At 61.2% G+C, this 57671-nt stretch carries 49 protein-coding genes (2 of these 49 cut by a window edge); 28 read left to right on the top strand and 21 right to left on the bottom strand.

The window, feature by feature from the left end:
- The 3 genes in view from GRH90_RS15175 to GRH90_RS15165 are tightly spaced (at most 11 nt apart) and all read left to right on the top strand, a layout consistent with a single transcriptional unit that may run on beyond the window.
- Positions 1 to 135: the end of a dipeptide ABC transporter ATP-binding protein gene (locus tag GRH90_RS15175; protein WP_162366801.1), read on the top strand. The gene continues 1626 nt to the left of window position 1, outside the view; the window shows 135 of its 1761 coding nt (coding positions 1627-1761); the start codon falls outside the window, past its left edge; the stop codon is at positions 133 to 135.
- Positions 136 to 146: 11 nt separating this feature from the next.
- Positions 147 to 1211, top strand: coding sequence for a putative FMN-dependent luciferase-like monooxygenase (locus GRH90_RS15170; RefSeq protein WP_162366861.1), 1065 nt, complete (start codon positions 147 to 149; stop codon positions 1209 to 1211).
- On the top strand, positions 1208 to 2335 hold the full coding sequence (locus GRH90_RS15165; RefSeq protein WP_162366800.1) for an alkylhydroperoxidase domain protein: 1128 nt from the start codon (positions 1208 to 1210) through the stop codon (positions 2333 to 2335). Before GRH90_RS15170 ends, GRH90_RS15165 begins: the two co-directional genes overlap by 4 nt.
- A 104-nt stretch (positions 2336 to 2439) precedes the next feature.
- On the opposite strand, the gene choX is transcribed toward GRH90_RS15165, so the two are convergent.
- Positions 2440 to 3387 (bottom strand): choline ABC transporter substrate-binding protein, encoded by a 948-nt coding sequence (choX, locus tag GRH90_RS15160; protein ID WP_162366799.1) that lies wholly within the window; start codon positions 3385 to 3387, stop codon positions 2440 to 2442.
- Between the two features lie 22 nt (positions 3388 to 3409).
- The gene (gene betC, locus GRH90_RS15155) at positions 3410 to 4945 is read right to left on the bottom strand and encodes a choline-sulfatase (RefSeq protein ID WP_162366798.1); all 1536 of its coding nucleotides are present in this window, start codon (positions 4943 to 4945) and stop codon (positions 3410 to 3412) included.
- Positions 4946 to 5051: 106 nt separating this feature from the next.
- Between betC and GRH90_RS15150 the strand changes: the two genes are divergently transcribed.
- The 4 genes from GRH90_RS15150 to GRH90_RS15135 all read left to right on the top strand — a co-directional run bounded on the left by GRH90_RS15150 (position 5052) and on the right by GRH90_RS15135 (position 9759).
- Positions 5052 to 5999: a choline sulfate utilization transcriptional regulator gene (locus tag GRH90_RS15150; RefSeq protein ID WP_162366797.1), complete on the top strand. Its 948-nt coding sequence runs from the start codon at positions 5052 to 5054 to the stop codon at positions 5997 to 5999.
- A 100-nt stretch (positions 6000 to 6099) separates the two neighbouring features.
- Complete coding sequence (locus GRH90_RS15145; protein WP_162366796.1) at positions 6100 to 7002, top strand: quaternary amine ABC transporter ATP-binding protein; 903 nt, start codon at positions 6100 to 6102, stop codon at positions 7000 to 7002.
- On the top strand, positions 6986 to 7819 hold the full coding sequence (locus tag GRH90_RS15140; RefSeq protein WP_162366795.1) for an ABC transporter permease: 834 nt from the start codon (positions 6986 to 6988) through the stop codon (positions 7817 to 7819). Before GRH90_RS15145 ends, GRH90_RS15140 begins: the two co-directional genes overlap by 17 nt.
- 869 nt (positions 7820 to 8688) lie before the next feature.
- Positions 8689 to 9759 (top strand): porin, encoded by a 1071-nt coding sequence (locus GRH90_RS15135; RefSeq protein ID WP_162366794.1) that lies wholly within the window; start codon positions 8689 to 8691, stop codon positions 9757 to 9759.
- A gap of 72 nt (positions 9760 to 9831) precedes the next feature.
- Here GRH90_RS15135 and bhsA read toward each other — a convergent pair whose 3' ends face one another.
- The gene (gene bhsA / locus GRH90_RS15130; protein ID WP_162366793.1) at positions 9832 to 10089 is read right to left on the bottom strand and encodes a multiple stress resistance protein BhsA; all 258 of its coding nucleotides are present in this window, start codon (positions 10087 to 10089) and stop codon (positions 9832 to 9834) included.
- Positions 10090 to 10419: 330 nt separating this feature from the next.
- Between bhsA and GRH90_RS15125 the strand changes: the two genes are divergently transcribed.
- The 5 genes from GRH90_RS15125 to GRH90_RS15105 are packed head-to-tail and all read left to right on the top strand — an operon-like array spanning position 10420 to position 16138.
- Positions 10420 to 11118, top strand: a complete 699-nt coding sequence (locus GRH90_RS15125; RefSeq protein WP_162366792.1) for a CerR family C-terminal domain-containing protein — start codon at positions 10420 to 10422, stop codon at positions 11116 to 11118.
- Positions 11115 to 12161: a secretion protein HlyD gene (gene hlyD, locus GRH90_RS15120; RefSeq protein ID WP_162366791.1), complete on the top strand. Its 1047-nt coding sequence runs from the start codon at positions 11115 to 11117 to the stop codon at positions 12159 to 12161. The genes GRH90_RS15125 and hlyD overlap by 4 nt, the downstream gene beginning before the upstream one ends.
- A complete protein-coding gene (locus GRH90_RS15115; protein WP_162366790.1) occupies positions 12151 to 13893 on the top strand; it encodes an ATP-binding cassette domain-containing protein in 1743 nt (580 codons plus the stop codon). The genes hlyD and GRH90_RS15115 overlap by 11 nt, the downstream gene beginning before the upstream one ends.
- Positions 13880 to 15022: an ABC transporter permease gene (locus GRH90_RS15110; RefSeq protein WP_162366789.1), complete on the top strand. Its 1143-nt coding sequence runs from the start codon at positions 13880 to 13882 to the stop codon at positions 15020 to 15022. The genes GRH90_RS15115 and GRH90_RS15110 overlap by 14 nt, the downstream gene beginning before the upstream one ends.
- A 9-nt stretch (positions 15023 to 15031) precedes the next feature.
- A complete protein-coding gene (locus GRH90_RS15105) occupies positions 15032 to 16138 on the top strand; it encodes an ABC transporter permease (protein ID WP_162366788.1) in 1107 nt (368 codons plus the stop codon).
- Here GRH90_RS15105 and GRH90_RS15100 read toward each other — a convergent pair.
- The 3 genes from GRH90_RS15100 to GRH90_RS15090 all read right to left on the bottom strand — a co-directional run bounded on the left by GRH90_RS15100 (position 16083) and on the right by GRH90_RS15090 (position 20238).
- Positions 16083 to 17321: an O-antigen ligase family protein gene (locus GRH90_RS15100; protein WP_162366787.1), complete on the bottom strand. Its 1239-nt coding sequence runs from the start codon at positions 17319 to 17321 to the stop codon at positions 16083 to 16085. The genes GRH90_RS15105 and GRH90_RS15100 overlap by 56 nt on opposite strands.
- Positions 17312 to 18535 (bottom strand): putative lipopolysaccharide heptosyltransferase III, encoded by a 1224-nt coding sequence (gene rfaQ, locus GRH90_RS15095; RefSeq protein ID WP_162366786.1) that lies wholly within the window; start codon positions 18533 to 18535, stop codon positions 17312 to 17314. Before rfaQ ends, GRH90_RS15100 begins: the two co-directional genes overlap by 10 nt.
- A 437-nt stretch (positions 18536 to 18972) precedes the next feature.
- A complete protein-coding gene (locus GRH90_RS15090; RefSeq protein ID WP_376766083.1) occupies positions 18973 to 20238 on the bottom strand; it encodes an MFS transporter in 1266 nt (421 codons plus the stop codon).
- Between the two features lie 308 nt (positions 20239 to 20546).
- Between GRH90_RS15090 and GRH90_RS15085 the strand changes: the two genes are divergently transcribed.
- Positions 20547 to 21485 (top strand): LysR family transcriptional regulator, encoded by a 939-nt coding sequence (locus GRH90_RS15085; protein ID WP_162366785.1) that lies wholly within the window; start codon positions 20547 to 20549, stop codon positions 21483 to 21485.
- A 36-nt stretch (positions 21486 to 21521) separates the two neighbouring features.
- On the opposite strand, the gene GRH90_RS15080 is transcribed toward GRH90_RS15085, so the two are convergent.
- The 6 genes from GRH90_RS15080 to hypA are packed head-to-tail and all read right to left on the bottom strand — an operon-like array spanning position 21522 to position 28114.
- On the bottom strand, positions 21522 to 24170 hold the full coding sequence (locus GRH90_RS15080) for a carbamoyltransferase HypF (protein WP_246236079.1): 2649 nt from the start codon (positions 24168 to 24170) through the stop codon (positions 21522 to 21524).
- 12 nt (positions 24171 to 24182) lie between these two features.
- Complete coding sequence (hypE, locus tag GRH90_RS15075) at positions 24183 to 25196, bottom strand: hydrogenase expression/formation protein HypE (RefSeq protein ID WP_162366783.1); 1014 nt, start codon at positions 25194 to 25196, stop codon at positions 24183 to 24185.
- Positions 25193 to 26308 carry a hydrogenase formation protein HypD gene (hypD, locus tag GRH90_RS15070; protein WP_162366782.1) on the bottom strand — a complete coding sequence of 372 codons (1116 nt, stop codon included), beginning with the start codon at positions 26306 to 26308 and terminating at the stop codon, positions 25193 to 25195. Before hypD ends, hypE begins: the two co-directional genes overlap by 4 nt.
- Positions 26295 to 26588 (bottom strand): HypC/HybG/HupF family hydrogenase formation chaperone, encoded by a 294-nt coding sequence (hypC, locus tag GRH90_RS15065; RefSeq protein WP_162366781.1) that lies wholly within the window; start codon positions 26586 to 26588, stop codon positions 26295 to 26297. Before hypC ends, hypD begins: the two co-directional genes overlap by 14 nt.
- The gene (gene hypB, locus GRH90_RS15060) at positions 26579 to 27730 is read right to left on the bottom strand and encodes a hydrogenase nickel incorporation protein HypB (protein WP_162366780.1); all 1152 of its coding nucleotides are present in this window, start codon (positions 27728 to 27730) and stop codon (positions 26579 to 26581) included. Before hypB ends, hypC begins: the two co-directional genes overlap by 10 nt.
- Before the next feature lie 39 nt (positions 27731 to 27769).
- A complete protein-coding gene (gene hypA, locus GRH90_RS15055) occupies positions 27770 to 28114 on the bottom strand; it encodes a hydrogenase maturation nickel metallochaperone HypA (RefSeq protein WP_162366779.1) in 345 nt (114 codons plus the stop codon).
- 404 nt (positions 28115 to 28518) lie between these two features.
- On the opposite strand from hypA, the gene GRH90_RS15050 reads away from it, so the two are divergent.
- From GRH90_RS15050 to fdhF, 13 genes are all read left to right on the top strand, one after another.
- Positions 28519 to 29139: a 4Fe-4S dicluster domain-containing protein gene (locus tag GRH90_RS15050; RefSeq protein ID WP_162366778.1), complete on the top strand. Its 621-nt coding sequence runs from the start codon at positions 28519 to 28521 to the stop codon at positions 29137 to 29139.
- Positions 29140 to 29141: 2 nt separating this feature from the next.
- Positions 29142 to 31157 (top strand): hydrogenase 4 subunit B, encoded by a 2016-nt coding sequence (hyfB, locus tag GRH90_RS15045; protein WP_162366777.1) that lies wholly within the window; start codon positions 29142 to 29144, stop codon positions 31155 to 31157.
- A gap of 11 nt (positions 31158 to 31168) precedes the next feature.
- A complete protein-coding gene (locus GRH90_RS15040; RefSeq protein ID WP_162366776.1) occupies positions 31169 to 32119 on the top strand; it encodes a respiratory chain complex I subunit 1 family protein in 951 nt (316 codons plus the stop codon).
- An 18-nt stretch (positions 32120 to 32137) separates the two neighbouring features.
- Entirely contained in the window at positions 32138 to 33577 is a 1440-nt protein-coding gene (locus tag GRH90_RS15035) for a hydrogenase 4 subunit D (RefSeq protein WP_162366775.1), read from the top strand.
- 11 nt (positions 33578 to 33588) lie between these two features.
- Positions 33589 to 34239 carry a hydrogenase 4 membrane subunit gene (gene hyfE, locus GRH90_RS15030; RefSeq protein WP_162366774.1) on the top strand — a complete coding sequence of 217 codons (651 nt, stop codon included), beginning with the start codon at positions 33589 to 33591 and terminating at the stop codon, positions 34237 to 34239.
- A gap of 4 nt (positions 34240 to 34243) precedes the next feature.
- A complete protein-coding gene (locus tag GRH90_RS15025) occupies positions 34244 to 35821 on the top strand; it encodes a hydrogenase 4 subunit F (protein WP_162366773.1) in 1578 nt (525 codons plus the stop codon).
- Positions 35818 to 37545 (top strand): hydrogenase large subunit, encoded by a 1728-nt coding sequence (locus GRH90_RS15020; protein WP_162366772.1) that lies wholly within the window; start codon positions 35818 to 35820, stop codon positions 37543 to 37545. Before GRH90_RS15025 ends, GRH90_RS15020 begins: the two co-directional genes overlap by 4 nt.
- 14 nt (positions 37546 to 37559) lie before the next feature.
- Positions 37560 to 38111: a hydrogenase 4 subunit H gene (gene hyfH / locus GRH90_RS15015; protein WP_162366771.1), complete on the top strand. Its 552-nt coding sequence runs from the start codon at positions 37560 to 37562 to the stop codon at positions 38109 to 38111.
- Positions 38108 to 38890: an NADH-quinone oxidoreductase subunit B family protein gene (locus GRH90_RS15010; RefSeq protein ID WP_162366770.1), complete on the top strand. Its 783-nt coding sequence runs from the start codon at positions 38108 to 38110 to the stop codon at positions 38888 to 38890. Before hyfH ends, GRH90_RS15010 begins: the two co-directional genes overlap by 4 nt.
- On the top strand, positions 38883 to 39284 hold the full coding sequence (locus GRH90_RS15005) for a formate hydrogenlyase maturation HycH family protein (protein ID WP_162366769.1): 402 nt from the start codon (positions 38883 to 38885) through the stop codon (positions 39282 to 39284). Before GRH90_RS15010 ends, GRH90_RS15005 begins: the two co-directional genes overlap by 8 nt.
- Before the next feature lie 104 nt (positions 39285 to 39388).
- Positions 39389 to 39832: a hydrogenase maturation peptidase HycI gene (gene hycI / locus GRH90_RS15000; RefSeq protein WP_162366859.1), complete on the top strand. Its 444-nt coding sequence runs from the start codon at positions 39389 to 39391 to the stop codon at positions 39830 to 39832.
- 374 nt (positions 39833 to 40206) lie between these two features.
- The gene (locus tag GRH90_RS14995) at positions 40207 to 40746 is read left to right on the top strand and encodes a 4Fe-4S dicluster domain-containing protein (RefSeq protein ID WP_162366768.1); all 540 of its coding nucleotides are present in this window, start codon (positions 40207 to 40209) and stop codon (positions 40744 to 40746) included.
- Positions 40747 to 40807: 61 nt separating this feature from the next.
- Entirely contained in the window at positions 40808 to 42967 is a 2160-nt protein-coding gene (gene fdhF / locus GRH90_RS14990) for a formate dehydrogenase subunit alpha (protein ID WP_162366767.1), read from the top strand.
- Between the two features lie 371 nt (positions 42968 to 43338).
- On the opposite strand, the gene GRH90_RS14985 is transcribed toward fdhF, so the two are convergent.
- Complete coding sequence (locus GRH90_RS14985) at positions 43339 to 45342, bottom strand: sigma 54-interacting transcriptional regulator (protein WP_162366766.1); 2004 nt, start codon at positions 45340 to 45342, stop codon at positions 43339 to 43341.
- A gap of 418 nt (positions 45343 to 45760) precedes the next feature.
- Here GRH90_RS14985 and focA point away from each other — a divergent pair, with 418 nt between their 5' ends.
- Positions 45761 to 46618 (top strand): formate transporter FocA, encoded by an 858-nt coding sequence (gene focA, locus GRH90_RS14980; RefSeq protein WP_162366765.1) that lies wholly within the window; start codon positions 45761 to 45763, stop codon positions 46616 to 46618.
- A 210-nt stretch (positions 46619 to 46828) separates the two neighbouring features.
- Here focA and GRH90_RS14975 read toward each other — a convergent pair whose 3' ends face one another.
- The 4 genes from GRH90_RS14975 to GRH90_RS14960 all read right to left on the bottom strand — a co-directional run bounded on the left by GRH90_RS14975 (position 46829) and on the right by GRH90_RS14960 (position 51533).
- Positions 46829 to 48103, bottom strand: coding sequence for a type II restriction enzyme NmeDI-related protein (locus GRH90_RS14975; protein ID WP_162366764.1), 1275 nt, complete (start codon positions 48101 to 48103; stop codon positions 46829 to 46831).
- Positions 48104 to 48393: 290 nt separating this feature from the next.
- Positions 48394 to 49695 carry an MFS transporter gene (locus tag GRH90_RS14970; protein ID WP_162366763.1) on the bottom strand — a complete coding sequence of 434 codons (1302 nt, stop codon included), beginning with the start codon at positions 49693 to 49695 and terminating at the stop codon, positions 48394 to 48396.
- Positions 49695 to 50849 carry a mandelate racemase/muconate lactonizing enzyme family protein gene (locus tag GRH90_RS14965; RefSeq protein WP_162366762.1) on the bottom strand — a complete coding sequence of 385 codons (1155 nt, stop codon included), beginning with the start codon at positions 50847 to 50849 and terminating at the stop codon, positions 49695 to 49697. Before GRH90_RS14965 ends, GRH90_RS14970 begins: the two co-directional genes overlap by 1 nt.
- Before the next feature lie 450 nt (positions 50850 to 51299).
- Positions 51300 to 51533: a hypothetical protein gene (locus tag GRH90_RS14960; RefSeq protein WP_162366761.1), complete on the bottom strand. Its 234-nt coding sequence runs from the start codon at positions 51531 to 51533 to the stop codon at positions 51300 to 51302.
- A 418-nt stretch (positions 51534 to 51951) separates the two neighbouring features.
- On the opposite strand from GRH90_RS14960, the gene GRH90_RS14955 reads away from it, so the two are divergent.
- The gene (locus tag GRH90_RS14955; protein WP_162366760.1) at positions 51952 to 54351 is read left to right on the top strand and encodes a phosphoketolase family protein; all 2400 of its coding nucleotides are present in this window, start codon (positions 51952 to 51954) and stop codon (positions 54349 to 54351) included.
- 21 nt (positions 54352 to 54372) lie between these two features.
- Here the strand turns inward: GRH90_RS14955 and GRH90_RS14950 are convergent, their stop codons facing one another.
- The 4 genes from GRH90_RS14950 to GRH90_RS14935 all read right to left on the bottom strand — a co-directional run.
- Positions 54373 to 55425, bottom strand: a complete 1053-nt coding sequence (locus GRH90_RS14950) for a LacI family DNA-binding transcriptional regulator (protein ID WP_162366759.1) — start codon at positions 55423 to 55425, stop codon at positions 54373 to 54375.
- A 24-nt stretch (positions 55426 to 55449) separates the two neighbouring features.
- Complete coding sequence (locus GRH90_RS14945) at positions 55450 to 56253, bottom strand: ABC transporter permease (protein ID WP_162366758.1); 804 nt, start codon at positions 56251 to 56253, stop codon at positions 55450 to 55452.
- A complete protein-coding gene (locus GRH90_RS14940) occupies positions 56237 to 57025 on the bottom strand; it encodes an ABC transporter ATP-binding protein (RefSeq protein WP_162366757.1) in 789 nt (262 codons plus the stop codon). The genes GRH90_RS14945 and GRH90_RS14940 overlap by 17 nt, the downstream gene beginning before the upstream one ends.
- A gap of 62 nt (positions 57026 to 57087) precedes the next feature.
- Positions 57088 to 57671, bottom strand: partial view of a M24 family metallopeptidase gene (locus tag GRH90_RS14935; RefSeq protein ID WP_162366756.1) — the 3' portion only. Its footprint extends 127 nt past the window's final position; only the last 584 of its 711 coding nucleotides appear in the window; the start codon falls outside the window, past its right edge; its stop codon occupies positions 57088 to 57090.

Below are 57671 nucleotides of genomic sequence, written 5' to 3'. Positions count from 1 at the left end.
CAGGTGGATTTCGGCGCCGTTGAGCGAATTTTCAGCCGGCCGGGCGATGACTACACCCGCGAGCTGATCAATGCCATCCCGGGTCGCCGGCAGGCGCCGGACACCGTACGGCAGCCACCAAGGAACACTGTATGACAAGTCAGGTTATCGGCACTAAACGATTAGGTTTTTTTACCCGGCTGCTGGACGAGGTTAATCCGCGGCAGCGGTATCGTCTGGCAACCGAGCAGATCCTCCATGCCGAATCGCTGGGTTTCGACTCGGCCTGGGTGGCCCAGCACCACTTTCATGAGGCCGAGGGGGGACTGCCGGCGCCGCTGGTTTTCCTGGCGCATATCGCGGCGTTGACCCGCCGTATCCGCCTGGGCACCGGCGTTATCACCCTGCCGATGGAGCTGGCGCTGCGGGTGGCGGAAGATACGGCGGTGCTGGATCTGCTGTCCGACGGCCGCCTGGAAATCGGCCTGGGATCCGGCGGCACCCCGTCCTCGTTTCCGCCGTTCGGCCTGCAAAGCGACGAGCGCGGCGCCGTGTTCGGCGCCAACCTGGCCATCCTGTTGGCGGCCTGGCGCGGGGATACCCTCGGCGCCGGCGACAATCGGCTGTATCCGGCGGCCAAGGCGCTGGCCGGACGGGTATGGCAGGCGACATTCTCGGTTGACGGCGGCGCCCGCGCCGGCGCCGCCGGCGACGGCCTGATGCTGTCCCGCACCCAGCCCCGGCCCGAAGCGGCGCCGGACCTGCCCCTGGATGCTATGCAAAATCCCATTATCGACGCCTATCTGGACGCGTTGCCCGATGGCGTTGAACCGCGCATCCTCGGCTCCCGCACCGCGTTTGCCGCCGACGACGGCGATCGGGCGCGCCAGTGGGCGGAAAAGGGGCTGCGCCGCCAGGCGGAAAACTTCCGCGCCACCGGCCAACGGCTTAACGGCGACCGGCTGGATGATTTTATCGCCGCCTTTGATGTCCACCTCGGCACGCCTGAAGACGTGCTGGCATCGCTGCGCCGCGACTCCGCGTTAGCGCGGGTCACCGATTTGGCTTTTCAGGTGCATTCCATCGATCCGCCCCACCCTTATATCCTGCGCTCGCTGGAACTGATTGCCGGCGACGTGGCGCCCGCGCTGGGATGGACGCCCCCGGCGCGCGGCGATGGGGACGCGCCGTCCCACCGCCCCGACACGCTTTCTTCACAGGAGACCTTATGACCAGTACCCAGGCTAGCGTGGATGTACTCGACCAACTGGCGGATATCGCGCCGGATTCCCCCCTGGCGGCGGCGCGGACCACCCGCGACGCGGCGACCAGCCATATCCAGGGAAGTTACCGGGCATTGTTTACCGCCGGCGACGGTATTGATTTTCCGCTGCCGGAGCGGTTCGAGGTAGCGCGGCAGGTCGCCCTATGGCACGGCGACAGCCGTCTGGCCGACCATTACGCGGCGCTCCAGGCCGCAGTGGCGCCGCCGGCCGGCGGCGCGCGACTCGAGGCCGCGCTGTCCCATGCCCAATTGCTTAGCCACCATCCCGCCGGCGCCACCCCGGGCCATCTGGCGGGCCTGCGGCGGGTGGGCTGGTCCCTTGACGCCATCGTGACCCTGTCGCAGCTGATAGCCTTCGTCAGTTTTCAAAGCCGCCTGCTGCGGGGCTACCGGCTGATCAACCACCAGCCGGTGGCCAACCCGTCGGATCAGGCCGCGCCGGCCGGACGCTGGCGCACCGGCGGCCGCACCCATCAAGAACGCTCCGCCCCCCAGGCGTTTACCCAGCGGGAGCTCGGCTGGGAGCCCTGGATTGCCGCCAAGAAATTAACCGAATTTAGCCCGCAGCAGCAGACGACCCTGGTGAATAACGGCCATGCCGACTCCGACTATTTCCGCCTGCTCGGCCGTAACCTGGCGGTGCTTGAACAACGCACGCTGACCGACAAGGGAATTTTCTACACCTCCGGCGGGCTGACGCGCAAGGAACGGGAGCTGGCCGCGGCGGTGGCCAGTAAGGTTAACGGCTGTATCTATTGCGCCTCGGTACATGCCCGCAAGGCCAGCCAGCTGTCGAAACGGCCCGATGATATCCAGCGGCTGCTGGATATCCCGTCCGGCAGCGTGCTCAGCACCGGGCAGTCCCCGCGCTGGCAGGCGATAATTGATTTTGCCGCCGCCCTGTCGGCCTCGCCCGCCGTGGCGGGGGTAGGGCAGCTGACCCGGCTGCGCGAGCTGGGATTAAGCGATCTCGAACTGCTGGATCTGGTGCAGGCCACCGCCTTCTTTGCCTGGGCAAATCGCCTGATGTTGACGCTGGGGGAACCGTTCGACGATGAAGCGCGGCCATAACTAAGGCCCGCGCTTCACCGGCGCGGGCCTTTTCATGATTTACCTGGGAACCCGCGCCGGCGGGAGGCCCGGTTTACCACCGGTCCCGGCGGCTACGATGCCGGCTACAGCTTAAGCGACCGCCGTACGGCGGCCAGGCCGGGCTGGCCCTCCCGGGTGGTGACGCCGTCCAGCCAGCGGTCGAGCGGTCCGGGATGCAGCTTGAGTTCCGCCGCCGCCGCCTGGGCGGGCGTCTGTTTATCATCCAGTACGCGCTTGATAATCCGGTTTTCCAGATCGACGCTAAAGGTCAGTTGGGTAAACAGCCGGCCGGTATTGGGGCACTGGGCGGCAAAATCCCGGCGCGTGACGGTGTTTACCGTGGCGCTGCCGTAATTCGGCCCGAAATACCGATCGCCGCCGCTAAGATAGGTCAGCTTATAATGGGTATTCATCGCATGCGGCTCCCAGCCGAGGAACACTATCCACTGCTGTTTGCCCACCGCTCGCGCCACCTGGGCCAGCATGCCGCTTTCGCTGGACTCCACCAGGCTCCAGCCGCCCAGGTTGAAATCCTGTTTATCCAGCATGCTTTTGATATTTTGGTTGGCGGGCGCGCCGGGCGCGATGCCGTAGATTTTATGATCAAACCGGTCGGCGTATTTCGCCAGATCGGCAAAATCCTTCACCCCGCCCTGCGCCACATAGTCCGGCACCGCCAGGGTAAACTTGGCGCTGTTCAGGTTGGCCCCCAGCACCTTGACCGCGCCGTCGCGGGTGTATTTCTCTATCACCGGCCGCTGCGCCGGCATCCAGTTGCCGAGAAAGACGTCCAGCTGGCCGGTTTTCAGCCCCTGGTAGGCCAGGGCCACCGACAGGTTCTGCACCTGCTGCCGGTAGCCCAGGCCTTCCAGCAGCAGGCCCGCGACCGCATTGGTGGCGGCGATATCGGACCAGCCGGGATCGGACATGTTAACCGTCCCGCAGTCCGCGTCCCCGGCGGCCCAGGTTGGTAACGGCAGGCCGATCGCCAGCGATAACCCCAAAGCAACTACAGCGGTGTGCGCGCGCATAATAATCCTCATGATAAATCGGTCAAAGCGTTGAAGGCGGGCGCGGATAGCGCGCCAGCGCCTCCTGCTCGTCCAGGGATTGGTGGTTACGGATAAAACGTTGGCTGGCGTCCTGCCTGGGTTGATAATCCCAATCGGGCGCCCCGCCCCGGCCCAGCGCCCGGTTAAGGAACAGCCGGGCGCGCTGGCTGGCTAATACTTGTTGGTTCAGGGCGGCGAGATCCCAGCGCCGCCGCGCCTCGCGCTGAAATTCCTGCAACTGCGGCCCGAACGCGGGCGATAACGCCAGATTGGTCAATTCCAGCGGATCCTGGCGCAGATCGTACAGCTGATCGGGATCGCCCGGGGACGCGATAAATTTCCACCGCTCGCGCCGGATCATGACCATCGGCGCCTGCGCGCCTTCCGCCAGGTATTCGCCATACGCCCCGTCGGGCCCCGCCGCGCCGCGCAGGTGCGGCACCAGGCTGCGGCCGTCAAGGGGCGCGGCCAGCTCCCCCTCATCCGCGGGGCCGCCGCCCGCCAGCTCGCGCAAGGTCGGCAACAGGTCGGCCAGCGAAACGTTCTGCTCAACGCGCCGCGCGGCAAAGCGGCCGGGGGCGTGGATAATCATCGGCACGCGCGACGCCCCTTCAAAAAAGCTCATCTTGTACCATAGGCCGCGCTCGCCGAGCATTTCGCCATGATCGGAGATCAGGATAATAATGGTATTGTCGGCCAGGCCGGTGGCGTCAAGGGTCGCGCACACCTCGCCGAACCGATCGTCGACATAGGCCAGCGCGCCGTAATAGGCATGGCGCGCCCGGCGGATTTGCCCGTCGTCCAGCAGGCCGTCGGTTAGCTGGTACATCTCCCGCAGCCGCTGCGAGTGCGCATCGGGCGGCGCGTCCCCCGCCGCCGCCACCGGCAGGTCGATATCCTGCTCAGGGTAGCGATCCAGATAAGGACGCGGGATGGCGAAGGGATCGTGGGGATGGGTCAGCGACATCATCAGCAGGAAGGGCCGGTCGTCGCCCCGGCGCGCCAGATCGAACAGCTTTTGCCGGGTATGGAACAGCGCTTCATCGTCGAAATCCAGCTGATTGGTGCGAACGCATTCTCCCGCGTCCAGCACCGAACTCATATTGTGATACCAGTCCAGCCGCCGTTCAGGATGGCGCCAGTCCGGCGTCCAGCCGAAATCCGCCGGATAGATATCGGTGGTCAGCCGCTCGTCAAAGCCGTGCAGCTGATCCGGACCGCAAAAATGCATTTTACCGGCCAAATAAGTTTTATACCCCTGCTGGCGCAGATAGTGGCAAAATGTCGGGCTCTCGGCGCGGAACTCCGCCGCATTATCATAAACGCCGTTACGGGAAATTAGCTGGCCGGTCATCAGGGAGGCGCGCGAGGGCGCGCATAACGGGCTATTGCAATAGGCCGAATTAAATACTACGCCTTCGCGCGCCAATCGGTCTATATTTGGGGTTTTACTGACTTTATTTCCATAAGCGGAAAGCGCGCCGGCGGCAAGCTGGTCGGCCATAAGAATAACAATATTCGGTTTTTTGCTAAGCATAGTTAAATTCCGCTTTAAATAAAATTCCCGCACAATGTTATTTTTATCTCACAATTATATTTTGCTGTGAACCGGTTAATTTCTTATCAGCCTATAAGGGGTGATTATGGCTAACACATTCAGGCTGCCGCCGCTGCAGGCGCTGGCCGTTTTCGAGGCGGCGGCGCGCCACCTTAATTTTACCGCCGCCGCCACGGAATTGGGATCGTCGCAGCCGGCGGTCAGCCAGCGCATTAATTTGCTGGAAAATCAACTGGGCGCCAGGCTGTTCGATCGGCGCCACCGCGGCGTGGCGCTGACCCAGACCGGGGAGCAGCTTTATAAGATCGTGCGGGCCAGCCTGCAGGGAATCAGTCAGCAAATTGAGAAAATACAGCTTAAAAAACAACGTGATGTGCTGCGCATTGATACTGATATGGGTTTTGCCAGCTACTGGCTGCTGCCGCGCCTGGATCAGTTGCAACGCCTGATCCCGAATGTCGACGTGCAGATTTCCACCTCGCCTAACGAGTTCTCCCTGCGCGACAGCTCCGCCCATCTGGCAATCTCCTTTGGCGACGGCCAGATCCCCGGCTGCCGCAGCGATATGCTGTTTCCCGAGCTAGTGGTGCCGGTGTGCAGCCCGTTGTTTTTCAAGCAATACGGCGGGCCGGCCGCGGCCGCGGACCTGCTGCCCCTGCCGTTGCTCAACCTGCCCGACACCCAGCCCCGGCGCTGGCTGAGCTGGCGGGACTGGTTTCGCGGACAGGGGCTGGAGCCTGACGATGGCGTGACCTCAGTGACGTTTAACGCCTATTCCCTGATCATCCAGGCGGCGCTGAAAAGCCAGGGCGTGGCGCTGGGCTGGAAACCCCTGGTGGATCAATTCCTGGAAAATGGCGAACTGGTCGTCTGCGGACCGGAATTAAAAACCCTACGCGGTTATTATTTAATTCAACCGGGGTTGCACAATAATCATCTGCTCTACCAGAAAGTTAAAAAATGGTTAATCAGCGAATCATTTAGTTTTAGACCGCCACAGGAAAATATGAGTATTTCCGGACAACGGGTTTAAATCATTTAGTTATAACTCAGACGATAATATTTTATTGCGCCGTTCTTTTTTCTTATAGCCTGTGCTTATGGTTAGGACATGACTAATATAATAAACCCTGATGAATGAGACGCTGATAAGAATAGACCAGCTTTATAAAATATTCGGCCCCGGTGAACAAAAGGCGTTGCTGCGTTTGCGACAGGGCGCGGAACCCGCCGAATTATTGTCCCAACATGGCTGCTCGGTGGCCCTGAACAATATCTCGCTGGACGTTAATCGCGGCGAGATTTTTGTCATCGTCGGCTTATCCGGCTCCGGCAAATCCACCCTGCTGCGCACCCTTAACCGCCTGATCGCCCCCAGCGCCGGCGAGGTATTTTTTAACGGACAGGCGCTCTCGGGGTTATCGGCAACCGCGCTTATCCAGTTGCGCAGACATGAGATGGGCATGGTGTTCCAGTCTTTCGCCCTGCTGCCGACCCGCAGCGTGCTGGATAACGCCGCCTTCGGGCTGGAGCTGGCCGGCGTCGGCAAGGCGCAGCGCCATCGGCGGGCGCTGGCGGTATTGGCCCAGGTTGGGCTGGCGCAGGTGGCCGGACAGTTACCGCATCAGCTGTCCGGCGGCATGCAGCAACGGGTCGGCCTGGCGCGCGCGCTGGTGGTCAACCCCGCCCTGCTGTTGATGGACGAGGCGTTTTCGGCGCTCGATCCCATCAATCGGCGCGAAATGCAGGATCTCCTGTTGAACCTGCAGGCCGGGCAGCGGCGCACGGTGATTTTTGTCACCCATGATATTGAAGAAGCGCTGCGCATCGGCAACCGTATCGCCATAATGCAACAGGGCCGGGTCATCCAGACCGGCACCGCCGAACAAATCGTGAACGCGCCGGCGAACGCCTATGTGCGGCGTTTTTTTTCCGGGGTCGATACCTCGCGTTTTGTGCTGGCGGAAGACTATGCCGGCGCGTTCGATAGCCACGCAACGCCGCGACAGGAGCCGCCCCATGACCGGGAGCGTTGATTTCAGCGCGCAGATTGACGCGGGCGTGCGCTTTCTGCTGGATCACTGCGGCCTGTTTTTCGACGTTATCGCCGGAGTGCTGGATACGGTGGCAGGCACGCTGGAGCAAGGTCTGGCCCGGCTTTCGCCCTGGGGTTTGGCCGCTATCGCGGTGGGGTTGAGCCTGTGGCGCGTCGGCAAGGGGTACGCCGTGTTCAGCGCCGCCGCGACGCTGTATATCATCTACAGCGGCTATAGCGAACATGCCGTGGTAACGCTTGCGCTCACGCTGTCATCAACGCTGTTCAGCCTGCTGGCGGGCATTCCGCTCGGCATCATGATAGCCAGGCGGCGCCGGGCGGGCACGCTGGTCCGGCCGATGCTGGATTTTATGCAGACCATGCCCGCCTTCGTCTATCTGATCCCCGCCACTATCCTGTTTGGCCTTGGCCGCCCGCCCGGGATTTTCGCCACCGTGCTGTTCGCCATGCCGCCGGTGGTGCGGTTAACCGACTTGGGTATCCGTCAGGTGGATAGCAGCCTGGTGGAGGCTGGACTGGCCTTCGGCTGCACCCGCCGGCAGTTATTATGGAAAGTACAGTTGCCCAACGCGCTGCCCTCCATTATGGCCGGGGTCAACCAAACCATCATGATGGCCATGTCGATGGTGATCATCGCCTCCATGGTCGGCGCCGGCGGACTGGGCAATGACGTGCTGACCAGCATCCAGCAGCTGGATATCGGCCAGGGCCTGCAAAGCGGCATCGCGGTGGTATTGATGGCCATGCTGTTGGACCGGCTCTCGGCCAGCCTGGTCCGGCGGCCTGAGGTCAAATAACAATCAATATTATTAAATAAAGTTATTATTAGTTAATTAATGATATGCGGATCCGCCAGCGTAATAATCCTTGGGCACTTTAACAATCAATTGTGGTGGATATGCCCAGGCTTCGCCAGCGTAAAACCGTTAATATGCTTCGCTGGCCTATATCCATATCAAAAAAAAATCTTTGTTTAATTTGTAATATTAATGCAAAGTGGCTCTATGGCGGATCGGGGCAGGCAGCGTATTCAGACGGGAATTTGCGATAAGTTAAATTAATCCAATCGAACTCCGGATTAATTTTTTAACTGATAACCGCGATAAGATTGTTAAAGAAATGATAAATTATACTTTAACAGCTGCGAGCGGCCTTCCAGGATTTCTCTCTCGACCCGTTGTGAGCCGCCTTTAAAACTATGACGTCATAAAAACATATTATACCAATTTAAGCCAAATTTGTATTTTGGCCGCGTTGGAATATGTAGAGAACGCGGGCCAGACGTTAAGTACAACGACTATCCCGCGGCCATCACAGGATGTTAGCCTCTTCGGCGCGGGATTTTAATCCCGTAAAGAAAAGAGGGGTTTTGTGATGGCTCTCAACTTTTAAATCTGTATGACAAGTTAAGGTAGCGTTACCCTGCCTCCGGGCAGACTAGGCTGACGTAGATGCCTGCCTTAATGAAAAGTTCACAATCTTCGCAACGTTTTTACTGCTACTATCCTGCCAACTCAGACGACAGGGTAATAACTCTTGTATTAAAACTGCGCGTTACCTGAGCTTTTTTTTAATATAAAAATGCTGGTTAGCCCCGGACATCAGCCACTAAAAGGTTGAGTCCTTTTTACTTAAACTAGAGAGTATTTGGTAAGGAAAAACAGGAATGAAGAAGATAGCATTGGCCGTTTTAGCGACATTGATTACACCAGCCCTGCACGCCGCGGAAATTTATAACAAAGACGGCAACAAGCTGGATCTTTACGGCAGCATGCGCGCCCGCCACTATTTCAGCGACAACAAAACCATCGACGGCGACGCCAGCTATGTGCGTTTCGGTTTTAAAGGCCAGACCCAGATTAACGATGTCCTGACCGGATACGGCCAATGGGAATACAACATCCAGGCCAACCATTCCGAAGGCGGCACCGACGCGCTGAGCGGCACCAAAACCCGTCTGGGCTTTGCCGGCCTGAAGTTGAAGGACTACGGCTCCATCGACTACGGCCGTAACTGGGGCATCGCTTATGATGTCGCGGCGATCACCGATACCGCGCCGATCTTCGATGACCTGACCTACAGCGCCGCCGACGTCTTTATGACCGGCCGTACCACCGGGGTGGCGACCTACCGCAACAATAACTTCTTCGGTCTGGTGGACGGCCTGAAGTTTGGCTTGCAATACCAGGGCGCCAACGACGAAAACTCCGGCAATGCCCGCGCCGCCAACAAATCCAATGGCGACGGTTACGGCGCATCGGCGTCATATACCTTTGATTTCGGCCTGTCGGTACTCGGCACCTATGCCTCGTCCAACCGCACCCAGCCGCAGAACAGCCTGACTCTTGGCAACGGCGACAAAGCCGACGTCTGGGCGGGCGGCGTGAAGTATGATAATGCCGGCATCTATGCCGCCGCGTTATACGGCCAAACGCATAACCTGACCCCGATCACCGGCGGCTATGCAAATAAAACCGAGAACGTGGAAGCCATCGCTTCATACCTGTTTGATTTTGGCCTGAAACCGATGTTCGGTTACTTCCAGTCCAAGGCCAGCGATGTTGAAGGCATCGGCGACGTCGATCTGGTGAAATACTATGACGCGTCCCTGACCTACTTCTTCAACAAAAATATGAATGCGTATGTTGATTATAAAATCAACCGCCTGAGCGACGATAACAAGCTGGGCATCGCCAACGACGACCAGGTTGGCCTGGGCCTGACCTATCAGTTCTAAGTCCTGAGTCACCGGACACAATAAAGCGGCCGCTAAGGCCGCTTTTTTTTATGCTTTTTTGCTGGTGACAGCTTATTTATACAGCTCGGCGCTGCCGCGCAGGGTGTCGTTGCCGCCCGCGGCGATAATGCGGTATGAGGTGGCGTCGGCGGCGTCGGCCTTGGCGGCCAGCTGCGACTCCAGATCGGTCAGGGTAGAAGTGGTGGTAGAGGAAACCACGCCGATGGATTGCTGACCGGCCGGACGACTGGTCACTTCCTGGGCGGCAAAGCTGCCGATGGAAACGGTGCTAAGGACGATGGCTGCGATGGCGAGTGTCAGGTTTTTCATGATGTCTCTTCTCAATTAGATGAACCGTTATTGGACTGGACGTTAATTTGTTAACGTTCGATAAGTTAATGATAGACACCTTCGCGTCCCGGATCAAGTATTATTTTATCAATCATTAATTAAATACCTAAAGTACTGTAAAGATAGATATGTTTGTTCCCACCGCTGTTTCCGGATGTGTCGGTGGTAAAGAAACCTCAGGTTGGCGGCGACGTGTTCCACCGGACATATTCCCTACCCCGCCAAAAAATAGGCTGGCCGGCTGCTTTACAACCCCAGGTTTTCGGGCGTAAAGTTAATCAAACGTTTGACTTATTTTTTGGAGCCGCCATGCCCTCCTCCCCGACGCCGACCACCCGCGGCGAACAGGCGAAAACCCAGCTGATCGCCGCAGGTATTGAATTATTTGGTGAAAAAGGTCCGCAAACCGCGACCACACGTGAAATAGCCCAGCGGTCCGGACAAAATATCGCCGCAATTTTTTATTATTTTGGCTCCAAGGAGGGCCTGTACCTGGCGGTCGCCCAGTGGATCGCGGATTTTATCAAGCAGGCCTTATCTTCCCAATCGGCAAAGATTGATTTGCTGCTGGCGCAGCCGGAAATCGATGCCGCGCAATGCCGGCATTATCTCCATGAATGCATGATGACCTTTACCGAACTGCTGGCCAGTAAGGAAACGCTGAACCTGAGCAAAATCATCTCGCGGGAGCAGCTGACGCCCACCGAGGCGTATACGCTTATCCATCAGCAGGCGATTGCGCCGATGCATCAGCGCATGACTCGGCTGGTGGCCGGTTTTACCGGTTGCGACGCCGCGTCAATCGACACGATGCTCCATACCCATGCCCTGCTGGGCGAAGTGCTGTCGTTCCGGCTGGCGCGGGAAACTATCCTGCTGCGCGCCGGCTGGCGCGGGCTGGGCCCGGCGCAGGTCACACAGATCAATCGGGTTTTGGCGCAACATATCGACTGGTTTCTCAACGGATTGCGGGCCGGACAGGCCGATAATACAGGCAAAACGACATGAAGAAAAAAAGCCTTGCCGTGGTTATCATCATTATCATCGCCCTGCTGGCCGCGGCGATAGCCGGCGTAATCTACTATCGCCGCCAGCACGGCCAGCCGCTGACCCTCTACGGCAACGTGGATATACGCACCGTCAACCTGGGCTTTCGGGTCGGCGGGCGCCTGGCGCGGCTGACGGTGGACGAAGGGGATATCGTTCATCCGGGCCAGGTGCTGGCGAAACTCGACGACGCGCCTTATCGCAACGCCCTCGCGCAGGCCCAGGCCAATGTGGACAGCGCCGCGGCCAAGCTGGATTTAACCCGTTCAGGCTATCGCGGCGAGGAGATCGCCCAGGTGCGCTCGCAGCTGGCGCAGCTGCAGGCCGCCTTTAATTATGCCGACAGCTTTTATCATCGCCAGCAGGGCGCATGGGCTAAACGGGCTATTTCCGCCGACCAGCTGGAGGATGCGTTAGCCGCCGGCAACCAGGCCAAGGCTAATCTGCAGGCGGCCAAGGATAAGCTGCAGCAGTACCAGACCGGCAACCGCCCGCAGGAAATCACCGCCGCCGCCGCGGCGTTGGCCCAGGCGCAGGCGGCGCTTGACCAGGCCGCCCTGGACGTTACCGACACCATGCTGGCGGCGCCCTCGGGCGGCACGGTGCTAACCCGGGCGCAGGAGGCCGGCAGCATGCTCAGCGCCGGCGACACGGTATTCACCCTATCACTGACCCGCCCGGTATGGGTGCGCGCCTATATCGATGAACGCAACTTAAGCCAGGCGGCGCCCGGCACCCGGATTATCATCCGCGTCGACGGCCTGCCGGATAAGGCCTACCACGGTAAAATCGGCTTTGTCTCGCCAACGGCGGAATTTACGCCGAAAAACGTGGAAACGCCGGAGCTGCGCACCGATCTGGTGTATCGCCTGCGGATCATCGTGACCGACGCCGACGACCGGCTGCGCCAGGGAATGCCGGTAACCCTGGACTTTGCCGACGGTGGGGAAACGCCCGCCGAGCGGGTCAACCCGCCCGCCGGCGGGGTTGCCAATGCCCGCTAACCTGATTGTCCTGGACGCGCTGGAGAAACGTTTTCCGTCGCGGGACAAGCCGGCGGTCGCCAGCCTGACCATCACCCTGCAAAGCGGCGGGGTCACCGGGCTGGTCGGCCCGGACGGCGCGGGCAAGACCACCCTGCTGCGCATGCTGGCCGGCCTGTTGACGCCAAGCCGGGGCGCCATGCGGGTGGTTGGACTGGATCCGGTAACGGAGGACGCCCGGCTGCACGCCATCCTTGGGTATATGCCGCAAAAATTCGGCCTGTATGAAGACCTGACGGTGATGGAAAATTTAAGGCTGTACGCCTCCCTGCGCGGCGTTACCGGCGATGAGCGTCAACAGACCTTTGAGCGCCTGCTGGCCTTTACCGATCTGACCCGCTTTACCGCCCGCCTGGCCGGCAAGCTGTCGGGCGGGATGAAACAAAAACTCGGCCTGGCCTGTACGCTGATTGGCCAGCCCAAGGTGTTGCTGCTCGACGAGCCGGGGGTCGGCGTGGATCCCATTTCCCGTCGCGAGCTTTGGCGCATGGTGCATGAGCTGGCCGACGACGGCATGCTGATCCTCTGGAGCACCTCTTATCTGGATGAGGCGGAGCAGTGTCGCGAGGTGCTGCTGATGAACGAAGGGGAGTTGATCTATAGCGGCGCGCCCAGGGCGCTGACGGAAACGATGGCGGGCCGCACGGTACTGGCCGCCGACGCGTCCGGCACCCATCGCCGGCTGCTGCAGCGCGCGCTGCGCCTGCCGCAGATTGGCGACGGCGTTATCCAGGGCAAATCCGTACGCCTGATCCTGAAAAAAGACGCCGACCTGGCGACGCTCGGCCAGGCGCTCGGCCTGCCCGACGATAGCATCAAGGAAGCGGCGCCGCGTTTTGAAGACGCCTTTATCGATTTGCTCGGCGGCGGCCCGGGCGCCAAACGGGCGCTGGCGGACATTATGCCGCAGGTCGGCGGCAGTCGTGACGAGACGATGATCGAGGCCCGGGGGCTGACAAAAAAATTCGGCAATTTCGCCGCCACCGATAATGTGGACTTCAAGGTGACCCGGGGGGAAATTTTTGGCCTGCTGGGGCCGAACGGCGCCGGCAAATCCACCACCTTTAAAATGATGTGCGGCCTGCTGATCCCCACCTCCGGCCAGGCGCTGGTGTTGGGAATGGATTTAAAGACCCGCTCCGGCAAAGCCCGCCAGCGGCTGGGTTATATGGCGCAAAAATTTTCGCTTTACGGCAACCTGACCGTAGAGCAAAACCTGCGGTTTTTTTCAGGCGTTTATGGGCTGCATGGCAAGCGCCGGTGCCGAAAAATTGACGAGATGAGCGCGGCGTTTGATTTCGGCCCGATATTGCACCAGACCCCCGATGCGTTGCCGTTGGGATTTAAGCAGCGGCTAGCGCTGGCCTGCTCGCTGATGCACGAGCCGGATATCCTGTTTCTCGATGAGCCCACTTCCGGCGTCGACCCCCTCACCCGCCGCGAATTCTGGCAGCATATCAACGGCATGGTGGAGAAAGGCGTCACCGTAATGGTCACTACCCATTTTATGGACGAGGCGGAATATTGCGACCGCATCGGGCTGGTCTATCAAGGCAAGCTGATCGCCAGCGGTACGCCGGACGAGCTGAAACAGCAGGCGGCGGACCAACGGACGCCGAATCCCACCATGGAACAGGCGTTTATCGAGCTGGTGCAGAATTTTGACAAGGACGGCGACAATGAAGCGGCATGACGATACGCGTTTCTCATGGCGCCGGCTGCGCGCCCTGTGCGACAAAGAAACGCGCCAGATCCTGCGCGATCCCAGCAGCGGCCTGATTGCCTTCGTCATTCCCCTGATGCTGCTGTTTATCTTCGGCTATGGCATCAACCTGGACTCCAGTCGCCTGCGCGTGGGCATCCTGATGGAGCAGCACAGCGAGGACGCCCGCGATCTGGCGCAGGCTTTCGCCGGTTCACCCTATATCGCCCCGACCATCAGCGATAACCGCCAGCGGTTGGTGGCGCTGATGCAGGCGGGCAAAATCCGCGGGCTGATCGTGATCCCGGTGAACTTCGACGTCAATATGAATCGGGCCGGCAATAGCGCGCCAATCCAGGTGATTACCGACGGCAGCGAACCCAATACCGCCAGCTTCGTACAGGGTTATGCCCAGGGCATCTGGCAAATCTGGCAGCGGCAGCGGGCCGAAGATCGCGGCCAGGCCTTTCACCAGCTGATCGACGTCAGGGTGCGTTATTGGTTTAACCCGGCGGCGGTGAGCCAGCATTTTATTATTCCCGGCGCCATTACCATTATCATGACGGTGATCGGGGCGATCCTGACCTCGCTGGTAATTGCGCGGGAATGGGAGCGCGGCACCATGGAGGCGCTGCTCTCCACCCAGGTCACGCGCGCCGAACTGCTGTTGTCCAAACTGTTGCCTTATTATGTACTGGGCATGGTGGCGATGGCGCTGTGCATGGCGGTGGCGGTATTTGTCATGGGCGTGCCGTTTCGCGGCTCGCTGCTGGTGCTGTTCGGCATCAGCAGCCTGTTTTTGGCCAGCACCCTGGGCATGGGATTGTTGATTTCCACCCTAACCCGCAACCAGTTTAACGCCGCGATGGTGGCGCTCAACGCGGCGTTCCTGCCCGCGGTGATGCTGTCCGGTTTTATCTTCCAGATAGACAGCATGCCCGCCGTGGTGCGCGCGGTGACCTATATCATCCCGGCGCGCTATTTTGTCAGCACGCTGCAAAGCCTGTTCCTGGCGGGCAATATCGGCGGGATATTGCTGGTCAATACCCTGTTCCTGGTGGCTTCCGCCGTGGGATTTATCGGCCTGACGGCCTGGAAAACCAAACGCCGGCTGGATTAGGGAACCGCTATGTTTTATCGCTTATGGACGCTTATCGTCAAAGAAATGCAGTCGCTGCTGCGTGAGCCGCAAACCCGGGCGATCCTGATCATGCCGGTTATCCTGCAGGTGCTGCTGTTTCCTTTTGCCGCCACGCTGGAGGTCACCCATGCCACCATCGCGGTTTACAGCGAGGACAGCGGCCAGGCCTCCGTTGAGCTGACCCAGCGTTTCGCCAAGGCCAAGGCGTTTTCCGAGGTGCTGCTGCTAAGGAGCCCGCAGCAAATCCGCGGCACCCTGGATAACCAGCGCGCCCTGCTGGTGGTGCGTTTCCCGGCGGAGTTTTCCCGCGATCTGGCCGGCGGTGTCGCGGCGCCGTTGCAGCTGCTGCTGGACGGACGCAACTCCAACAGCGCGCAGATTGCGGCTAACTATATCCAGCAAATTGTGCGCGATTACCAGTTGGAGCTTACCGCGCGGCAGGTCAAACCCAACAACAGCGAGCTGGTGATACGCAACTGGTATAACCCCAACCTGGACTATAAGTGGTTTGTGGTGCCGTCGCTGATTGCCCTGATCACCACCATCGGCGTATTGATCGTCACCTCGCTGTCGGTGGCGCGGGAACGGGAACAGGGCACCTTGGAGCAGCTGCTGGTCTCGCCGTTGACCACCTGGCAGATTTTTATCGGCAAGGCGGTGCCGGCGCTGGTGGTGGCCAGCGTCCAGGCCTCCATCGTGCTGATCGTCGGCATATTAGGCTACCGCATCCCCTTTGCCGGCTCGCTGCTGCTGTTTTACGGCGCCATGCTGATCTACGGCCTGTCGCTGGTGGGTTTCGGCCTGCTGATCTCCTCGCTGTGCTCGACGCAGCAGCAGGCGTTTATCGGCGTTTTTGTGTTTATCATGCCGGCGATCCTGCTGTCGGGTTATGTTTCGCCGGTGGAGAATATGCCGGAGTGGCTGCAAACCCTGACCTGGATAAATCCGGTTCGGCATTTCACCGATATCATCAAGGAGATTTACCTCAAGGACGCGGATTTCGCCATTATCTGGCATAGCCTGTGGCCGCTGCTGGCGATCACCGCCACCACCGGCAGCGCGGCGTATTGGATGTTTCGCCGTAAAATTGCCTGAGGGCGGGCGGGCAGCCGGCCAGGATAGCGGTAAGGGCGATAAAAAACAGGCTTTCCGCCGAGTCGAGCAAAAAGCTGTTGAATAAATTCCCCACCAGGTAGCTGGAGAGGACCGCCATAACACTGTTCCTGGCGAGAGGCGCAAGCCGCCAGGCGGCGTGGAAACCCTGGTACAGCCAGGCCAGGTAAATCCCCAGGCCAATCAATCCCGACTGGGTAGCCTGCATCAAAAATTCGTTATGGGCGTTAAAATAGTAGCCGGACTGCGTTTTGCCGCTGCAAAAGCTCCCCGCGCCGTGACCGACCAGCGGCGCATCGCCGATCATCCGCAGCGATTGGGCGGTAAACCGGGCGCGCAGGCCCATCGAGCTGTCGCAGCCCGCGCTATCGCCCTGCCTGATGGCGCGCAGGCACTGATGTATTTCGCCTACCCCCAACAGCATCCGGTCCGTTGCGCGATTGGGCAGCAGCAGGGCCAGCGCCGCCAGCGCCGCCAACAACCCGCCCCGCCACCGGCCGAGGGCCAGGCATACCCAGACGGCGGCGCCCGCCAGCAGCGCCAGGTAACCGGTACGTCCCCAGACCTGGAATAAAACGTTATATACCGCCAGCAGCACCAGCAGGCCATAGGCAACGCGTCGCCGCCCGGTGTGGCCGCAGGCCAGGGAAAGCCAGAACAGGGCGGACAAGGACATAAAAAAGTTCTGCGTGATATGCAGCTTGAACACGATGGGATTGGCCGCATCCATCTGCCACGAAGCAAGCCACCGCAGCCCACCCGCCAGGCTGATGGCCAGCACCAGGCCGTTCGCCCAGAGAAACCCGCGCAGGAATAAGCCCGCCAGCAGCCGTTGCTGCAGGAAAAAGCTGGCCAAAGGCAGGATGTACAGCAGCTTAAGGTATTTTTTGACTATCAGGCCGCCCGCGTCATTATCCTGATGCCATAATGAGACGACCATCATCAGCAGCATCAGCGCCGGCAGCCAGATCAGGGGACGGCGCCATAACGACCACCGCCAGGCCAGCGGCCTGGCGCATAACAGGCATAACATGACCGACACCAGCGCCAGGTTCATCAATAGCGTAGACAGGGGAATGGACGCGCCCAGTAAACACGCCGTGCCGCCGCACCAATACCCCAGGCGCGACGTCGTGAACGAACCGGGATTGCCGCTTAGCCGCATAGCGTCAGGTCAATAACGGCCGGGCCGTCCGGGCGCTCCGCGGCGTGCGGCGTGCCCGACGGGCCTTGGTTTCCCGGCGTCAGCCAGCGATCCACCGCATTAATCACATCATTCACCGGGATGGCGTCCAGATACCGCTCGGTGGTGTCCGTTGCGACCCGATCGGGGTGCGGCAAAACGCGATAGTCACCGGCCCAGATCAGGGTATGCGGCGCCTGCCAGGGGCGCCACTGCGCCAGGTTGCTCGGCCCGAACAGCACCACGGCGGGCGTTTTCAGCGCGGCGGCCATATGCATCGGCGCGGAGTCGACGCCGATAAACAGCCTGGCGCGGGCAATCAGCACCGCCAGTTCCGGCAGCCTGAGTTTTCCCGCCAGGCTAATCAACCGTTGCGCCTGGTCGCAGCGCGCCAGGATATCCTTAACGCAGGCGATGCCGGCCGGCTCCGGCCCGCTGGTAATGATGACGGTCTCCCCCCTGGCGGTAAGATGATTAATCAACCGGCTGAACGACGATGGCGACCAGGTTTTAAATAGCCAGCGCGCCGCCGGGTGGATAAGGATATATTCGCCGACGTTATATTTTTTGCGCAGCTGCTCGATATAATAGGTCTCACCGGCGCCTAAGGTGATATTGACCCGGGTAGATATTTTCCGTAATTTAAGCGGCGCCAGGATCTGGAGATTATTCATGACCGTATGCAACTGGGCGCGCAGCGGGTTATCCACCAGCCGCGTGTGGCAATAACGCCAAAACCAGCAGTCCCGCTTGGGATAATGAAATGCCAGGCTCATCCTGGGCTTCAGCGCAAGACAATATAGCGCCGAGCGCCATTGATCCGAGAGGTTGATGATGAGGTCGTAACGCCAGGTCCTGAGGCTGTTAAACAGGGCTTTCTCTCCCAGCAGCCGCGCCTTTATCCCCGCATGCTTCCAACCGCGGTCCACGGCGTAGGCCAGGTATACCGCCGTATTCCCGGTCAGGATTTCGTCGGTGCCTTCATACACCAGCACATCGATCAGCGCGTTGACGTAATTTATGCCAAGGGTGGTGAGCAAGGGCGTCGCGAGCAGCACGTCGCCATGGTGGCGCAGTTTTATCACCAGGATGCGCCGCACGTCTTTCGGGTCGGGTTCGGGGTCGGGCAAATGCGCCGCGCCGCCAAAAAAATCTTCCTGGTCCGGAACCCGGCTATTGTCTTTAGTAAAATCCATTGAAAATACCATTAAGATGATATATTCAAACAACCATCTCTTTTTTGACATTCGTTTATTAATATGCGATTTATTCGATGACAATAACTTGGGCAACAACGATATGGATTGCCCTTCATTATTTATCTACGCGCTATGCCTGTGCCGGCATCGCGCTTTTCCCGCATTATTCTCGTTATATTCCCGCACTATTCCTGGCCCCTGGCCCCTGGCGGCCGGCAGTTGATCGACGTTCATATAGTATTGGGGCTGGGTTTAATGCCCAAAGCTTCGTCATCAGCGGCTTATGGTAACCGAATCCATGGATGGCAATCTAAATGGATGGCAAACCAGATGAAAAGCGGCGGGGATAAAACCCGGATCGGGGGCGTGGAAGGGCCGCCCGGGCCGGTTATCAACCTGGGCGGCGCCCGCTATAGCTTGCAGCGGGACGTTATTTACCTGCCCGCGCCGGAGGCGGATCTTTCCGGAGCGGGGCCGGCGCGGTCGCCGTTATCATAACCGGAAATGGTTTTGCCCTGCGTTTCACGCCCGAAGCTGACCAATATGCCGATCAGGATCGCCACGGTGCCCGCCACTATGGCCATGGCCAGGCCGTAGTTATTGCCGTGCGCTTCGGCGATACGGGATTGCAGGGTGGCGTTCACCGACGCGATCAGGTTACCCAACTGGTAGACAAATCCCGGCAGCACCGCGCGTGAATTAGCGGGCACCAGCTCCGTCAGGTAGGTGGGCACCACGCCCCAGGCGCCCTGCACCATGAACTGCATCAGGAACGCGCCCAGGCCTATCAACACCGATCCGCTGGCGAAGGCCCACAGCGGCAGCACCGGCAGGGCCAGCAGTGAGGCGATGATCATCGCTTTCTTGCGGCCTATTTTTTCCGACAGGGAGCCAAAGCAGATCCCGCCGAGCATGGCGGCAATATTATAACAGATGGCGATAATGCTGACGGTATGGGGATCAAAGCCGTGCTGTACTTTCAGGAAGGTGGGATAGAGATCCTGGGTGCCGTGGCTGAAAAAGTTAAAGCAGGCCATCAGCAGCACCATATAGATACAGAGTTTCCAGTGCGTGCGAATGATCGGCAGCAGCGCCACGCTCTCTTTACGTTCCCTGGCCGCCAGCCATACCGGCGACTCCGGCACCTTAAAGTAGATGTACGGCAGCAGCAGCACCGGCAGCGCGCCTATCAGGAACATGCCGCGCCAGCCGACGCTATTGAAGAACAGGCCGAAGATAATCGCCGCCAGCAGATAGCCGGCGGGGTAGCCCGCCTGGAAAATGCCCGACATCAGGCCGCGGGACCGGTCGGGAATGGTTTCCATCGCCAGCGAGGACGCCACCCCCCAAATGCCGCCCATCGCCACGCCATAAATCACGCGGAAGGCGATAAAGGCCGCCAGGGTAGGCGACCAGGCCGAGAGCAGTTCAAACAGCGAAAACATCAGCACGTTGACCATTAAAATCGGCCGGCGGCCAAACTTTTCCGCCAGGCGGCCGAACAGCAGCGCACCCAGCGGGCGCACCGCCAGGGTAAGCATGATCGAGATGGAGACGCTGGAAATATCGGTTTTAAACCAGGAGGCGAGATCGCTTAACACAAACACCAGGATAAAAAAGTCGAACGCGTCCAGCATCCAGCAGGCAAAACAGGCTAAGGCCACATGGCGCTGTGTAGAGGTCCAGTTAAACATAGTCATTGTCCTATCTTTAAATCGGTCGCCATCGCGGTGGCACCGGAAAAATAAGCTAGGGTCGGGATATGCGGCCGGGGTTTTCCCCCGTTACCCGGATGAGAATATAGCGAGAAAAATTGTTTTTAAAATGTTAACTATTTGTTTATAGCACGTAATAATCTTACTTTTATTGTGGATTTGTATCATTTGTCAAGATTATGTAAATATTTCCCATCCCCCCCTCCGCCGGGTTCAGCGCTATACTGCCGGTATCTTGTCAGGCATTGGCGCCGGGACCCCTGGTGCCTACGGCTTTTTTATAGGAATGGGATATGGTGAGGATTGATGATCTGGCGTTGTTTGTCCGTTCGGCGGCGCTGGGCAGCTTTTCGAACGCGGCGCGTGAAGTGGATTTATTGCCGGCCCAGGTGAGCGCGGCCATCAAACGCCTGGAGCGGGAGCTGAATATCCGTCTGTTTGCCCGTTCCACCCGCAGCCTGCGCCTGACCGCCGAAGGCGAGCAATACCTGCCCTATGCCTGTAAGGTGCTGCAAACCCTGCGCGAAGGGCGCGACCTGCTGCATCAGGAACCGACCGGCCTGCATGGCCTGCTGCAGATCGCCGCGCCGTCCGATCTGGGACGCAACCTGTTGCTGCCCTGGATTACCGAATTTCGCCATGACCATCCCAACCTGCAGGTGCGGCTCTATTTATCCGACCAGGTGGCCGACGTCTTCAAGGATCCGGTGGACGTGGCCTTTCGCTACGGCGTTATGGACGACGCCAGTTATGTCGCGCTGCCGCTGGCGGCGGACAATCACCGGGTGGTGGTGGCGTCGCCGGAGTATCTGGCGCGCCATGGTCGCCCGCGGACGCCGGCCGATCTGGCCGGCCATGATTGCCTGACGTTTGTGCTGCGCGGCCGGGTCTACGATAAATGGCGTTTTTATCTGGACGGACAACGGCAGGTGGTCGGCGTGAGCGGCAGCCTGACCAGCGACGACGCGGAAGTGGTGCGCCGCCTGGCCATCGCCGGCGAAGGGATTGCCTATAAATCCTGGCTGGATGTCTGCCGGGATGTGCGCGCGGGCAGCCTGGAGGTGATATTAAAACCTTATCGGGGGGATCTGATACCGTTGCATCTTATCTGCCCGCACCGTAAACAGTTTTCGCCGGCGATACGCCAGTTGTACGAGCGCCTGAAAACCCGCTGTGAGGATCTGCAGCAAGACTATATCGACCAGTTCGATCGGCCCGGCCGGGCGGGATGACCTTCCGGCAACGCTGAGCCGGTAAGCCGGCGCACGTCATCGCAGCAGGCGCGCGGCGGCGATCAGGGCCTGCCCCAGCGCCAGTCCGCCGTCCCCGGCCGGCAGGCGGGCGGGCGCCAGCACGCGCAGGCCGTGCAATTCCCGCGCCAGCAGTTCGCGGAACAGCCGGTTATGCAGTACGCCGCCGGACAGGACGACGGTATCGAGGCCGTGACGCGCCGCCGCCTGGCGGGCCAACGCGGCAAACCCCCGCGCCAGGGCCAGATGGAAACCATAGGCCCGTTCGGCCGGCCCGGCGCGCCAGGCCAGCCATTGGCGCCAGAAGGTCGCCAGATCCAGCCGGCCATCCAGCAGCGGTATCGACACCGGCAGGGTTACCGCCGGTGTTGCCGCCGACGCGGTAAACACCCTAACTGGCGATGCCTCTGCCGGCGCTATCGTCTCAGTCCCGGGCAAGGCCTCTGCCGGTGCGTCTGGCGGTTTCCACGCCGGCCCGGCGGCACGCCACGCCAGCGCCTCGAGCCGGCAGGCGGCCTCCCCTTCCCAGCTGGTTTCGGCGGCGCACAGCCCAAGCGAGGCGGCTACCGCGTCGAACAACCGGCCGGTGGAGGACGCCGGCGGCGCGTTGATCCCGCGCGCTACCGCCCGGGCCAGCAGTTCGCCCGCGCCCGGTGGGATGACCCCGGCTTCGGGCAGGCTGCGCCAGTCGGGTACAAACGCCAGCCACTGCGCCAGCAGGTTGCGCCAGGGCTGGCTCGACGCCAGATCGCCGCCGGGCAGGGCCACGGCGGGCAGGCCGCCCTGCCATTCGCAGCTGCGGTAATCCACCTTCAGGCACTCTCCGCCCCAGAGGCCGCCGCTCCCAGGGCCGTCGTCCCCGGGGACGACGGCCCCAGGCCAGCCATCCCGCGGCATATCGCCGCCGTTATCGCTTTCCCGGCTGTCCGCCAACGCGCCGGAGTTCCCTGTTTGCCGCTCGCCGCCGTAGCCCAGCCCGTCCAGCGCCAGCCCGATCACCGGTCCGCCGTCGAGCGGCCAGCCGTGTTCGCCCAGGCAGGCCGCCAGATGGGCGTGATGATGCAGAACGGTCTCGCAGGGCAAATGCAGCTCAAGCGCCAGCGCCTCGCCCCAGCGGCGGCTGAGATAGCCGGGATGGGCGTCCACCGCCAGCGCGCCGGGGGTAAAATCCCAGATAGCGTTGAACAGCGCCAGCGCCTGCCGCTGCTGGCAATGGATACCTTCATCCGCCAGATCGCCCAGATGCTGGCTCAGCACCGCCTGCCCGTCGCGCAGCAGGCAGAAGGTATTTTTTAAATCCGCCCCCATGGCCAATATGGCCGGGGCCTGGGCAAAACCGGGCGGCAGCGTGATGGCGTCGGGTACATACCCCCGGGAACGGCGCAGCATCTCAACGCCATTAGCGGTGAGGCGCACCAGGGAATCGTCGGCGCGCTGGACGATATCGCGATCGTGCAACAGCCAGCCGTCCGCAATCGACGCCAAATCCTCCAGCGCCTGCCGGTTGGTGAGCGCCGGCGGGCGGCCGTTAAGATTGCCCGAGGTCATCACCAGCGGCCGCCCCGCGCGCTGCAATAATAAATGTTGCAACGGACTGGCCGGCAGCATCACGCCGATTTCATGCAGCCCGGGCGCAATCCCATCGCACAGCTCCCCACGACGCGTGGCGGTGGGTTCCGCCGCGCAGTCTGATGACATCGGCCAATCGGCCGACGCGCCGGCAACTGGCGCGGTAGGCATCGGGGCTTCCTCGCAGCCGGCACCGTACGCGGCCACCGCCAAATCCGACGGCGCGGCCCCCACCGGCAGCGGCGCCAGCACAATGGGCGCGGCGGGCGAGCGCAACAGCGCCACCAGCGCCGGGTCGTCCCGGCCGAGGCAGCGGCGTAGCCAACCGCTGTCCGGCATCATCACCGCCAGCGGTTTGGACGGCCGGTGTTTGCGCGCGCGCAGCCGCGCCACCGCCGCCCCGTTGGTGGCGTCGCAGGCCAGGTGAAAACCGCCCAGTCCCTTTACCGCCAGGATTTCCCCGTCCAGCAGCCGCCGCGCCGCCTCGGTGATGGCGGCGTCGTTATCGGCCAGACGCCCGCCCAGCCGCTCCGCCAGCCAAACCTGCGGGCCACAGGTGGGACAGGCGTTCGGCTGGGCGTGGAAACGGCGTTCGGCGGGATCCTGATACTCGGCCAGGCAGTCGGGACATTGCGGAAACCTGTCCATGGCGGTATTGGGCCGGTCGTAGGGCATGCGGCGGATCAGGGTAAAACGCGGTCCGCAGTGGGTACAGTTGATGAAGGGATAACGAAAACGGCGGTTGGCGGGATCGTTAAGTTCTGCCAGGCAATCATCGCAGGTGGCCGCGTCCGGCACCACCTGGGTCTTCATCGCGCCGCCGCGGCTGGCGATAATGGTAAAGGACGACGGCGGCCGCGCCCAATGCCAGGGCAGGATTTCGATACCGTCGATGGCCGCAAGCTTAGGGCAGTCCCGGCGCAGTTGCCCGATAAACCGCGCGGCGTCGTGACCCCACAGCCGCACCTCGACGCCGCCGGCGTTATTGCCGACATCGCCGGTAAGGCCCAGGCGATGGGCCACCTGCCAAACCGTCGGCCGGAACCCTACCCCCTGGACCTTGCCGGTGATGCGTATCAGGATGCCGTTGTGCGCCATCATCGCCTCCGCTCAGCAAATCCTCGGCAGCGGTTCATCGTGCGGCAGATCGAGCAAACGGCTGACGCCGTACAGCCCGCGCAGCCGCACCTGTTTATCATTGGTCACCTGGCCGATAACCGCGGCGTCACGCCCCAGCGGATGCCCACGCAGCGCCTGCAGCACGTCCTGCTCCGCGGCCGGATCCACCACCAGCACCAGCTTGCCTTCATTGGCGAAGTTCAGCGGCTCCAGGCCCAGCAGTTCGCACAGGCCGCGCACCGTGGTTTTCACCGGCAGCGCCGACTCACTGACGTCCATGCCGCAGCCGCTGCCGCGGGTGAATTCATGCAGGATGGCGGTGACGCCGCCGCGCGTGGCGTCGCGCAGGGCGCGCACGCCGGCGATAGCGCGCAGGGTGGCGATAAGCGGCGCCAGCACCGCGCAGTCGCTGGCCAGTTCCGCCTCCATGCCGAGATTTTCCCGCAGGTTCAGAATGGTGGCGCCGTGATCCCCCAGCGTGCCGCTGACCAGGATGCTGTCCCCCGCGCGGATGCGGGTCACTCCCCAGTCGATGCCGGCGGGGATGACGCCCAGGCCGGCGGTATTGATAAACAATTTATCCACCGCGCCGCGCGGCACCACCTTGGTATCGCCGGTAACAATCTGGATGCCGGCGCCGCGGGCGGTGGCGGCCATGGACCGGACCACCCGTTCCAGGGTTGCCAGCGGCAACCCTTCCTCGAGGATAAAACCGCAGGAGAGCCAGCGCGGGGTAGCGCCGCTGACCGCCAGATCGTTGGCGGTGCCGCACACCGCCAGCTTGCCAATGTCGCCGCCGGGGAAAAACAGCGGATCCACCACATAGCTGTCGGTGGTAAACGCCAGTTGGTCGCCAAGCAGGGTTAACTCGCTGAGCGCCAGGCGGGCCTGGTCTTCCCCAGTGCTGAGCAGCGGATTATCGAAGGCCTTGATGAATACCCCGCTTATCAGCGCCTGCATGGCGCCGCCGCCGTTGCCGTGCGCCAGCGTAATCTGTTTGTTCATGCCTCACTCCGACGATATTGATACCAGGCGGCGCATGCCCCCTCCGATGAAACCATCAGCGCGCCGAACGCATTTTCCGGCGTGCATACGCCGCCGAACAGCGGGCAGTCCGCCGGTTTGCAGCGCCCGGTCAGCACCGCGCCGCAGCGGGCGCGCGGATCGTCCGCCACCGGCTGCTGCGCCGGGTGGAAACGCTGCTCCGCGTCAAAGCGCATCCAGTCCGGACGCAGGCTGACGCGGGAGTCTTCGATCACCCCCAGGCCGCGCCATTCGCTGGCGCCCTCGGTAATAAACACCTCGTCCATGGCGCGCTGCGCCAGTCCGTTGCCCGCGCCGGGCACCACGCGCCGGTACTGGTTTTCCACCGTGCAGCGCCCGTCGGCGTACTGTTCGATCAGCATCAGCAGCCCCTGCAGGATATCGCCCGGTTCAAAACCGGTGACCACCACCGGCTTATGGCAAACGTCGCTGATGTAGGCAAAGGGCTGTTCGCCAATCACCATGCTGACGTGGCCCGGCGCGATAAACCCGTCGATGCGCACGTCCGGCTGCGCCAGCAGGCTTTTCAGCGTCGGCATCAGGGTAATGTGCTGGCAGAACAGGAAAAAGTTATCCACCCCGTCGGCGCGCGCCTGTTGCAGGGTAACGGCGCTGGCGGGCATGGTGGTCTCGAAACCGATGCCAAAAAACACCACCTGCCGGTCGGGGTTCCGCCGGGCAATCTCCAGCGCGTCAAGCGGCGACCAGACCAAACGCACGTCGGCGCCCCGCCGGCGGGCGGTCAGCAGCGAACCGTTGCGGCCGGGCACGCGCATGGCGTCGCCGAAGGTGCAAAAAATCACCTCGGGACGCGAGGCGATTTCCAGGCAGGCATCGATACGGCCGGCGGGCAGCACGCATACCGGGCACCCCGGCCCGTGGATAAATTCCAGCGACGGCGGCAACAGTTTGTCAAGGCCAAATTTAAAAATGGCGTGGGTATGGCCGCCGCAGACCTCCATGATCTGCAGGGGCCGGTCCGGGGTATAGCCGGTATGCGCCATATGCTCGGTGATGCGGGCGACCAGGCCGCTCACCAGCTCGGGCTGGCGGTATTCGTCAACGAACCGCATCGGTTTCCCCCCCGCGCAGGAACAGGCCCACGTCCGGCTCGACCTCGCCCATGGCCCGGAGGGCATCAAGGGTTTCCCGGGCTTCGCCCTCATCGAGCAGGCTCATGGCGAACCCGACGTGCACCAGGATCCATTGCCCCGGCAGGGCCGCCATGGCGGCATCGTCGGCGCAGACCAGCCGCACGTTCACCCGCCGTTTGACACCGCACACATCGACCCAGGCATTGCCCGGACTCGTCTCGTCCAGCGCCACCACCTGGCCGGGAATGCCTATGCACATGACTGCCGCTCCCCCGCGCCCGGCCCTGCCCGGCTGACCGCCAGCAGATCCGCCAGCCAAGCCAGCCAGGCGTCCATGCCCGAGCCGGCGGTGGCCGACACCATCAGCACCGCAATCGCCGGATTGACCCGGCGGGCATTGGCGATACAGGTATCGACGTCAAACTGGACCCAGGGCAGCAGATCGGTTTTATTCAGGATCATCAAGCCGGCGGCGGCAAACATATGGGGATATTTCAACGGTTTGTCCTCCCCTTCGGTGACCGACAGCACCACCACCTTATGCCGTTCGCCAAGATCAAAACCGGCCGGGCAGACCAGGTTGCCGACGTTTTCGATAAACAGCAGGCTGTTATCCGGCGGCGCCAGCCGATGGACGGCGTCGTGGACCATCTGCGCGTCGAGATGGCAGCCTTTGCCGGTATTGACCTGGATGGCCGGCGCGCCGGTGGCGCGGATGCGTTCGGCGTCATTGGTGGTTTGCTGATCGCCCTCGATCACCGCGCAGCTGACCCGGTCCCGCAAGCGCAGCAGCGTTTCGGTCAGCAGGGTGGTTTTACCCGAGCCGGGGCTGGAAACCAGGTTCAGCGCCAGGATATTCCGCGATTGGAAATGCTCGCGGTTATGGGCCGCCAGGCGGTTATTTTTATCCAGCACGTCAATCTCAATTTCCACCATGCGGCGCTGGCTGAGACCGGGCGCATGGGTGCCCGCCGCGCCCTGGCCGTAGTCGAGATCGCCCTGCGCGCTGGCCTGCGGGTTGAACACCGCCCCGCCGGTGTCGCCATCGCGATATGCCGCTTGGCCGGCGCTATTCCCAGCGCTATGCCACGTACTATCGCCATGATGAACAGCGTGCCCGGCGGCGGCCTGGGGAGGCGGCGCGCTTTGTCCGGGCGCCAGGCTGTAGTAGTGATTGTGCACTTCGCCGTGGTAGTGATGATGATGGATTACCGTCGCGGGCGCGGCAGCGGTCAGGCTGATGCGCCGCGGCGCCGGGACGGCATGGGCGGCGTCATGATGGGGATGATCATGATGGGCATGGCTGTGGTCATGATGATGGTGATCGCGGCGATGATCATGCTGATCATCATCACCTTCGATATGACGTTCGCCTTCGGCACAACCGCAGGTACTGCACATGGCAAGTCTCCTAACATCGGGAATAGGCCCAGTATAACGTTACGCCACTTCCAGTCGTTTGATCTGGATGTGGTCATGGGCATCTGTTTGCAACTGATGTCCGCCGCACAGCGGGCAGACCAGCAGCGGCGCGTGGGGCAGCGTGACCTGCCGCGCGCAGCGGGCGCACCAGGCCAAGGCCGGCTGCTGCTCGAGATGCAGCTCGCATCCCTCGGCCGCCGTGCCGCGGCACACCATGTCAAAGCAGAAATGCAGGGATTCCGCCTCGACGCAGGAAAACGCGCCGATGGCCAGCCACACGCCGGTCACGCGCCGGGCGCCGTTCAGCCGCGCCTGCTGTTCCAGGATCTCCAGCGTGTTCTGCGCCAGTGTTAACTCATGCATTGATAACTCCGCTTGTGACGGCATGGACAATAGCCCGCTACCGGTCAGATGCAAGCGGGATGCCAGGTCTAATTTGCCGGCCAGAATAATTTAAGCATAAAAATCAGCTTGATAAATATGCCTCGATCGCCGATAGCCGCCTCAGGCGGCCGGGAACGGCCCGTCGTCACTTATGACGACGGCGAGGGGGCCTCCGGGGTCGACACTTATGACGATATCCTGCGCCCCTGCGCGCTTTTTGATTCCCCGCCTTTACGCGGACACCCGCAGCGCGCGCCTTGCCGCCCATAACCCTACTGATGGCATGGAATATGCTTTAGACGCGGCACAGTCGCAGGTACCAACGGCGGCATCAATAAAGCATGCAGCCTGACTGCCATCCGTTTCTCCTGGAGGAGAGGGTTATGAACCGCTTTGTTATCGCGGAGCCACAGCTTTGTATTGGATGTAATACCTGTATGGCCGCCTGTACCCAGGTGCATAAGGCCGTCGGGTTGCAGTCGCATCCCAGGCTATCCGTTACGCGTTCCGATGAACACACCGCGCCGGTGCTGTGCCGCCATTGTGAGGACGCGCCCTGCGCCCGCGTCTGCCCGGTTAACGCCATTACCCATGGGCCGGATGCCATCGTCCTCAACGAGAGCCTGTGCATCGGCTGCAAACTGTGCGGGCTGGCCTGCCCGTTCGGCGCCATCACACCCTCGGGCAGCAAGCCGGTGAACGTGCCGGCGCTGTTCGAGAACTTTATCCCCTCGCGGGAACTGGCCGACCTGCCGGAAAGTCCGCAAAACATGAATCCGTTCCTGGCCTGGAACGCCGGCGTCAGGAGCGTGGCGGTGAAATGCGATCTGTGCGCGTTTCATCCCGACGGCCCGCAGTGCGTCCGGGTCTGCCCGACCGACGCGCTGGTGCTGGTGGACGACGGCGCCGTGGAACAGGCCAGCCAACGCAGGCGCAGATATGCGGCGCGCTGGCTGTCGTCCGATCTGGACTTTCTTTCCCCATCCTCACCGGAGCAGGAGTAAACATGGGCGCCTTTCAGTTACTCAGCGGTTCGCTCGGGCTGTACGTTATCGGCGGCATCCTGTCGCTACTGCTCGCGCGCCGGGAAGGGCTGGCGATCTGGGTCGCCGGCCTGGCGGCGATGGCCGGCGGGGTGCTCGGCCTGCTGGCCGCCATCCCGGTATTGCTCAGCGGTGAAACGCTGGCCTATGCCGCCGCCGGTCCCTTTCCCTTTGCCGCCTTCAGCGTGCGCCTCGACGGCCTGGCGGCCTTTATGCTGCTGGTGATTTCGCTGCTGGTCACGGTGTGCGCCCTCTACTCCATCGCCTATGTGCGCGAGTACCAGGGCCGGGGCGCGGCGGCGATGGGCTTCTTTATGAACCTGTTTATCGCCTCGATGGCCGCCCTGGTGGTGATGGACAACGCCTTTTGGTTCATTATTTTCTTCGAAATGATGTCGCTGGCGTCCTGGTTCCTGGTGATTGCCGATCAGGATGACGAATCCATCGACGCCGGGCTGCTGTACTTCTTTATCGCCCACGCCGGTTCGGTGCTGATCATGGTGTCGTTCTTCCTGATGTGGCGCCAGAGCGGCAGCCTGGAGTTTGCGTCGTTCCGCGGGCTTACGCTCTCGCCCTCCGGTGCCTCGGCGGTATTCCTGCTGGCGTTTTTCGGCTTCGGCGCCAAGGCCGGCATGCTGCCCCTGCACGGCTGGCTGCCGCGCGCGCATCCCGCCGCGCCGTCGCACGCCTCGGCGCTGATGTCCGGCGTGATGGTGAAAATCGGCATTTTCGGCATTATCAAGGTCGGCATCGACCTGCTGGGCGCCAGCCAGCTGTGGTGGGGCATCCTGGTGCTGGCCTTCGGCGCGGTGTCCTCGGTGCTCGGGGTGCTGTACGCGCTGGCGGAACACGATATCAAACGGCTGCTGGCGTGGCATACGGTGGAAAACATCGGCATCATCCTGATGGGCGTCGGCGTCGGCATGGCGGGCATTGCCGCCCATCATCCGGTGCTGGCCGCGCTGGGGCTGCTCGGCGCGCTCTACCATCTGCTTAACCACGCGGTGTTCAAGGGACTGCTGTTTCTCGGCGCCGGCGCCGTTATCTGGCGCGTGCATACCCGCGATATGGAAAAGATGGGCGGCCTCGGCCGCCTGATGCCGCTGACCGCAATCGCCTTTCTTATCGGCTGCATGGCCATTTCCGCGCTGCCGCCGCTCAACGGCTTTGTCAGCGAGTGGTACACCTACCAATCCCTGTTCACCATGAGCCATGACGGCGGCTTTATCATGCGCCTGGGCGGCCCGGTGGCGATGGTGATGCTGGCCATCACCGGCGCGCTGGCGGCGATGTGTTTTGTCAAGGTCTACGGCATCAGCTTCTGCGGCGCGGCCAGGAGTGAAAAGGCCGCCCAGGCCCGCGAGGTGCCCTGGCAAATGACCACGGCCATGCTGCTGCTGGCCTTGCTGTGCGTCCTGCTTGGCGCCGGCGCGTCCTGGGTGGCGCCGGTATTGGGCAACGTCGCCGCCGGGCTAAGCCAGGCCCATGATTTTACCGTGGTCCAGGGCGCGCTGCTGGTGCCGCAGCGGGCAGACCAGGCCATGCTGTCTCCGCTGATGATATTTATCCTGCTGCTGGCCCTGCCGCTGATCCCCCTGGTGATTTACCTGCTGCGCAAAGGCGGCCAGCCCGGTTATCGCCGTGGCGGCGAACCCTGGGCCTGCGGTTACGGCTGGGAGCCGCTGATGGCCATGTCGGCCGGCGGTTTTACCCAGCCGCTGCGCGTGATGTTCGCCACCCTATATCGACTCAGGCGCCAGCTTGATCCCGCGCCCCGGCTTAAGCGCGCGCTGGAGTGCGCCACGCAGGGGTCGGGTCGCGTAGAGCCTTTCTGGGATGAGGACATCATTAATCCATTGGTACGTATCATCCAGCGTATGGGAGGGCGGGTCCAGGTCTTGCAGGGCGGGGATTTCCGTATCTACTGCCTGTACGTGGTCGCCGCGCTGGTCATCCTGCTGCTTGTCACCGCCCTCTGAGGAGAGAGACCATGTTGATACAACCGTTGCCGTCGCTGACCATGGGGCTGTTCGCGCTGGTCCAGGCGCTGCTGCTGCTGGCGGTGACGCCGCTGCTGACCGGCCTGTCACGGCAAATCCGCGCCCGCATGCACTCCCGGCGCGGGCCGGGCCTGTGGCAGGATTACCGCGATATCGCCAAGCTGCTAAAGCGCCAGGACGTGGCGCCGGAGCAGGCGGGGCCGGTATTTCGCGCGATGCCTTACGTGCTGCTGGGCAGCATGCTGCTGGTGTCGATGACCCTGCCGGTGTTTACCCAATTCTCGCCGTTTGGCGCGGCGGGGGACCTGATCGCCCTGCTCTACCTGTTCGCGCTGTTCCGGTTCTTCTTTTCACTGGCGGGGCTGGACACCGGCAGCACCTTCGCCGGTATCGGCGCCAGCCGCGAGCTGACGCTGGGCGTACTGGTGGAGCCGACCCTGATTTTGGCGCTGCTGGTGGTGGCGCTGATTACCGGGTCCACCAATATCGGCGCCATCAGCGCCCGGCTTTCCTCCGGCTGGGTCTCCCCCACCGCCACCTTCCTGGCCCTGCTGGCCTGCGGTTTCGCCACCTTTATCGAAATGGGCAAAATCCCGTTCGACGTGGCGGAAGCGGAGCAGGAGCTGCAGGAGGGGCCGCTGACCGAGTACGGCGGTTCCGGCCTGGCGCTGGTGAAATGGGGCATCGGCCTGAAACAGGTGGTGATGGCCGAACTGTTCCTGGCGGTGTTTATTCCCTTCGGCAAGGTCACGGGACTGACCGCGCCGTCGCTGCTCTGGGCGCTGGTAGCCACGATCGTCAAGCTGGTGGTGGTATTTACCCTCGCCTCCCTGTTGGAAAACAGCCTGGCGCGCGGGCGCTTTTTATTGATCCCGCGCGTGACCTGGCTGGGATTCGGCGTCGCCGCGCTGTCCTTTGTTTTTTACCTCACCGGACTTTAAGGAGCCAGGAAATTCATTATGGAGAATATAGCCCTTGCGACTGTTCTGGTCCCGTTTGTCGGCGCGCTGCTGACCGCCTGCCTGCCCCAACGCATGGCGAAATGGCTTTGCACTTTTTTCGCGCTCTTGGCAACCATCGGCACGCTACTGTTGGCTCAGGCGTTTTTCAGCGGTGGCAAAGCCGATGCCACCTACACCCTGCTGGCCTACGGCGACGCGGCGCTGATTGGCATCACCGTCGATCGCATCAGCACGCTGATCGCCTTTGCGGTGGTGTTCCTCGGGCTGCTGGTCAGCCTCTATTCCACCGGTTACCTTACCACCGGCAACCGGGAACACCCTCATGAGGGCACCAATCGTTATTACGCCTTCCTGCTGGTGTTTATCGGCGCCATGGCGGGATTGGTGCTGTCGTCAACCCTGCTCGGCCAATTGCTGTTTTTTGAAATCACCGGCGGCTGCTCCTGGGGATTGATTGGGTACTACCAAACGCCAAAGGCCCAACGTTCCGCCATGAAAGCATTGCTGATCACCCATCTGGCGGCGGTCGGCCTCTACCTGGCGGCGGCCACGTTGTTCCTCAACACCGGCACCTTCGCGCTCAGCGCGCTGGGCCAGGTAAAGGGCGCCGCCGCGCTGGTGGTGTTCGGCGGCATCCTGTTCGCCGCCTGGGGCAAGTCCGCCCAGCTGCCGCTGCAGGCCTGGCTGCCGGACGCCATGGAGGCGCCGACTCCGGTCAGCGCCTATCTGCATGCCGCGTCCATGGTCAAGGTCGGCGTGTATATCTTTGCCCGCGCCATTTTATCCGCCGGCGACGTGCCGCATATCATCGGCTGGGTCGGCATGATCATGGCGGTGGTTACCATGATCTACGGTTTCATGATGTACCTGCCGCAAAAGGATATGAAGCGGCTGCTGGCCTGGTCCACCATTACCCAGCTGGCCTATATCTTTTTTGCGCTGTCGCTGGCGATTTTCGGGTCGAAGGAAGCCTTTAACGGCGCCATTGCCTACATTTTCAACCATGCCTTCGCCAAAAGCCTGTTTTTCCTGGTGGCCGGCGCGCTCAGCTACAGCTGCGGCACGCGCATGCTGCCGCGCCTGCGCGGCGTGCTGGGCAAGATGCCGCTGGTGGGCATCGGCTTTTGCGTGGCGGCGCTGGCTATTACCGGCGTACCGCCGTTCAACGGTTTCTTCAGCAAGTTCCCGATTTTCGCCGCCGGTTTCGCCTTGTCGCGCCAGTACTGGGTACTGACGCCGCTGATGATCCTGGTGTTAATTGAATCCGTCGCCAGCTTCGTCTGGTTAATGTATTGGTTCGGGCGGGTGGTTCCCGGCAAGCCCAGCGACGAGGTGGCGCGGGCCGCTCCCGTGCCGCCGGCCATGAGCGCGGTGCTTGCCGTACTGGTGGTGATGTCGCTGTGCTCCAGCTTTATTGCCGTCGCCTGGCTTGGATAAGGAACAAGACTATGACCGGATCTCTTATTGTCAATAACCTCGCGGGCCTGATGATGCTCACCTCGCTATTGGTCATCGGCGCCAAACGCCCCGTTGTCTCCTGCTGTTGGTATGCCCTGCAATCGCTGGTGCTGGTGCTGATTTTTTTCACCCTGGCGGAGACCTTGCAGGCCCACCAGTTGATGCTGTGGTCCCTGAGCGCCTTGATTACCAAAGTGGTGCTGGTGCCGCTGATCATGGCCCGGGCCTTTAGCAAATTGTCGGATCCCGGCGCGGACGGCGGCATTATCAGCCCGACCATGCTGATGCTGGCGGCGGCCGTCATCGTGCTGCTGTGCTGGTTTGTCGTCGCTCCGGTAAACCTGCCGATGGTGGCCGCGCTGAAACCGGCGCTGGCGGTATCGCTGGGCCACTTCCTGCTTGGGCTGCTGTGCATCGTCACCCAACGCAATATCCTCAAGCAGGTTTTCGGTTATTGCCTGATGGAAAACGGCTCGCACCTGACCCTGGCGCTCCTGGCCAACCGGGCGCCGGAGCTGGTGGAAATTGGTATTGCCACCGACGCTATCTTCGCCGTGCTGATCATGGCGTTCATGGCACGCAAAATCTACCGCACGCTCAACACGCTCAACGTCAATCAACTGACGGCGCTGAAGGGGTAATGAGATGAGCAATACCGCTGTTCTATTGTTATTACTGGTCACGCCGCTGCTGATATCGCTGCTGGCGTTTGCCTGCCGGTTCGCCGGCGGCGCGGCGCGGGGCCTGGTTACCGCCCTGCACGCCCTGGGAATAACCGCGCTGCTGGTGGAAGCGCTGTGGGTGGTAAGCCGGGTCATGACGCAGGGGGAACTGCTGGCGGCGCACCGTTGGCTGTATATTGACAGCCTGGGCGCATTATTCCTGACCATCCTCGGCGTTATCGGGTTTATTACCGGGCTGTACTCCATGGGCTACATGCGCCATGAAGTCGACACTGGTGAAATCTCCGTGACGACGCTATGCCATTACTACGGTTTTTTTCATCTGTTTTTATTCACCATGCTGCTGGTGGCCAGCAGTAATAACCTGATCCTGATGTGGGCGGCGGTGGAAGCCACCACCCTGAGCTCGGCGTTTCTGGTAGGCCTTTACGGCCAGCGTTCCTCGCTGGAGGCGGCCTGGAAATACATCATTATCTGTACCGTCGGCGTCGCTTTCGGCCTGTACGGCACCATCCTGGTCTACGCCAATGCCGCCAGCGTCATGCCCGACCCGGGCCAGGCGATTTTCTGGACCGAGGTGCTACAGCACACCAGCCTGCTTGACCCGACGCTGATGCACCTGGCCTTTGTGTTCGTGCTGATAGGCTTCGGCACCAAAACCGGCCTGTTCCCGATGCACGCCTGGCTGCCGGACGCGCACAGCGAGGCGCCCAGCCCCACCAGCGCCCTGCTGTCGGCGGTGCTGCTCAACTGTGCCCTGTTGGTTATCCTACGCTATTACATTCTTATCAGCGCCGCCATCGGCCCCGTGTTCCCCAGCCGCTTATTGATGGTATTCGGCATGCTGTCGGTGGCGGTGGCGGCGTTTTTCATCCTGGTGCAGCGCGATATTAAACGTTTGCTGGCCTATTCCAGCGTGGAAAACATGGGGCTTATCGTGGTGGCGCTTGGTATCGGCGGTCCCCTGGGCGTGCTGGCGGCGCTGCTGCATACCCTTAACCACAGCCTGACAAAAACCTTGTTATTCTGCGGGTCCGGGAATGTTTTGCTGAAATACGGCACCCGCGATATGGGCGCGGTAAAAGGCATGCTGCGCGTCGCGCCCCTCACCGCGGTCATGATGGCGGCGGGCGCGCTGGCGCTGGGCGGCATGCCGCCGTTTAATATTTTCCTGAGCGAATTCATGACGGTGACCGCCGGCCTGGCGGGCGGCCATCTTCTGCTTACCGTGCTGCTGTTGCTACTGCTGACCCTGGTGCTCGGCGGGCTGGTGCGCATGATTGCCATGACGGCGTTCGGCGATCGGCCCGCCGCGATCGCTAAAGGCGAACTGGGCTGGCTGACCACGCTGCCGATGGCCGTGCTGCTGGTGCTGATGCTGATCATGGGTACCTATATCCCCCGGCCGGTCATCGGGCTGTTGGAAAACGCCGCCACCGTCGTGCTCAACCGCGACGTGGCATCGTTCAGCTGGCCCTGGGCCGCGCTGACTACCGGGACGGCAACTCCCCTTCATTCCCCGTCAGGAGAAGTTAAGTGACTGATATCATTTCCGACACTCTTTCCGAAAAAAAAAGCGGCCTCGGCTACCTGGCGCAGGTAAATGAAAAATTCCCCTCGGCGGTCCTGGCGCACGAATGGCAAACGGCCAACCAGCTAACCATTACGGTTAAAGTCAACGCCCTGCCGGAGGTGGTGGAGTTTCTCTATTACAACCAGGGCGGGTGGCTGTCGGTGCTGTTCGGCAACGACGAGCGCACCCTGTGCGGCGATTACGCGGTCTATTACGTACTGTCGATGGAACAGGGCGAGAAGTGCTGGGTGATCGTCAAGGCGCTGGTGAGCGCCCTCACCCTGGAATTTCCGTCGGTAACGCCGCGCGTGCCGGCGGCGGTGTGGGGCGAGCGCGAAATCCGCGATATGTACGGCCTGATCCCGGTGGGCCTGCCGGACGAGCGCCGCCTGGTGCTGCCCGACGACTGGCCGGAAGATCTTTATCCGCTGCGCAAGGACAGCATGGACTATCGCCAGCGCCCGACGCCGACCTCGGAAACCGAAACCTATCCCTTCGAGAACGCCGCCGCCGGCGAGACCCGCGTGGTGCCCATCGGCCCGCTGCATATCACCTCCGACGAACCGGGCCACTTCCGCCTGTTCGTCGACGGCGAGCAGATTGTCGACGCCGATTACCGGCTGTTCTATGTCCATCGCGGCATGGAAAAGCTGGCGGAAACCCGGATGGGTTATAACGAGGTCACCTTCCTGTCGGATCGGGTGTGCGGCATCTGCGGCTTTACCCACAGCGTGGCCTATACCAACTCGGTGGAAAACGCGCTGGGCATCGTGGTGCCGCCGCGCGCCCACGCCATCCGCAGCATCCTGCTGGAAGTGGAGCGCCTGCACAGCCACCTGCTGAATATCGGCCTGTCCAGCCACTTTGTCGGCTTCGACACCGGTTTTATGCAGTTCTTCCGCGTGCGCGAAAAAGCCATGACCATGGCGGAGCTGCTGACCGGCGCCCGCAAAACCTACGGCATGAACCTGATCGGCGGCATCCGGCGCGATATCCTCAAGGAGCAGCGGATTAAGACACTGTTATTGGTGGCCGAAATGCGCGCCGACTTCGTCCAGTTGGTCGATATGCTGCTCAGCACGCCGAACATGGCGCAACGCACCCAGGGCATCGGCCGGCTGGACCCGAAAATCGCCCGCGATTTCAGCCCGGTGGGGCCGATGATCCGCGCCAGCGGCTTTAAGCGTGACCTGCGTTTCGATCATCCCTACGCCAACTACGCCAACCTGCCGAAAAACCTGTTTACCCTGGACGGCTGCGATGTGTATTCCCGGATAATGGTCCGGGTTAAAGAGGTGCTGGATTCAATGGCGATGATCGAGTACGGGCTGGATAACCTGCCCGGCGGTCCGCTGCTTACCGAAGGTTTCACCTACCAGCCGCATAAGTTCGCGCTCGGCTTTTCCGAGGCGCCGCGCGGCGAGGATGTGCACTGGAGCATGCTCGGCGACAACCAGAAGCTGTTCCGCTGGCGCTGCCGGGCCGCCACCTATGCCAACTGGCCGGTGCTGCGTTATATGCTGCGCGGCAACAATATCTCCGACGCGCCGCTGATCATCGGTAGTCTTGATCCCTGCTACTCCTGCACCGATCGCGTAACGCTGGTGGATATCAACAAGCGCAAGGCGAAAACCGTGCCTTATCAGGAGCTGGAACGCTATGGCATTGAACGCGCCCATTCGCCGCTTTAGTAGAGGGTTGAACCATGTTCAAACTGTTTAAAACCATCCTGAAAGCCGGCGAGCCAACGGTAAAATATCCGTTTAAACCGCTGGCGGTCGCACCGGGATTCCGCGGCAAGCCGAAGTACGACGCCGCGCAGTGCATCGCCTGCGCCGCCTGTACCAGCGTCTGCCCGGCCAACGCCCTGACCATGGAAACCGATCTGGCCTCGGGCGAGCGACGCTGGCAGCTGTTTCTCGGCCGCTGTATTTTCTGCGGCCGCTGCGAGGAGGTGTGCCCGACCCGCGCCATCTGGCTGTCGGAAGAGTTTGAAATGGCGGTGACGCAAAAAGCGGATTTGTATGTCAACGCCACCTTTAGCCTGCAGGAATGCCGGGTGTGCCATCAGCCGTTTACCGCCAGGAAATCCGTCGATTACACCCTGGCGCTGCTGGCGCATTCCGGCCTGGACGTCGGAACGGTGGAAGCGCTGCGCCCGCAGTTTGAAACCTGTCCGGGCTGTAAGCGCCACCAGAACCTGCACAGCAATCGCGACCTGCGCCTGTCGCGCGACACGGGGAGAGAGAACCAATGAGCCGGCAGGACATTCCGCTGCAACACCATGTCAGCATCCCCGTGGTCCCCGACCCGCAGACCCTGGCGTTAAAAAAGACGCTGCTGAAGGATATCAAGCGTTCGGCCTATGTCTACCGCGTGGACTGCGGCGGCTGCAACGGCTGTGAAATCGAGATTTTCGCCGCCATTACCCCGCTGTTCGACGCCGAACGCTTCGGTATCAAGGTGGTGGCCTCGCCGCGCCACGCGGATATCCTGCTGTTTACCGGCGCGGTCACCCGGGCGATGCGGGTGCCGGCGCTGCGCGCCTATGCCGCGGCGCCGGACCCGAAAATCTGCATTTCGTACGGCGCCTGCGGCTGCGGCGGCGGTATTTTCCACGATCTGTACTGCGTCTGGAGCGGCAGCGAAAGCATCGTGCCCATCGATGTGTGGATCCCCGGCTGCCCACCCACCCCCGCCGCCACAATCTATGGCTTTGCGGTGGCGCTCGGCCTGCTGGACCAAAAGCTGAAGGGCGAATCGCACCTGGAGCTGCCGGACGAAAAGGCGGCGCTGCTGCTGCCGGACGTGCCGCTGCATACCCGGGTGCTGGTCGAGCGCGCCGCGCGCCGCATGGCGGGCTATCGCGCGGGACGGGAAATCAGCGACACCCTGCTGTCGTTACTGCCCGGCGCCACGCCGGCGGTATTGGCGCAGCGGGTAGATGACTGGCTGCGGCGCGCGGACGATCCGCGTTTGCAGGATATCGTTGCGCAGCTGATGCTGACCCTGGACAGCGAGGCCCATCATGGCTGACGTCTATTTCTGGTCGCTGCGCCAGAAGTTCCTGGACAGCGACGACGATATGCCCGCCCAGGCCAAACAGGTGATGTATTACTCCCTGGCCATCGGCCATCACGTGGGGGTGATCGATTGCCTGAACAAGGAATTCAGCTGCCCGCTGGAACAGTACCAACAGTGGATCGCCCTGCTGCCAGAGGGGGAAGCGCGGCGCAAGATGCACGGCCTGCTGACCTTTGGCGAGATCGTTATCGACAGCACCCATACCGATCTGCTGGCCAACGCCCTGGCGCCGCTGCGCGAACACCAGCCGGAGCCGTTCAGTACATGGAGCGCCCGGCTTATCGGACTGCTGGCCGAAATTACCCATGAACCGGCTATATACCTGATTGTACGGAGAGTGTTATGACCGTTGACGACAACGCTGACGGCAGGATCGGCAATGCGGCGCCGCCCCCCCGCGCAAACGCTGATGACCGGGCCGACAACGTGGTATTGGCCGTTGGCAACAGCATGATGGGCGACGATGGCGCCGGGCCCCTGCTGGCGGACCTGATGACCCGCGCGCCCGTGGCCGGCTGGACGGTGGTCAACGGCGGATCCGCGCCGGAAAACGTGGTCCACCGGGTACGCGCCCTGCGCCCCAAACGCGTGGTGGTGGTGGACGCCGCCGACATGTCGCTTAAACCCGGAGAGCTGCGGCTGGTGGATCCCGCCATCATCGCCGATATGTTTATCATGAGCACCCATAATCTTCCGCTGAGCTTTGTGATCGATCAATTAAAGGAAGACGTGAAAGAGGTATTGTTTATTGGTATCCAGCCCGATGTGGTGGCGTTTTATTTTCCCATGACCGCGCCGGTGAAAGCGGCCGTCGATACCCTGTACGCACAATTGGCGGACTGGCGGGGCGACGGTGTTTTTACCCGGCTGGCACCCTCGGAAGAAGATGCCTGAGGACCTCGTCCTGTATGGCACGGTCATAGGGGTTACCGATCTGACCGGTCTATACACAGGCCTTTGCCCGCGTTTTTTGCACCGTGGCGCGCCTGGGCGCCGGCCTATATTGCCTTCGGTGGACGATATCGACACCACTCCCGGTCGACACTTTTGTCGAACCGTTCGCCAGCGGATCTGACGATATGGGCGCCGGCGGACATATCATATTGCATCAGAGGTGGACCGGAACATTTAATTCGTTATTTTTCAACGCATTAAAATAATAGCACGGCGCGTGCAAACTGGCATAAACCATGCTTTATATAGGGATATTATCTCGCCCATCCCACCGGGCCGAGAACCATGACCGATGGAACCGCGAGGAGAAATGAATGAACCGGTTCGTAATAGCCGATCCACAAAAATGTATTGGCTGCTTCACTTGTGAGGTCGCCTGCGTTATGGCGCACAACGGCAACCGCCCCGGCGCGCTGAATCACGAGAATTTTTTGCCGCGGCTTAAAGTGGTGAAAGAGTGGAATATCAGCACCCCGGTGCTGTGCCGTCAGTGCGAGGACGCCCCGTGCGCCAATGCCTGCCCGAACGGCGCCATTATCCACGCGGAGGATTCTATCCAGGTATTGCAGGAAAAATGCATCGGCTGCAAGACCTGCGCCGTCGCCTGCCCCTACGGTGCCATGGACATCGTCACGCGGCATGTGCATGACGAGCGTTATCCGTTGTCCGGGTTAAGCCTCAAGGCGGAAGCGCAGAAATGCGATCTGTGCGCGGGCCGCGCCGAGGGCCAGGCCTGCGTGAATGTGTGTCCCACCGACGCGCTGGTGTTGATGACCCATGAAACCGTCGAAATGATGAAACTGAAAAAACGGCAGCGGGCCGCGTTGGAAGGCTTCGGCGCCGTCCTGTCATGACCGCTTCTTTTATTAATCCTTGGATGATAGGTAAAAATTCCTCCACAAGGGGTATGGCATAATGCATAAAGCACTCACCGTATGTCCGTACTGCGGCTCCGGCTGCAAGATCAACCTGCTGGTTGAAAACGGTAATGTTGTCGGCGCGGAAGCGGCGGACGGCGTTACCAATCAGGGTCAGCTGTGCCTTAAGGGGTATTACGGCTGGGACTTCCTCAACGACACCCGCCTGCTGACCCCCCGGCTGCGCAGTCCGATGATCCGCCGCGAAAAAGGCGGCAGCCTGGAAGAAGTGTCCTGGGACGAGGCGATCGAATATACCAGTTCCCGCCTGCGCGATATCAAGCAGCAGTATGGCGCCAAGGCCATTATGCAAACCGGTTCGTCGCGCGGCACCGGCAATGAAACCAACTATGTCATGCAAAAATTCGCCCGCGCGGTCATCGGCAATAATAACGTCGACTGCTGCGCCCGCGTCTGCCATGGCCCGTCGGTTTCCGGCCTGCAGGTAACGCTGGGCAACGGCGCCATGAGCAACTCCATTTGCGAAATTGAGGATACCAAGTGCCTGCTGGTGTTCGGCTATAACGCGGCCGACTCGCACCCTATCGTGGCGCGGCGCATCCTGAAGGCTAAACAGAAAGGCGCCAAGGTCATCGTCTGCGATCCAAGACGTATCGAGACCGCGCGCCTGGCCGACCTGTGGCTGCCGCTGAAAAACGGCTCCAATATGGCGCTGGTGAACGCGTTCGCCCACGTGCTGATTGAAGAAGGGCTGTATGACGCCGACTATGTGGCGCGCCATACCGAAGGGTTTGAGGAATACCGCGCCATCGTCGCCAAATATACGCCGGAATACGCCGAGGAAATCACCGGCCTGCCGGCGCAGCAGATCCGTGAAGCCATGCGCATGTACGCCGCCGCGCCCACCGCCACCATTTTATGGGGCATGGGCGTGACCCAATGGGGCCAGGCGGTGGATGTGGTGAAAGGGCTTTCCGGCCTGGCGCTGCTGACCGGCAATCTGGGCAAACCTAACGTCGGCGTCGGGCCGGTGCGCGGGCAGAACAATGTGCAGGGCGCCTGCGATATGGGCGCGCTGCCGAATATGTTCCCCGGCTATCAGCCGGTTGCCGATCCGGCGGCACGGGAAAAATTCGCCCGCGCCTGGGGCGTGGAGTCGCTGGACCCGGAACCCGGTTTTACCCTGACCGACGTGCCGCATAAGATCCTGAGCGGCGAAATCCACGCCAACTATGTGATGGGCGAGGATCCGCTGCAGACCGAGCCGGATCTGTCGGTGATGCGTCAGGCGTTTAAACAGCTGGACCTGCTGATCGTGCAGGATATCTTTATGACCAAGACGGCGTCGGAAGCCGACGTTATCCTGCCCGCCACCTCATGGGGCGAGCATGAAGGGGTCTATACCGCGGCGGATCGCGGTTTCCAGCATTTTGAAAAGGCCATCGAACCGAAGTTTAACGTCAAGCCTGACTGGGAAATCATCAGCCTGCTGGCCACCGCCCTCGGTTATCCGATGTACTACAACAATACCAAGGAAATCTGGGACGAGCTGCGCGGCCTGTGCCCGCTGTATGCCGGCGCCACCTACGAGAAGCTGGCCGGTTTCGGTTATATTCCCTGGCCGTGCACCGAAGAAAGCAGCCCTGGCACGCCGTGGCTGTATGCCGGCAATAAATTTGACCGCCCGAACGGCAAAGGCCTGCTGTTTGCCGCCGAATGGCGCGCGCCGATGGATCTGGTGGACGGCGATTTTCCGCTGGTGTTGTGTACCGTGCGTGAAGTGGGGCATTATTCGTGCCGTTCGATGACCGGCAACTGTACCGCGCTGGCCACCCTGGCCGACGAACCGGGTTATGTGCAGATCAATCCCAAGGACGCCGAATTGCTGGGCATTCGCGATCAGCAACTGGTGTGGGTGACCTCGCGCCGGGGCAAGGTGATCACTCGGGCGTCGGTGAGCGAGCGCATCAACCTGGGCGCGGTGTATATGACCTATCAGTGGTGGATTGGCGCCTGCAACGAGCTGACCATCGATCATCTGGATCCGATCTCCAAAACGCCGGAATATAAGTATTGCGCGGTTAAACTGGAGGCCATCACCGATCAGCGCTGGGCGGAAAGTTATGTACAGACCGAATATAGCCAACTGAAGGCGCGGCTGAGAAACGCGGTGGATGACGCGATTACGCCTGCCTGATGGCTGTTGGCGACGGTTTCGCCTGCCGGCGGGTTTGTTGTTACGTCGGCGAACGTTTCGCCTGCCGGCGGGTTTGATGTTACATCGGCGAACGTTTCGCCTGCCATAGGTTAGTGGCTTAAATAATTTGCCTGCGCCAGGCAAATCATATTCAAGCCCAGCTTAAAGCAAGCGAAAACTTCACCAGAACAACATAAAACTTACCAGCAGGCGAAAACTTCACCAGACCAAGCTAAAACATGCAGCAGGCAAAATCCCTCGCCGGAGTGACATGAAACTTTCCAGATGGCGTTAAGCGGGTTTGCTGTGCTATCCGGTGGCGGCACACCTGTTTTCAGCATCCGGGCGCAGGGGGACGGCAACTCGTGAGGTTACCATTCCTGGGGCGAAATCCCTAGGCGCTGCATGCGCGACAACAGCGTGGTGCGCTTGACGCCCAGCTTCATCGCCGCGCCGCGCGGTCCCGCCACGATACCGTTGGCTTCGCGCAGCGCATGGATAATCCGCTTCCGTTCCGCCTCGTCGTTTTCCGGCGGGGCGGCATTCGGCTTTTTACTGGGCGGCGCAGTCGGCCTGGGAACCTCAGGCGCCGGCGAGGCGTGCTGCAGCTCGTCAAGACGCAGGTTCAGCGTGGTGCCACGCGTCAATATCACCGCCCGCTCAATCACATTTTCCAGTTCACGCACATTGCCCGGCCAGGGAAATTCGCTGAGCTGGCGCAGGCTGTCGCCGGGGATGCTGTCGATGGCGCGGTTCATGCGCCGGGCGATTTTCTGGGTGAAAAACTTGGCCAACAGGGGAATATCCTCCGGCCGGTCGCGCAGCGGAGGTATGGTGATCGGAAAGACATTCAGCCGATAGTACAGATCGCTACGGTACTCGCGATCCGCCACCATATGCTTCAGGTCGCGGTTGGTGGCGGCGATCAGCCGCACGTTTACCGGGATCACTTTGCTGCCGCCGAGCCGCTCGATTTCACGTTCCTGCAATACCCGCAACAGCTTGGGCTGCAGTTCCAGCGGCATATCCCCTACCTCATCGAGGAACAGCGTCCCCCCCTCCGCCAGTTCAAAACGTCCCTGCCGGGTGGTGGTGGCGCCGGTAAAGGCGCCCTTCTCATGGCCGAACAGATCGCTTTCCAGCAGGCCGGAGGGCACGGCGGCGCAGTTCATTTTAACCATGCGCTTGCCGCTGCGCGCGCTGTGGTTATGGATGGCGCGGGCAATCAGCTCCTTGCCGGTGCCGGTTTCACCTAAAATCAGCACCGTGCTGTCGCTGTCCGCCACCATTTCCACCTGCTCAAGCAGCGCGCTCATCGCCGCGCTTTGCCAGATGATTTCGCCAAAGCTGCCGCTGTTGTGCATCTGCTCGTTCAGCCAGATGTTTTCATGTTCCAGGTTATCTTTTAACCGGGAAATTTCGTCGTAAGAACGGGCGTTGTCCACCGCGATGGCGATACGGGCGCTGACCTGGCTAAGCAAGCGCAGGTTGTCCTCGCTAAAGGTCTCGCTGCTGCACAGCGCCAGTTTCAGGATGCCTAGCGGCTTGCGCCCGAACACCAGCGGCAGCAGGCACAAGGTATGCAGCCCGTCGTCCAGCATGGCCGCCAGGTGGGGATCATCGTCGCCAAGCTGCGGCGCGTCGCGCAGATTCACCAATAGCGGCCGGCACTCCGCCAGCACCCGCGCCGCCAGACAACTGCCCGCCATCGGCACGCGCTTTTGCTCGCGGCGCATCGGTTTACCCGGCGTATAGCGGGTCAGGTAGACGTTCAGCCGGGCGTTTTCGCCGCTGCCTTCGCACAGCGCCAGGCTGATATAGTCGATGCCGAAAAAACGGTGTATCTCCTTCGACACTTCCGCGGCCAGCGCATCCATATCCAGGCAGGCGAGCACCGAATTGGTCACATCCACCAGGATGCGGTGATGGTCGCGCTCATGGCGCAACTGGTCGTTTTCCTGGCGCAGGGTCTCATGGACGCCGAGGTTTTCCAGCGCCAGCGCCAGCAGCTGCGCCAGGCGGCGCAAGAAGGCCCGTTCATCCTGGCTGTAGTGATAACCGTCGGTGCGGGTAAAGATTACCTCGCCAAAGTGGCGGCGGGGGGAAATAACCGGCAGCACGCACCGGCTGTGGTGTTCCGGCAGCTCATCGCTGCGTTCGGGCGGCGGCGCTTCACGCGGGCCGTCCTTATCGCAGCTCAGGTGCCCGCGCGGCAGCGAGAGCAATAGGTCAACGAACTGGCAGGGAACCGGCAACGGCAGCAGCGCGGACAATAGGGAAGCGGCGTCCCGCTGGAAGAATAACTGCTGCGAGATATGGATAATTGCATCCTGCCATAGTCCGCTATTTTCAGTATCATTTGACGTTTTTAGCATCAGGATTGCTTCGCAGTCTTCACATTAATTCCTTCAATGCATTTTAAAGGAGAATGGGAGGGAAAAATATTCGCGCGGGTCATTAATTTGATCTGATGCGGCATTTCATTATGTAACCATTTAGCGGATGTGGTGCCTGGCCGGAAAATCGACAATTCGTTATATATATAATTATATTACGTATTATAAAAATATTTCCGTGGTTATATTGCTGTCGCGATGAAAATAATTCTCTTTTACATTTTACCTTGCCGCACAATACCCTAGGTTTACCCTATCAGCGTCTCGGGGACCTTATCATTTATCAACTCTGGTATGGGAAATGCATTAATTATTCCGAGTAAACCTTGTTGTCCCTACAAAAAACTACCAAGCCGTAAATAACAAGCAGTTATTGCGAAAATAACCGGGAGTCAGTATGAATAGTGAAAATTATTTCGATTTGCGCCTTCCTGCGGAAATGGCCAAGATGGCCGAGCAGGCCGGCGTGTATAAAACCATGAAAAAACCGGAGATGACCTTTTTCCTGGCCATGACCGCCGGCATGTTCATCTCCATTGCCTTTGCTTTTTATATCACCGTGACCGCCGGCCCCGGCCCCGCCGGCGGCCTGACCAAACTGGTGGGCGGCCTGTGCTTTTCGCTCGGCCTGATCCTGGTGGTGGTGTGCGGCGCCGATCTGTTTACCTCGACGGTGCTGACGGTGGTGGCCAAGGCCAGCGGCAAGATCACCTGGCGGCAACTCACCCTAAACTGGGTTAACGTCTATTTCGGCAACCTGGCCGGGGCGCTGTTTTTCGTGGCGCTGATCTGGTTCGCCGGCCAGTATATGGCGGGCAGCGGCGGCTGGGGGCTAAACGTGCTGCAAACCGCCGATCATAAGATGCATCATACCTTTATCGAGGCGGTCTGCCTGGGGATCCTGGCCAACCTGATGGTGTGCCTGGCGGTGTGGCTAAGTTATTCCGGCCATTCGCTCAGCGATAAAATCTTCGCCATGCTGCTGCCCATCGGCATGTTTGTCGCCAGCGGCTTTGAGCATAGCATCGCCAATATGTTTCTGATCCCGCTGGCGATTCTTATCCGCGACTTTGCCCCGCCCGACTTCTGGCTGGCCGTCCACGCCACGCCCGATCGGTTCGCTTCGCTGACGGTGGGTAACTTTATTGTGGATAATCTGATACCGGTGACCATCGGCAATATCATCGGCGGCGGCCTGCTGGTGGGATTGACCTATTGGGTGATTTACCTGCGACCGGGCGATACGCGCCACTGAGGGCAGCGCAAAGCCCGTGGCGGGATGTTTCAACGCTGCCGCGTCGCGTTTTCCTGCCGCGAAAGCGCTTGCCACCCCGGCCCGACGCCCTAGCACCCGCGCCGGCATATTGCCGCCACGGGTGTCGAACCGCCGTTGACTACGGCATTTTTGACGAACAAAAAATCGACAGTCGGGCCACGCGTCGCCCGCGATCGTTATGCCGTATTATCAGGCCAGATCCCGGGAGATGGCATACATTCCCTTGATGCCGTTACCGAAACGCGCCAGTACTTCACGATTATTGGCCAATTCGCTATAGGGCAAATAACGAACTTTCATATCCGCCACCCGGCTGAAGGCCGGACGCCGCAGTTGGGCCTGTACTTCCGATTCCCGGTTGTCCGGCGCCACCAGGAACAATCCTTCGCTGGCCTGGGTGTCGCCGCTAAGGGCCAGGTCCAGCATGCGAACAATGCCGGAGTAAATCGAGGTGGTATGCTCAACTTCGAACGCCGCCATCACCCGCTCACGTTGCGCATTAAGCCACAGAACATCGATTAGCCGGATAGCGTCGGCCGCCGGCGAGGCGATTATAGCGGTCGGCAACCGATCAAGGCAGCCCGTTCCGAGCACGCTATCGCCATAAGGACGGCGGCGATCGTTAGAGGCTATCCACACGCTATACCCCAGGGCCAGGCCAAGATCGCGCAGCCAACCCTGGATCTCGGTATGGGTACGTTCGTTTTCGCCCGCCAGTTGCTGCGCCCTGGCCGCGCCGGCGCCGTCGGCGCGCACCTGCGCCAGATCCGCTTCCCATATCCTGCGCCCTTCCCGATCGTCGGCGCGGGGCGGGACCGGATAACGACCGCTGCCCAAATCGAACAATAACCCCGCTATCGCGCCAAAATCATTCGACAGCAAAGGACGCCAGGTCTCATTAAGCTCGATGATGCCGCGCCGCATGGCCAGGTATTCCTGCCATTTGCCCAGTTTTACATTGGCGCCGGTCAGCGCGTTGTAGCCTTTGACGATGGCGGTATTGCACGGCGGCATCAGCGTCGGGTGGAGGAAATAGAGCAAATTGGCCACCGCCGGCCCCAGTCCCTTAATTGCCAGCCGATCGATATGGTGGATGGCGGAGATAATCTGATCGGCGCCGGTGCAGCCGGCGCAGGTAGACAGCAGATGGCCGAAGGCGCGCTGATGGTCCGCGTTTTCATAAATATCGGGAATGCGCAGCTTTGGTTTCCATACAAAGGCGTGATCGGCCCCCTTGAAAATTTGCCGCTGTTCCGCAATGGAGTGGCCGATGGTTTCCAATGACGAACCGCGATACTGATTGCCGAACACGCCGCGCTCAATTTCGCCCACCACCTGCGTGATGCCCCGGCGAATCGATCGAAAATTCTTAATGCGCTGATCCCATAAAAACCAGCTTTGATACGTGCCGGCCGGATCGTTGCGCCACCGCTCGATTAACAGACGAACCGCGTCCTCATTCATCGCTTTCCCACCCTGACGTTCCCACCGGCATCATTACCGGAATAAATAAGCGCAAGCGACGCCATTTTCAGCGCCGCGCGACGTCCTGCAACGCGTGGCGCGCGCTTTAGTTTAGCCGCCGGAGGGCGGGGGTTATTGTCGTGGATCATCAAATAGGGGACGAAAACGGTGCGGGGCAAACGGCGGTCAATGTAGCGCCGCTTTCGCGGCGGAGCATATGGCCGCCCGGCGGCGCTGAAACGGCACGCCCGCGACTGCCGGGCGTGCCATCGCGGGCGTGAGCCGCGAACCTAAGCGGCCTGCAGGCGGATGCTGTCGACCTTGCGCTGGCGCACAAACAGCAGCATCACCACGATGCCGGCCACCGCCAGGATACTGGACAGGATAAAGGCCGAGTGATAACCGCCGCCATATTGAATCAGGAAGCCGGTGATGCCCGGCGACAGGATGCCCGCGAGATTTGCCAGCAGGTGGACAAAACCGCCGGCGGAGCCGATGCGCTGCGCCGGCACGATATCCTGCAATAGCGACCAGCACGCCTGCGGGGTCATATAGGCAAAGATACTGGCGATAGTAATTAAGGTCACCGCCATGACCAGGCTGGACGCATAGGCGGTCATAAGCACGCACAGCGCGGCGATCGCCAGGCCGCAGATAATGACCAGCTTGCGCGACAGCAGGAAATTGCCGGTTTTCCTGAACAGGCCGTCGCAGATAAGCCCGCCGCCGATAAAACCGACCGTGGCGCCAAGCCATGGCAGGATGCCGATAATGCTCATGCTCTTGATATCCAGATGCTGGAAATCCGTCAGGTAGCTGGGCAGCCAGGAAAGGAAAAAATACTGGATATAGTTAAAACAAAAAAACGCCGCCGCCACGCCCAATACCGGCATCGACAGCACGTAGAAAAACATGCCGTGCTTTTGCCCGCCCCTGGCCTGCGCGGTGGCAACCGGCGTCACGGGCTTGGCCGGGCGATCGGCGGTAATCAGCGCCGCTTCCTCCGGCGATACGCGGCGGTGCAGCTCCGGCCGGTCGCGGAAGAATATCAGCCACAGCGCCAGCCAGACAAATCCCAGGCAGGCAATCACTAAAAAGGAGATCCGCCAGCCGAAGTTTAGCCCCACCAAACCGACAATCGGCGCGGCAACGGCCGCGCCCAGCGGCTGGCCGGCGTTGGTAAAGCCCACCGCCCTGCCCACTTCCCGGCGCGGAAACCAGTTGGAAATGGATTTATTGGTGGTGGTGCCCATCGGGCCTTCGCCGATGCCGAACAGGATGCGCACAATGAGCAAATGGCCGAAGCCGGTGGCAAGCGCGGTGGCGCCGCAAAAGAACGACCAGAAGCCGGCCGCCCAGGCATAGACCTTGCGCGGTCCATATTTATCCGCGCCCCAGCCGCCGATAAAACAGAACAGGCAATAACCGACAAAGAAAAAGCTGAACAAAATCCCCATCTGCGCATCGCCGATATGCAGATCTTTTTTAATCAGCGGCGCCATGACCGAGAGCGCCGCGCGGTCCAGGTAGTTGAGCATGCCGGCGGCGAACAGCAGCAACGCCACGATAAAACGATAATTGTGCTTTAACATCAGGCTTTCTCCCAGGTCAGGACGCTATGGGCGATGCGGTAGCGTTCGAGGATATCTTCGGCCGGGGCAAATCCCAGCCCCGGCATGGCCGGCAGCCGCAGGCGCGGCTGGAAATCCAGTTCGGCATACAACGGCTCCGGCCATTGCAGATAGGGCACTTCCAGGGCGATATCCTCCGGCAGGGTCGCCACCAGATGCGCCGTGGCCATCAGCGCCGCGCCGTAGTAGAAACAGTGCGGCACCACTTTAACCCCGTAGCGACGCGCCAGGCGGTAGATCTCCAGGGCGGCGCTGATGCCGCCGATTTTGGCCACGCTGGGCTGGGCAATGCTAACGGCGCCCGCCGCGAAATGCTGTAAAAAACCCTGGACGCCCTGAGCATTTTCACCGGCGGCGATGGGCGTGCCGCTGGCGCGCACCCGGGCAAGGCCGGCCAAATCGTCCGGCGGCCAGACCGGTTCCTCCAGCCAGGCCAGCCCCAGTTCGTTCAGCGCCTGCGCCTGCCGGCAGGCTTCGTCCACCGGCCACGGGCAGTTAACGTCCACCATCAGCTGCGCGTCTTTTGGCAAGGCCTCACGCGCCGCGGCAATGGCGGCGTACTCGGTTTCATGCAGCTTGATGGCGCGGAACCCGGCGCGGTAAGCGCGCAGGGCATGGGCGGCCACCTGCGGCGGATCGTTGTCATAGCTGACCAGGCTGGCGTAAACGCCGATGTCCCCACGGGTGGCGCCCAACAGCTGCCACAGCGGTTTACCGGCCTGTTTGGCGCACAGATCCCATAAGGCGATATCTATCGCCGACAGGGCGAACTGCACCGGTCCGCTGCGGCCGAAGGCATGGAACGCGCGCTGGGCCTGATCCATTAGCCGCCCTAATCCTTCCGGCGTGCCGTCAAAGGACTGGCCGAGAAAAAAGCGCCCCACCGGGCCGTCCAGCGCGGCATAGGTCACCGGATTGGACAAATGACCAAAGCCTTCGCCCCAGCCTTGCAGGCCCTCATCGGTGGTCAAACGCACCAGCAGGGTTTCCATGCGGGTCAGCGCGCGCGAAGCGGCATTATAGGCGTCATCCGCCCGGCCGTCGGTCTGGTCGCTGCTTCTGCCGGAGGTAAACGGCATCGCCACGCGCATCACTTCAATCGCGGTAATCTTCATAACCAGTACCTCTGCTCAATAAAAGCCATCGATAAGACTCCTCGTCACCGGTTTAGCAGGCGATAAACCCTGCCCATCGTTAAGTCTTTATCGCCACGGAACAATAGGGTGCCACGGTCGGTTTATTGGCCGTAATTCAGCGTTAAGCTATTGGCATATAAGTCATTATAGATAGCGTTATAGGGGCCGACACCGTCAAACGGCATAGCTTTGGGCGCAGGGATAGGCATTTATTAGTGCAAATGTATGAGGCGGTGAGAGGCGGATCACGAAATTTACGCTGAAGTTTACCGGGAGTTAACCGGGTTACCGGTATTATCAATACGCGCGCCGGAGCAGATATCAACAGGAATAATCATCGCGCCTCGCGCCAGGGTTACGCTGGGAAGCGCCCGGCGTACAGCACCCCCTGACGCGGGCGCGCCAGGGGATAGAAGTAGGATCAGGCGGTTATTTATCCTTACCTGAGGCGATCTGCTCATTCTTGTTATCGCGCTCGGCCTGGCTTTTTTTCGCCGCCGCCTTGGCCTGTTCGGCCATGGCGTCCGTCTGTTCTTCGGTCAGTTCCTCCCCGGCCTCGAAGAGTTTCCCCAGGCCTTGGCTGATGGTCACGTCCCCGGGTTTTTGTGCGTCCGCTGATTGCGGTTTGTCGTGGCCCGGCGTATTGGTTTTAGCTTCGGTCATGGTATGGAGCTCCGGTGAATGCAAAAAGGCTTATACCGCTAAGCATAGACCTATAACCGCCTTTTATTACCATTCAATTCGGGGCCTTCCCCTGTTGTGGCGGCTGATGCCTAACCGGCCGCGGTATCCCCGGGACGCGCCGCGCCATTAACAACCGCGCGGCGAACGGGTTATCCGCCCGTCCCGCCGCGCATGGCGCCGGCCTGAATAACAGGATAGCCACGTCCCGATGAAGGATTAAGGTCAGATATCATGGCGGGTCGTAGTGATGGAAAAACCGCATCGCCAGGCTTTTCAGCAACGTTGGCGAGATACATTTATTCATAGTTCAAACCGGTGCCCGCCGGGCATGGCCGTCATCCCGCGCTAGACTTGAGGTAGATAAATTCCGTAGAACTCACGCCCAAGGAGCCTTCACATGGAAAATACTACCCCGCGGATCGGCGCGCCGGACGCCGCCGAACTGGCGCTGATCGACCGCTACTGGCGCGCGGCCAATTACCTTTCGGTGGGCCAAATTTACCTAATGGACAACCCGCTGCTGCGCCGGCCCCTGCTGTCGGAGCATATAAAACCACGCCTGCTCGGCCACTGGGGGACCACTCCGGGACTTAACTTTATCTATGCCCACCTGAACCGTATCATCCGTGCCCGCGATCTGGATATGATCTATATCTGCGGACCGGGGCACGGCGGGCCGGGCATGGTGGCCAATACCTGGCTGGAAGGCACCTACAGCGAAATTTATCCGGATATCTCCGACGATGCCGAGGGCATGCGCAAACTGTTTCGTCAATTCTCCTTTCCCGGCGGCATCCCCAGCCATGCGGCGGCGGAAACCCCCGGTTCCATTAACGAAGGCGGCGAGCTCGGCTACGCGCTGGTCCATGCCTACGGCGCCGTATTCGATAATCCCGACCTGATCGCCGCCTGCGTTATCGGCGACGGCGAGGCGGAAACCGGCCCGATGGCCGCCAGTTGGCATTCCAATAAGTTCATCAACCCCGCCCGTGACGGCGCGGTGTTGCCGATCCTACATCTTAACGGCTATAAAATCGCCAACCCTACCCTGCTCGGCCGTTGCGACGACGACGATCTCCGGCAGCTTTTCCATGGCTACGGCTATCGGCCGATTTTTGTCGAGGGCGCCGATCCGGCCAGGATGCATCAGCTCATGGCGGCCGCTTTCGACCGTGCGTTCGATGAGATCCGCGCCATCCAGAACGACGCGCTGACCGGCAACGCCGCGCCACGGTCAATTCCCCACTGGCCGATGATTATCCTGCGCAGTCCCAAGGGTTGGACCGGGCCAAAGGAAGTCGACGGTAAAAAGGTCGAGGGCTTCTGGCGCGCCCACCAGGTGCCGGTGGCCGGTTGTCGCGAGGACGAAGGCCACCGGCAGATCCTGGAACAGTGGATGCGCGGCTATAATCCGGACGATCTGTTTGACGGCAACGGCCGCCTGAAACCCGAGCTGCGGCAACTTGCGCCGGCAGGCGGCAGGCGCATGGGCGCCAACGCCAACGCCAACGGCGGCCGGCTTCGCAAAGCGCTGGCGGTACCGGATATCCGCGATTACGCGGTGCTGGTCGCAAAACGCGGCGAGATACAGGCTGAATCCACCAAAATCTTCGGCGAGTACCTGCGCGATATCTTCCGGCTGAATGCCGATAATGCTAATTTCCGGCTGTTCGGCCCTGATGAAACCGCCTCCAACCGGTTAAGCAGCGTATTCGAGGCCACCAACCGGGTCTGGATGGAAGACACCGAGCCCTACGACGAACAGCTGTCGCGCGACGGGCGGGTGATGGAAGTGCTGAGCGAGCATCTGTGCCAGGGTTGGCTGGAGGGCTATCTGCTCACCGGTCGCCACGGGTTGTTTTCGTGCTATGAGGCCTTTATCCATATTGTCGATTCCATGTTTAACCAACACGCGAAATGGCTTAAGGTGTCGCGCGCCCTCCCCTGGCGCAAGCCCGTCTCCTCGCTGAACTATCTGTTGTCTTCCCACGTCTGGCGCCAGGACCACAACGGCTTTAGCCATCAGGATCCGGGTTTTGTCGATCTGGTGGCGAATAAAAAGGCCGATATCGTGCGCGTCTATTTCCCGCCGGACGCCAATACCCTGCTGTGGGTGGGCGACCATTGCCTGAAAACCTACGATCGCATCAACGTGATCGTGGCCGGCAAGCAACCAGAGCCTCAGTGGCTATCCATGGACGAGGCGGTGAAACATTGCGAGGCGGGCCTGGGCATTTGGGACTGGGCGGGCAACGAGGACGGCACCACCGCGCCCGACGTGGTGATGGCCTGCGCCGGCGACGTGCCGACCATGGAAACCCTGGCCGCGGTCGAGCTGCTGCGCCGGCATTTGCCGGAGCTGCGCATCCGGGTGATCAATGTGGTGGATCTGATGGCGCTGCAGTCAAACGAACAGCATCCGCACGGGCATACCGATGAATTTTTCGACCAGTTGTTTACCCCGGACCGGCCGGTCATTTTCGCCTATCACGGCTATCCGTTCCTGATCCATCGCCTGACCTATAAGCGGCAAAATCACGCCAATATCCATGTGCACGGATTTATGGAAGAAGGCACCACCACCACGCCGTTCGATATGACGGTGCTGAATAAACTCGATCGTTTCCATCTGGCCATCGCGGCGGTCAAGCGCGTCCCCGACCTGAAGGATTCCGCCAAGGCCGCCGCCGCTATCGATTGGCTAAATGCCAGGCTGGATGAGCACTACCATTACGTGCGCGAGCACGGCGACGATCTGCCCGAGGTGAAGGACTGGGTATGGAAGAAAATCAGCTGATGTTTCATGCCTGCCGGGACGTCACTCCGCCGGTCCCGGCCCCACCGAATGCCGGATGCACAACTCCGTGGGAAAATCGCATTGTCCAGGCTGTTCGGCGAGTGCGCCAATACGCTGCAGCAGCAGGGCGGCGGCGGCGCGGCCCATGTCGTTGCCCGGCTGGCGTACCGTGGTGAGTTCGGGACTGAGCAGACGCGCCTCGGGAATATCGTCAAAGCCGGTGACGCTGATTTGCTCCGGCACGGCGATATCCAGTTCGCGGCAGCGGCGTATAAACCCGATCGCCATCAGGTCGTTGGCGCACAACACCGCCGTGGGGCGCTCGATTGGCGACAGGCCGATAATCTCGCCCGCCGCCCGCCGTCCGGACGCCTCGGTGTAATCGCCCCGGAATACCGGTACCGAATCCGGCACGATATTGGCGCCGGCGAAGGCCTCGCGAAATCCCGCCTGCCGCTGCTCGCTGGTCCATAAACCCCGCGGCCCGCCGACGATGGCCAGCCTGCGGTGCCCCTGGCCTAACACATATTGCGCCAGGGTGCGCGCGCCAATCAGGTTTTGCGAGCTGATAAAGGGCACGTCGATGCCCGGCAGGCATTCGTCGACAAACACCACCGAGCCCTGTTTCGCCAGGCTTATCAGCGACGGGCTGGGCAGGCCGGTGCCGGACAGGTAGATGACCCCGTTCAGGCGCTGGGTGCGCAGCACCTGGGCGTAATACTCCTCGCGCTGCGTATCCGACCAGGTCATGCACAGCACCAGCAGGCAATCGACGTTGTCCAGCACGCCCTGGATGCCCTCGGCCACGTCGGCAAAAAACGCATTGCCCAAATCCGGCACGATAAAACCAATGGACGAGATACGCTGGTGTTTCAGGCTGCGGGCGGCATTGTTGGGTTCAAAATTCAGCTCGGCAATACAGCGCAGCACGTGCTCCCGGGTATCCGCCGCCACCGGGCGCCCGCTATTGTTTATGACCGCGCTGACGGTGCCGATGGAAACCTTGGCCAAACGCGCCACATCCCGGATGGTGGGGCGCGACGCCAGGGCGGGCTTGGAGCTGTCGTCGATCATTAAGCTTCCTATACGGGATTGAAACTAACCGCGCCAGTAGTGCCGCGACCAGCGCCGGGCCGTCGACGACGATCGCCACGGCGTAACCAGGTACTCCAGCAAGATAACCAGCAGGAAGCTTAGCACGCCCAGCAAGGCCAGAAAACCGATGGCGGAAAAGGTGCCGGCGGTGTTGAGGCGCGAATTGGCCTGCAGCAGGTAGGCGCCCAGGCCGCCGCTGGTGGAGGCGGTCCATTCGCCGATCACCGCCCCGGTGACGCTGAAGGTGGCGGAGAGCTTCAGCGCGGAAAACAGCGGCGTATAGGTGGCCGGCAGCTTGACGTAGCGAAAGATGCTCAGGCGCGAGCCGCCCATGGACCGTACCAGGTTGAGCATATCCTTATCCACCGAGTTAAGCCCGTCCAGCACGTTGACCACCACCGGGAAAAACACCACCAGCGCCACGATCACCAGCTTCGGCGCCAGGCCGAAACCCAGCCAGATGGTCAGCGCGGCGGAAATGGCGATAACCGGCACCGCCTGGCTGGCGATTAAAATCGGATACAGCACGCTGCGTACCCCGGGAGTAGAATCCATCAGCACGGCAAAAATAAATCCGGCCCCGGCGCCGACGATGAACCCCAGCAAAAAGGTGGTAAAGGTGGATTGGAAACCGGTCCAGAGCACCGACCAGTCCGATAGGGCATGCTGCCAGGTCATCTGCGGCGAGGGCAGGACATACGCCGGGATTTGATAATAACGCACCGCTAAATCCCAGACCGCCAGCACCAGCAGCAACGCCGCCAGCGGGCCGCCCAGCGGCAATAACAGCTTACGGATGTTGATCATGGGCAAGCGCTTCCTGTGCCGGTTGTTCGGTATAAATCAGATCCAGGATCTGCCGTTTCAATAGGGTAAATACGGGACTGGTCAGGCAGGACAGCGGGCGCGGGCGCGCGATGTCCACGCTGAAAATCTCCTGGATGCGGCCGGGACGGGGCGTCATCACCACCACCCGGTCCGCCATGAAAATCGCCTCGTCGATATCATGGGTGACAAAGACCACCGTGCGATGCTGCTCCGTCCAGACCGTCAGCAGCCATTGCTGCATCGCCAGGCGGGTTTGCGAATCCAGCGCGCCGAAAGGCTCGTCCAGCAGCATGACGTCATGCCGCATCGCCAGGGTGCGCATTAGCGCCACCCGCTGGCGCATGCCGCCGGACAACGCCGCCGGATAGTGATTGATAAATTCACCCAGGCCGTAACGCTCCGCCAGGGCCACCCCCGCCGCGCGCTGCTCGCGCGTCGCGCCGCCTTTGAGGATGGCGCCCAGCACGATATTGTCGATAACCGACATCCAGGGCAGCAGCAAATCTTTTTGCAGCATATAACCGACATGGCCGCTGCGGCCGGTAACATCGTTGCCGTCTATCAGGATGTGGCCGCTATCGGGGGCCAACACGCCGGATATCAGATTGAACAACGTGCTTTTACCGCAGCCGGACGGACCGACCACGCAAACAAACTCGCCCTGCCGCACGTCCAGGTCGGTGGACGCCAGGGCGGTCATATTGCCGAAGCGCCGCGTGACCTGTTGAATCGATAACTTGGGGACTGTCATGACGTTGCCTCTTCTGCCTATCCTTTACCGGATAACGCACTGTATAAATTGACCGGTTGCAGTTACAAGATCTCGCATCGTTCGCGGCCGAACCAGACCACATCTTCCACCTTGACCGCCACGTCGCCGCGCTGGGCAAAAGGTTCGATGGCCCAGGCGCCCCACATCGGCGTATCGTTGCCTGCATCGATAAAGCCATGGGTATAGGCGGCGCCGGCCGTCAAGGAATGGCCGATATTACCCAGTAAATCCAGCAGGATAAAGCCTTCCCGGCCCAGGCGTTCCTGGCTCAGGCCGAACAGTTCGCTGGCCGGCATGCCCGGCCGGCATAACGCCAGGGTGTCGCGATGGATATTTTCCAGATCGCGCAGCGCGGCGGTCGCCTCGGGATAATCGCCGATGACGCGGCAGCGGGTGCAATCACCCCAAAAACCCTCATGGACAATCGGGTGCACATCCACCATCAGCACATCCCGCGCCGCCGCGGCCTGCGCTCCCGGCCCCTGGGTGGGGAAACAGACCTTGGTATTCTCGCCCAGGCCGACGTTGGTAATGGTCCAGATTCCCTCCGCGCCGTGGGCGCGTAGGTAGTCGTGGATCGCCGCTTCCACGGCGGATTCCGTCACGCCCGGCGCGACGGCGGCCA

Origin of the sequence: Acerihabitans arboris (assembly GCF_010131535.1) — a bacterium.
Taxonomy (GTDB): Bacteria; Pseudomonadota; Gammaproteobacteria; order Enterobacterales; family Enterobacteriaceae; genus Acerihabitans; species Acerihabitans arboris.
The sequence above is the reverse complement of the archived record's forward strand: the minus strand, read 5'-3'. Positions and strand labels throughout refer to the sequence as shown.

Bases quoted from the DNA above. Each gene is read 5' to 3' on its own strand.
- GRH90_RS15025 (WP_162366773.1), top strand. From the start codon at position 34,244: ATGAGCAATACCGCTGTTCTATTGTTATTACTGGTCACGCCGCTGCTG.
- GRH90_RS15085 (WP_162366785.1), top strand. From the start codon at position 20,547: ATGGTGAGGATTGATGATCTGGCGTTGTTTGTCCGTTCGGCGGCGCTG.
- GRH90_RS15105 (WP_162366788.1), top strand. From the start codon at position 15,032: ATGTTTTATCGCTTATGGACGCTTATCGTCAAAGAAATGCAGTCGCTG.
- hypB (WP_162366780.1), bottom strand. From the start codon at position 27,730: ATGTGCAGTACCTGCGGTTGTGCCGAAGGCGAACGTCATATCGAAGGT.
- hyfH (WP_162366771.1), top strand. From the start codon at position 37,560: ATGTTCAAACTGTTTAAAACCATCCTGAAAGCCGGCGAGCCAACGGTA.
- GRH90_RS15110 (WP_162366789.1), top strand. From the start codon at position 13,880: ATGAAGCGGCATGACGATACGCGTTTCTCATGGCGCCGGCTGCGCGCC.
- fdhF (WP_162366767.1), top strand. From the start codon at position 40,808: ATGCATAAAGCACTCACCGTATGTCCGTACTGCGGCTCCGGCTGCAAG.
- hlyD (WP_162366791.1), top strand. From the start codon at position 11,115: ATGAAGAAAAAAAGCCTTGCCGTGGTTATCATCATTATCATCGCCCTG.
- GRH90_RS14975 (WP_162366764.1), bottom strand. From the start codon at position 48,103: ATGAATGAGGACGCGGTTCGTCTGTTAATCGAGCGGTGGCGCAACGAT.
- GRH90_RS15010 (WP_162366770.1), top strand. From the start codon at position 38,108: ATGAGCCGGCAGGACATTCCGCTGCAACACCATGTCAGCATCCCCGTG.
- hypC (WP_162366781.1), bottom strand. From the start codon at position 26,588: ATGTGCATAGGCATTCCCGGCCAGGTGGTGGCGCTGGACGAGACGAGT.
- GRH90_RS15115 (WP_162366790.1), top strand. From the start codon at position 12,151: ATGCCCGCTAACCTGATTGTCCTGGACGCGCTGGAGAAACGTTTTCCG.
- bhsA (WP_162366793.1), bottom strand. From the start codon at position 10,089: ATGAAAAACCTGACACTCGCCATCGCAGCCATCGTCCTTAGCACCGTT.
- hyfB (WP_162366777.1), top strand. From the start codon at position 29,142: ATGGGCGCCTTTCAGTTACTCAGCGGTTCGCTCGGGCTGTACGTTATC.
- rfaQ (WP_162366786.1), bottom strand. From the start codon at position 18,535: ATGGATTTTACTAAAGACAATAGCCGGGTTCCGGACCAGGAAGATTTT.
- GRH90_RS15100 (WP_162366787.1), bottom strand. From the start codon at position 17,321: ATGCGGCTAAGCGGCAATCCCGGTTCGTTCACGACGTCGCGCCTGGGG.
- GRH90_RS15040 (WP_162366776.1), top strand. From the start codon at position 31,169: ATGTTGATACAACCGTTGCCGTCGCTGACCATGGGGCTGTTCGCGCTG.
- GRH90_RS15140 (WP_162366795.1), top strand. From the start codon at position 6,986: ATGACCGGGAGCGTTGATTTCAGCGCGCAGATTGACGCGGGCGTGCGC.
- choX (WP_162366799.1), bottom strand. From the start codon at position 3,387: ATGCGCGCGCACACCGCTGTAGTTGCTTTGGGGTTATCGCTGGCGATC.
- GRH90_RS15125 (WP_162366792.1), top strand. From the start codon at position 10,420: ATGCCCTCCTCCCCGACGCCGACCACCCGCGGCGAACAGGCGAAAACC.
- GRH90_RS14995 (WP_162366768.1), top strand. From the start codon at position 40,207: ATGAACCGGTTCGTAATAGCCGATCCACAAAAATGTATTGGCTGCTTC.
- GRH90_RS14955 (WP_162366760.1), top strand. From the start codon at position 51,952: ATGGAAAATACTACCCCGCGGATCGGCGCGCCGGACGCCGCCGAACTG.
- GRH90_RS14950 (WP_162366759.1), bottom strand. From the start codon at position 55,425: ATGATCGACGACAGCTCCAAGCCCGCCCTGGCGTCGCGCCCCACCATC.
- focA (WP_162366765.1), top strand. From the start codon at position 45,761: ATGAATAGTGAAAATTATTTCGATTTGCGCCTTCCTGCGGAAATGGCC.
- betC (WP_162366798.1), bottom strand. From the start codon at position 4,945: ATGCTTAGCAAAAAACCGAATATTGTTATTCTTATGGCCGACCAGCTT.
- GRH90_RS14940 (WP_162366757.1), bottom strand. From the start codon at position 57,025: ATGACAGTCCCCAAGTTATCGATTCAACAGGTCACGCGGCGCTTCGGC.
- GRH90_RS14970 (WP_162366763.1), bottom strand. From the start codon at position 49,695: ATGTTAAAGCACAATTATCGTTTTATCGTGGCGTTGCTGCTGTTCGCC.
- GRH90_RS15005 (WP_162366769.1), top strand. From the start codon at position 38,883: ATGGCTGACGTCTATTTCTGGTCGCTGCGCCAGAAGTTCCTGGACAGC.
- hycI (WP_162366859.1), top strand. From the start codon at position 39,389: ATGATGGGCGACGATGGCGCCGGGCCCCTGCTGGCGGACCTGATGACC.
- hypD (WP_162366782.1), bottom strand. From the start codon at position 26,308: ATGCGGTTCGTTGACGAATACCGCCAGCCCGAGCTGGTGAGCGGCCTG.
- GRH90_RS15090 (WP_376766083.1), bottom strand. From the start codon at position 20,238: ATGACTATGTTTAACTGGACCTCTACACAGCGCCATGTGGCCTTAGCC.
- GRH90_RS15150 (WP_162366797.1), top strand. From the start codon at position 5,052: ATGGCTAACACATTCAGGCTGCCGCCGCTGCAGGCGCTGGCCGTTTTC.
- GRH90_RS15135 (WP_162366794.1), top strand. From the start codon at position 8,689: ATGAAGAAGATAGCATTGGCCGTTTTAGCGACATTGATTACACCAGCC.
- GRH90_RS14945 (WP_162366758.1), bottom strand. From the start codon at position 56,253: ATGATCAACATCCGTAAGCTGTTATTGCCGCTGGGCGGCCCGCTGGCG.
- hyfE (WP_162366774.1), top strand. From the start codon at position 33,589: ATGACCGGATCTCTTATTGTCAATAACCTCGCGGGCCTGATGATGCTC.
- GRH90_RS14985 (WP_162366766.1), bottom strand. From the start codon at position 45,342: ATGCTAAAAACGTCAAATGATACTGAAAATAGCGGACTATGGCAGGAT.
- GRH90_RS15050 (WP_162366778.1), top strand. From the start codon at position 28,519: ATGAACCGCTTTGTTATCGCGGAGCCACAGCTTTGTATTGGATGTAAT.
- hypE (WP_162366783.1), bottom strand. From the start codon at position 25,196: ATGAACAAACAGATTACGCTGGCGCACGGCAACGGCGGCGGCGCCATG.
- hypA (WP_162366779.1), bottom strand. From the start codon at position 28,114: ATGCATGAGTTAACACTGGCGCAGAACACGCTGGAGATCCTGGAACAG.
- GRH90_RS14960 (WP_162366761.1), bottom strand. From the start codon at position 51,533: ATGACCGAAGCTAAAACCAATACGCCGGGCCACGACAAACCGCAATCA.
- GRH90_RS15035 (WP_162366775.1), top strand. From the start codon at position 32,138: ATGGAGAATATAGCCCTTGCGACTGTTCTGGTCCCGTTTGTCGGCGCG.
- GRH90_RS15145 (WP_162366796.1), top strand. From the start codon at position 6,100: ATGAATGAGACGCTGATAAGAATAGACCAGCTTTATAAAATATTCGGC.
- GRH90_RS15080 (WP_246236079.1), bottom strand. From the start codon at position 24,170: ATGGCGCACAACGGCATCCTGATACGCATCACCGGCAAGGTCCAGGGG.
- GRH90_RS14965 (WP_162366762.1), bottom strand. From the start codon at position 50,849: ATGAAGATTACCGCGATTGAAGTGATGCGCGTGGCGATGCCGTTTACC.
- GRH90_RS15165 (WP_162366800.1), top strand. From the start codon at position 1,208: ATGACCAGTACCCAGGCTAGCGTGGATGTACTCGACCAACTGGCGGAT.